Annotated in this window: 50 protein-coding genes, 1 tRNA gene and 4 pseudogenes; 26 read left to right on the top strand and 29 right to left on the bottom strand. The window is 68.4% G+C overall.

The features are described from left to right. Positions 1–79 precede the first annotated feature (79 nt). Together BST28_RS17990 and BST28_RS17985 are read left to right on the top strand one after the other, a co-directional pair. The gene (locus tag BST28_RS17990; RefSeq protein ID WP_083082177.1) at positions 80–1,042 is read left to right on the top strand and encodes a 4-(cytidine 5'-diphospho)-2-C-methyl-D-erythritol kinase; all 963 of its coding nucleotides are present in this window, start codon (positions 80–82) and stop codon (positions 1,040–1,042) included. A gap of 251 nt (positions 1,043–1,293) precedes the next feature. Next, positions 1,294–2,928, top strand: a complete 1,635-nt coding sequence (locus BST28_RS17985; protein WP_019738370.1) for a fatty acyl-AMP ligase — start codon at positions 1,294–1,296, stop codon at positions 2,926–2,928. 69 nt (positions 2,929–2,997) lie between these two features. Here the strand turns inward: BST28_RS17985 and pth are convergent, their stop codons facing one another. Beyond that, positions 2,998–3,582, bottom strand: coding sequence for an aminoacyl-tRNA hydrolase (gene pth / locus BST28_RS17980; RefSeq protein ID WP_019738369.1), 585 nt, complete (start codon positions 3,580–3,582; stop codon positions 2,998–3,000). A gap of 12 nt (positions 3,583–3,594) precedes the next feature. Then, the gene (locus BST28_RS17975; RefSeq protein ID WP_020425507.1) at positions 3,595–4,233 is read right to left on the bottom strand and encodes a 50S ribosomal protein L25/general stress protein Ctc; all 639 of its coding nucleotides are present in this window, start codon (positions 4,231–4,233) and stop codon (positions 3,595–3,597) included. 192 nt (positions 4,234–4,425) lie between these two features. On the opposite strand from BST28_RS17975, the gene BST28_RS17970 reads away from it, so the two are divergent. Then, entirely contained in the window at positions 4,426–5,241 is an 816-nt protein-coding gene (locus BST28_RS17970) for a PPE domain-containing protein (RefSeq protein WP_207570128.1), read from the top strand. Between the two features lie 945 nt (positions 5,242–6,186). Here the strand turns inward: BST28_RS17970 and BST28_RS17965 are convergent. Beyond that, positions 6,187–7,197: a hypothetical protein gene (locus BST28_RS17965; RefSeq protein ID WP_019738732.1), complete on the bottom strand. Its 1,011-nt coding sequence runs from the start codon at positions 7,195–7,197 to the stop codon at positions 6,187–6,189. Between the two features lie 160 nt (positions 7,198–7,357). Between BST28_RS17965 and BST28_RS17960 the strand changes: the two genes are divergently transcribed. Beyond that, the gene (locus BST28_RS17960) at positions 7,358–8,188 is read left to right on the top strand and encodes an ESX secretion-associated protein EspG (protein WP_065286945.1); all 831 of its coding nucleotides are present in this window, start codon (positions 7,358–7,360) and stop codon (positions 8,186–8,188) included. A 339-nt stretch (positions 8,189–8,527) separates the two neighbouring features. On the opposite strand, the pseudogene BST28_RS17955 reads toward BST28_RS17960, so the two are convergent. The 8 genes and pseudogenes from BST28_RS17955 to BST28_RS17920 all read right to left on the bottom strand — a co-directional run. Then, a pseudogene (locus BST28_RS17955) lies at positions 8,528–9,136 on the bottom strand (SDR family NAD(P)-dependent oxidoreductase); the annotation flags it as partial. Between the two features lie 34 nt (positions 9,137–9,170). Beyond that, the gene (locus tag BST28_RS17950; RefSeq protein WP_065286946.1) at positions 9,171–9,434 is read right to left on the bottom strand and encodes a hypothetical protein; all 264 of its coding nucleotides are present in this window, start codon (positions 9,432–9,434) and stop codon (positions 9,171–9,173) included. Beyond that, positions 9,434–9,808 (bottom strand): heme-binding protein, encoded by a 375-nt coding sequence (locus tag BST28_RS17945; RefSeq protein ID WP_019737525.1) that lies wholly within the window; start codon positions 9,806–9,808, stop codon positions 9,434–9,436. Before BST28_RS17945 ends, BST28_RS17950 begins: the two co-directional genes overlap by 1 nt. A gap of 59 nt (positions 9,809–9,867) precedes the next feature. Next, positions 9,868–10,530: an LpqN/LpqT family lipoprotein gene (locus BST28_RS17940; protein ID WP_083082175.1), complete on the bottom strand. Its 663-nt coding sequence runs from the start codon at positions 10,528–10,530 to the stop codon at positions 9,868–9,870. Further along, positions 10,527–10,871 (bottom strand): arsenate reductase (glutaredoxin), encoded by a 345-nt coding sequence (gene arsC, locus BST28_RS17935; RefSeq protein ID WP_019737527.1) that lies wholly within the window; start codon positions 10,869–10,871, stop codon positions 10,527–10,529. The genes BST28_RS17940 and arsC overlap by 4 nt, the downstream gene beginning before the upstream one ends. Further along, entirely contained in the window at positions 10,872–11,852 is a 981-nt protein-coding gene (locus tag BST28_RS17930; protein ID WP_019737528.1) for a ribose-phosphate diphosphokinase, read from the bottom strand. Positions 11,853–11,961: 109 nt separating this feature from the next. Next, entirely contained in the window at positions 11,962–13,440 is a 1,479-nt protein-coding gene (gene glmU, locus BST28_RS17925; RefSeq protein WP_019737529.1) for a bifunctional UDP-N-acetylglucosamine diphosphorylase/glucosamine-1-phosphate N-acetyltransferase GlmU, read from the bottom strand. Between the two features lie 102 nt (positions 13,441–13,542). Next, positions 13,543–13,614: transfer RNA gene (locus tag BST28_RS17920), tRNA-Gln, on the bottom strand. Between the two features lie 85 nt (positions 13,615–13,699). Between BST28_RS17920 and BST28_RS17915 the strand changes: the two genes are divergently transcribed. From BST28_RS17915 to BST28_RS17905, 3 genes are read left to right on the top strand one after another with little or no spacing between them, the layout of a single operon-like run. Then, a complete protein-coding gene (locus tag BST28_RS17915) occupies positions 13,700–14,302 on the top strand; it encodes a TetR/AcrR family transcriptional regulator (RefSeq protein ID WP_043336959.1) in 603 nt (200 codons plus the stop codon). A gap of 59 nt (positions 14,303–14,361) precedes the next feature. Then, positions 14,362–18,027: a transcription-repair coupling factor gene (mfd, locus tag BST28_RS17910; protein WP_083082174.1), complete on the top strand. Its 3,666-nt coding sequence runs from the start codon at positions 14,362–14,364 to the stop codon at positions 18,025–18,027. Further along, positions 18,024–18,977, top strand: coding sequence for a nucleoside triphosphate pyrophosphohydrolase (locus tag BST28_RS17905; RefSeq protein WP_083082173.1), 954 nt, complete (start codon positions 18,024–18,026; stop codon positions 18,975–18,977). Before mfd ends, BST28_RS17905 begins: the two co-directional genes overlap by 4 nt. Here BST28_RS17905 and BST28_RS17900 read toward each other — a convergent pair. Further along, a complete protein-coding gene (locus tag BST28_RS17900) occupies positions 18,974–19,630 on the bottom strand; it encodes a LysM peptidoglycan-binding domain-containing protein (protein WP_234808319.1) in 657 nt (218 codons plus the stop codon). The genes BST28_RS17905 and BST28_RS17900 overlap by 4 nt on opposite strands. A gap of 14 nt (positions 19,631–19,644) precedes the next feature. Then, on the bottom strand, positions 19,645–20,151 hold the full coding sequence (locus BST28_RS17895; RefSeq protein ID WP_083082172.1) for a LysM peptidoglycan-binding domain-containing protein: 507 nt from the start codon (positions 20,149–20,151) through the stop codon (positions 19,645–19,647). A gap of 238 nt (positions 20,152–20,389) precedes the next feature. On the opposite strand from BST28_RS17895, the gene BST28_RS17890 reads away from it, so the two are divergent. After that, positions 20,390–21,028 carry a phospholipase D-like domain-containing protein gene (locus BST28_RS17890; RefSeq protein ID WP_234808318.1) on the top strand — a complete coding sequence of 213 codons (639 nt, stop codon included), beginning with the start codon at positions 20,390–20,392 and terminating at the stop codon, positions 21,026–21,028. On the opposite strand, the gene BST28_RS17885 is transcribed toward BST28_RS17890, so the two are convergent. Then, a complete protein-coding gene (locus tag BST28_RS17885) occupies positions 20,930–22,243 on the bottom strand; it encodes an ISL3 family transposase (RefSeq protein ID WP_083082171.1) in 1,314 nt (437 codons plus the stop codon). The genes BST28_RS17890 and BST28_RS17885 overlap by 99 nt on opposite strands. Before the next feature lie 198 nt (positions 22,244–22,441). Here BST28_RS17885 and BST28_RS17880 point away from each other — a divergent pair, with 198 nt between their 5' ends. From BST28_RS17880 to BST28_RS17855, 6 genes are all read left to right on the top strand, one after another. Beyond that, positions 22,442–23,161: a phospholipase D-like domain-containing protein gene (locus BST28_RS17880; RefSeq protein ID WP_234808317.1), complete on the top strand. Its 720-nt coding sequence runs from the start codon at positions 22,442–22,444 to the stop codon at positions 23,159–23,161. 123 nt (positions 23,162–23,284) lie between these two features. Beyond that, complete coding sequence (locus tag BST28_RS17875; RefSeq protein WP_083082170.1) at positions 23,285–24,331, top strand: M4 family metallopeptidase; 1,047 nt, start codon at positions 23,285–23,287, stop codon at positions 24,329–24,331. Positions 24,332–24,348: 17 nt separating this feature from the next. Beyond that, positions 24,349–24,612, top strand: coding sequence for a protealysin inhibitor emfourin (locus BST28_RS17870; protein WP_083082169.1), 264 nt, complete (start codon positions 24,349–24,351; stop codon positions 24,610–24,612). 16 nt (positions 24,613–24,628) lie between these two features. Further along, positions 24,629–25,102, top strand: a complete 474-nt coding sequence (locus BST28_RS17865; protein ID WP_083082168.1) for a hypothetical protein — start codon at positions 24,629–24,631, stop codon at positions 25,100–25,102. Positions 25,103–25,110: 8 nt separating this feature from the next. Further along, the gene (locus BST28_RS17860) at positions 25,111–25,968 is read left to right on the top strand and encodes a hypothetical protein (RefSeq protein WP_133054318.1); all 858 of its coding nucleotides are present in this window, start codon (positions 25,111–25,113) and stop codon (positions 25,966–25,968) included. 92 nt (positions 25,969–26,060) lie between these two features. Then, entirely contained in the window at positions 26,061–27,194 is a 1,134-nt protein-coding gene (locus BST28_RS17855; RefSeq protein WP_109560728.1) for a hypothetical protein, read from the top strand. A gap of 12 nt (positions 27,195–27,206) precedes the next feature. Here the strand turns inward: BST28_RS17855 and BST28_RS17850 are convergent, their stop codons facing one another. Further along, positions 27,207–28,049, bottom strand: coding sequence for a DUF5995 family protein (locus BST28_RS17850; RefSeq protein WP_020425494.1), 843 nt, complete (start codon positions 28,047–28,049; stop codon positions 27,207–27,209). Positions 28,050–28,241: 192 nt separating this feature from the next. Here BST28_RS17850 and BST28_RS17845 point away from each other — a divergent pair, with 192 nt between their 5' ends. Beyond that, positions 28,242–28,775: a peptidoglycan recognition protein family protein gene (locus tag BST28_RS17845; protein ID WP_234808321.1), complete on the top strand. Its 534-nt coding sequence runs from the start codon at positions 28,242–28,244 to the stop codon at positions 28,773–28,775. A gap of 85 nt (positions 28,776–28,860) precedes the next feature. Beyond that, entirely contained in the window at positions 28,861–30,594 is a 1,734-nt protein-coding gene (locus BST28_RS17840) for a DUF6345 domain-containing protein (RefSeq protein WP_133054317.1), read from the top strand. A gap of 68 nt (positions 30,595–30,662) precedes the next feature. Here BST28_RS17840 and BST28_RS17835 read toward each other — a convergent pair whose 3' ends face one another. The 5 genes from BST28_RS17835 to BST28_RS17815 all read right to left on the bottom strand — a co-directional run bounded on the left by BST28_RS17835 (position 30,663) and on the right by BST28_RS17815 (position 35,292). Next, a complete protein-coding gene (locus tag BST28_RS17835) occupies positions 30,663–30,986 on the bottom strand; it encodes a protease inhibitor I42 family protein (RefSeq protein WP_065286956.1) in 324 nt (107 codons plus the stop codon). Between the two features lie 19 nt (positions 30,987–31,005). Continuing rightward, complete coding sequence (locus BST28_RS17830) at positions 31,006–31,821, bottom strand: C1 family peptidase (protein WP_100226996.1); 816 nt, start codon at positions 31,819–31,821, stop codon at positions 31,006–31,008. A gap of 109 nt (positions 31,822–31,930) precedes the next feature. After that, positions 31,931–33,199 carry a hypothetical protein gene (locus tag BST28_RS17825; protein WP_019737369.1) on the bottom strand — a complete coding sequence of 423 codons (1,269 nt, stop codon included), beginning with the start codon at positions 33,197–33,199 and terminating at the stop codon, positions 31,931–31,933. Positions 33,200–33,216: 17 nt separating this feature from the next. Beyond that, a complete protein-coding gene (locus BST28_RS17820; RefSeq protein WP_019737370.1) occupies positions 33,217–34,725 on the bottom strand; it encodes a S8 family peptidase in 1,509 nt (502 codons plus the stop codon). Between the two features lie 294 nt (positions 34,726–35,019). Beyond that, the gene (locus tag BST28_RS17815; RefSeq protein ID WP_019739070.1) at positions 35,020–35,292 is read right to left on the bottom strand and encodes a hypothetical protein; all 273 of its coding nucleotides are present in this window, start codon (positions 35,290–35,292) and stop codon (positions 35,020–35,022) included. A gap of 275 nt (positions 35,293–35,567) precedes the next feature. Here BST28_RS17815 and BST28_RS23405 point away from each other — a divergent pair. The 3 genes and pseudogenes from BST28_RS23405 to BST28_RS17805 all read left to right on the top strand — a co-directional run. After that, positions 35,568–37,337, top strand: a pseudogene (locus tag BST28_RS23405) (peroxidase family protein); the annotation flags it as partial. Between the two features lie 30 nt (positions 37,338–37,367). After that, positions 37,368–38,420, top strand: a complete 1,053-nt coding sequence (locus tag BST28_RS23400) for a catalase family protein (protein ID WP_085990296.1) — start codon at positions 37,368–37,370, stop codon at positions 38,418–38,420. 105 nt (positions 38,421–38,525) lie between these two features. Further along, on the top strand, positions 38,526–41,126 hold the full coding sequence (locus BST28_RS17805) for a LuxR C-terminal-related transcriptional regulator (protein WP_083082166.1): 2,601 nt from the start codon (positions 38,526–38,528) through the stop codon (positions 41,124–41,126). Positions 41,127–41,138: 12 nt separating this feature from the next. Here BST28_RS17805 and BST28_RS17800 read toward each other — a convergent pair whose 3' ends face one another. Then, positions 41,139–42,662: a PPE family protein gene (locus BST28_RS17800; protein ID WP_083082165.1), complete on the bottom strand. Its 1,524-nt coding sequence runs from the start codon at positions 42,660–42,662 to the stop codon at positions 41,139–41,141. Between the two features lie 104 nt (positions 42,663–42,766). On the opposite strand from BST28_RS17800, the pseudogene BST28_RS24875 reads away from it, so the two are divergent. From BST28_RS24875 to BST28_RS17770, 7 genes and pseudogenes are all read left to right on the top strand, one after another. Next, positions 42,767–43,465, top strand: a pseudogene (locus BST28_RS24875) (DUF2275 domain-containing protein); the annotation flags it as partial. Positions 43,466–43,597: 132 nt separating this feature from the next. After that, the gene (gene sigC / locus BST28_RS24870) at positions 43,598–44,167 is read left to right on the top strand and encodes an RNA polymerase sigma factor SigC (protein WP_043337595.1); all 570 of its coding nucleotides are present in this window, start codon (positions 43,598–43,600) and stop codon (positions 44,165–44,167) included. A gap of 143 nt (positions 44,168–44,310) precedes the next feature. Then, on the top strand, positions 44,311–45,045 hold the full coding sequence (locus tag BST28_RS17790) for a lytic transglycosylase domain-containing protein (RefSeq protein ID WP_019738329.1): 735 nt from the start codon (positions 44,311–44,313) through the stop codon (positions 45,043–45,045). An 87-nt stretch (positions 45,046–45,132) separates the two neighbouring features. Next, the gene (gene eno, locus BST28_RS17785) at positions 45,133–46,422 is read left to right on the top strand and encodes a phosphopyruvate hydratase (RefSeq protein WP_019738328.1); all 1,290 of its coding nucleotides are present in this window, start codon (positions 45,133–45,135) and stop codon (positions 46,420–46,422) included. 18 nt (positions 46,423–46,440) lie between these two features. Further along, the gene (locus BST28_RS17780; RefSeq protein WP_083082163.1) at positions 46,441–47,100 is read left to right on the top strand and encodes an FtsB family cell division protein; all 660 of its coding nucleotides are present in this window, start codon (positions 46,441–46,443) and stop codon (positions 47,098–47,100) included. Continuing rightward, positions 47,093–47,584 (top strand): DUF501 domain-containing protein, encoded by a 492-nt coding sequence (locus BST28_RS17775; RefSeq protein ID WP_019737554.1) that lies wholly within the window; start codon positions 47,093–47,095, stop codon positions 47,582–47,584. The genes BST28_RS17780 and BST28_RS17775 overlap by 8 nt, the downstream gene beginning before the upstream one ends. Continuing rightward, the gene (locus tag BST28_RS17770; protein WP_029249287.1) at positions 47,575–48,534 is read left to right on the top strand and encodes a Ppx/GppA phosphatase family protein; all 960 of its coding nucleotides are present in this window, start codon (positions 47,575–47,577) and stop codon (positions 48,532–48,534) included. Before BST28_RS17775 ends, BST28_RS17770 begins: the two co-directional genes overlap by 10 nt. Positions 48,535–48,540: 6 nt before the next feature. Here BST28_RS17770 and BST28_RS17765 read toward each other — a convergent pair whose 3' ends face one another. The 8 genes and pseudogenes from BST28_RS17765 to BST28_RS17730 all read right to left on the bottom strand — a co-directional run bounded on the left by BST28_RS17765 (position 48,541) and on the right by BST28_RS17730 (position 56,082). Further along, complete coding sequence (locus tag BST28_RS17765; RefSeq protein ID WP_029249288.1) at positions 48,541–49,005, bottom strand: DUF1942 domain-containing protein; 465 nt, start codon at positions 49,003–49,005, stop codon at positions 48,541–48,543. A gap of 51 nt (positions 49,006–49,056) precedes the next feature. Continuing rightward, a complete protein-coding gene (locus tag BST28_RS17760; protein WP_019737557.1) occupies positions 49,057–49,740 on the bottom strand; it encodes a response regulator in 684 nt (227 codons plus the stop codon). After that, entirely contained in the window at positions 49,740–52,265 is a 2,526-nt protein-coding gene (locus tag BST28_RS17755; RefSeq protein ID WP_019737558.1) for a sensor histidine kinase, read from the bottom strand. The genes BST28_RS17760 and BST28_RS17755 overlap by 1 nt, the downstream gene beginning before the upstream one ends. A gap of 37 nt (positions 52,266–52,302) precedes the next feature. Further along, positions 52,303–53,484: a PPE family protein gene (locus BST28_RS17750; RefSeq protein WP_065286963.1), complete on the bottom strand. Its 1,182-nt coding sequence runs from the start codon at positions 53,482–53,484 to the stop codon at positions 52,303–52,305. Positions 53,485–53,522: 38 nt separating this feature from the next. After that, positions 53,523–54,338, bottom strand: coding sequence for a PE family protein (locus BST28_RS25145; protein WP_065286964.1), 816 nt, complete (start codon positions 54,336–54,338; stop codon positions 53,523–53,525). A gap of 167 nt (positions 54,339–54,505) precedes the next feature. Beyond that, positions 54,506–54,658: pseudogene (locus BST28_RS24855) on the bottom strand (type VII secretion protein EsxI); the annotation flags it as partial. Position 54,659: 1 nt separating this feature from the next. Beyond that, positions 54,660–55,760, bottom strand: a complete 1,101-nt coding sequence (locus BST28_RS17735; protein WP_065286965.1) for a PPE family protein — start codon at positions 55,758–55,760, stop codon at positions 54,660–54,662. 22 nt (positions 55,761–55,782) lie between these two features. Next, a complete protein-coding gene (locus BST28_RS17730) occupies positions 55,783–56,082 on the bottom strand; it encodes a PE family protein (RefSeq protein ID WP_029249124.1) in 300 nt (99 codons plus the stop codon). Positions 56,083–56,363 lie beyond the last annotated feature (281 nt).

The raw sequence follows: 56,363 nt of genomic DNA, 5'->3' as shown, positions 1-56,363 counted from the left end.
TCTTCGGCCGCATGCGAACCGACAAACAAACCCAACAAAGCCCTTGCCAAACGGCAGCGGCTTGACATAGGAGAAACGCGTGACCGCATCCGACGGAAACGCCGCCACCGAGTGGTCCCCGACCGGGTCGGTCACCGTGCGGGTGCCGGGCAAGCTCAACCTGTACCTGGCGGTCGGCGACCGCCGCGAGGACGGCTATCACGAGCTGACCACCGTTTTCCATGCCGTTTCGCTGGTGGATGAGGTGACGATCCGCGACGCCGACGTGCTGTCGTTGCGGATCGCCGGCGAGGGTGCCGATGCGCTGCCCACCGATGAGCGCAACCTGGCCTGGCAAGCCGCCGAGCTGATGGCCGAGCACGTGGGCCGGGCCCCGGACGTGGCGATCACCATCGACAAGTCCATCCCGGTGGCCGGCGGCATGGCCGGAGGCAGTGCCGACGCCGCGGCGGTCCTGGTCGGGATGAATGTGCTCTGGGAGTTGGGCGTGCCGCGCCGCGACCTGCACGCCCTGGCCGCCCAGCTCGGCAGCGACGTGCCGTTCGCGCTGCACGGCGGCACCGCGTTGGGCACCGGCCGCGGCGAAGAGCTGGCGACGGTGCTGACCCGGGAGACGTTCCACTGGGTGCTGGTCTTCGGCGACGGCGGCCTGTCCACACCGGCGGTCTTCGCCGAACTGGACCGGTTGCGCGAGACCGGCCGCAGCCTGCCGGAGTTGGGCGAGTCCGAGCCGGTGCTGGCGGCGCTGGCCGCCGGTGATCCGCAGCGGTTGGCCGGGCTGCTCGGCAACGACCTGCAGGCCGCGGCGGTCAGCCTCAACCCCGCGTTGCGGCGCACGCTGCGGGCCGGGGTGGAAGCAGGTGCGCTGTCGGGCATCGTGACCGGTTCCGGGCCGACGTGCGCGTTCCTGTGTGCCTCGGCCGTGTCGGCGGCCGATGTCGCCGTCGAGCTGGCGGCCGTCGGTGCCGGACGCGCGGTGCGGGTGGCCAGCGGGCCGGTCTACGGCGCCCGGGTGGTGCCGTCGTCGGTGACCGGAGTGTGACGGCGAACCCAATGCGGCGCCGGGATTTGCTCCTCGATTAAGAGGAGTTTAAGATACAGCGCGGTGACTAGTTGCGGCCAGGACATCCCTGCCGACCAGACGCACGCCGATCTGGTCGGTCGCGCATTACGGTATCGAGATGCAAACGCCACCCTTTTGTGCGCGCGCGCCTCTCGCGTAGTGGTCCCCAGCAGGTGGAACATGAAATCTCAGCCCGTTGGCAAAGTACCGGTGCCGGCTAGGAGGCCGTCGTGAGCAGGTTTACCGACAACATGTTCCGCAGCGCACGCGAATCCACCAAGGGCATGGTCACCGGTGAGCCGCACGAGCCGGTCCGGCACACCTGGGGCGAGGTCCACGAGCGCGCCCGTCGCATCGCCGGCGGATTGGCGGCCGCCGGTGTCGGGCCGGGCGACGCGGTCGGCGTGCTGGCCGGCGCCCCGGTCGAAATCGCCCCCACCGCGCAGGGCGTGTGGATACGCGCCGCCAGCCTGACCATGCTGCACCAGCCCACCCCGCGCACCGACCTGGCGGTGTGGGCCGAAGACACCATGACCGTCGTCGACATGATCGACGCCAAGGCCGTGATCATCTCCGATCCGTTCCTGGCCGCGATGCCGGTGCTGCAGGAGAAGGGCCTGAAGGTCCTGACCGTCGCCGAACTGCTGGCCGCCGACCCGATCGACCCGGTGGAGGCCGGTGAGGACGATCTGGCGCTGATGCAGTTGACCTCCGGGTCGACCGGATCGCCGAAGGCCGTGCAGATCACCCACCGCAACATCTACTCCAACGCCGAGGCGATGTTCATCAGCGCCGAGTACGACGTCGAGAAGGACGTCATGGTCAGCTGGCTGCCGTGCTTCCACGACATGGGCATGATCGGGTTCCTGACCGTGCCGATGTACTTCGGCGCCGAGCTGGTCAAGATCACCCCGATGGACTTCCTGCGCGACACGCTGCTGTGGGCCAAGCTGATCGACAAGTACAAGGGCACCATGACCGCCGCCCCGAACTTCGCCTACGCGCTGTTCGCCAAGCGGCTGCGCAAGCAGGCCACGCCGGGGCAGTTCGACCTGTCCACGCTGCGGTTCGCGCTCTCGGGCGCCGAGCCGGTCGAGCCGGCCGACGTCGAGGACCTGATCGACGCCGGTAAGCCGTTCGGCTTGAAGCCCGAGGCCATCCTGCCGGCCTACGGCATGGCCGAGACGGTGCTGGCGGTGTCGTTCTCCAAGTGCGGCGCGGGCCTGGTGGTCGACGAGGTCGACGCCGATCTGCTGGCCGCGTTGCGCCGCGCGGTGCCGGCCACCAAGGGCAACACCCGTCGGCTGGCATCGCTGGGGCCGCTGCTGAAGGGCATCGAGATCCGGATCGTCGACGAGAACGGCAACGCGTTGCCGCCGCGCGGGGTGGGCGTGATCCAACTGCGCGGGGAGCCGGTGACCCCGGGCTACCTGACCATGGCCGGCTTCCTGCCGGCGCAGGACGAGCACGGCTGGTATGACACCGGCGACCTGGGCTATCAGATGGAGAACGGCCACGTCGTGGTGTGCGGCCGGGTCAAGGACGTCATCATCATGGCCGGCCGCAACATCTACCCGACCGACATCGAGCGGGCCGCCGGGCGGGTCGAGGGCGTGCGCCCGGGCTGCGCGGTGGCGGTGCGCCTGGACGCCGGGCACTCCCGCGAGACGTTCGCCGTCGCGGTGGAGTCCAACGCCTGGCAGGACCCGGCCGAGGTGCGCCGGATCGAGCACCAGGTGGCCCACGAGGTGGTCACCGAGGTCGACATGCGGCCCCGCAACGTGGTGGTACTGGGACCGGGCAGCATCCCCAAGACCCCGTCGGGCAAGCTGCGCCGGGCCAACTCCGTCACCCTGGTCACCTGACCACGGCGAGCAGACACAAAATCGCATCTCAGCGAGCCGATCCGTGCGAGTCTGTGTCTGCTCGCGCCACTAACCCCAGGCGTGCACGATGTTCTGCGCCGGCTCCAGACCCAGTTTGATCAGCAGCTCGGTGGCGTCGGCGGCCTGCTCGCAGATCGTCGGCACCTCCGCGCGCTCGCGCGCACCGAAGGCCTGCAGCACGAACGCCGCGGGATCCTGACGCCCGGGCGGGCGCCCGATTCCCCAGCGAACCCGCTGAAAGTCCTTGCTGCCCAGCACTGTTGCGATGGAGCGCAGCCCGTTGTGGCCGCCTTCACCGCCGCCCTGCTTAAGCCGGATCCGGCCGAACTCCAAGTCGAGATCATCGTGGACGACCACCAGGTCACCCACCGGCACCGAGTAGAACTTGGCCAGCGGCCCCACTTGGCGCCCCGACTCGTTCATGTAGCAGCGCGGACGGGCCAGTATCACCGCACGCCCGCTCAATCGCCCGGTGGCCACGTCGGCCCCGGACTTCTTGTGCAGCTTGAACGCCGACCCCATCCGCTCGGCGAGCAGGTCGGCGACCATGAAGCCCACGTTGTGCCGGGTGCGGGCATAGTTCGGCCCGGGGTTGCCCAGGCCGACCACCAGTACCGGCGGCGACTCGGCCACGCCGTGCTCGGCCTACTCCGCCTCGGGAGCCGCGGCCTCGCCGGCCTCCTCGACGGCGGCCTCCTCGGCCGCCTCTTCGGTCTCGGCCTCTGCCTCGACGACCGGCTCGATCACGTTGACCAGCAGCAGCTCCGGGTCGGAGATCAACGTCACGCCCTTGGGCAGCTCAAGGCCGCCCGCGGTGAACTGGGTGCCGGCTTCGGCACCCTCGATCGAGAGGGTCAGCTGCTCGGGGATCGACAGCGCCTCGGCCTCGATCTCCACCGCGGTGGCGTCCTGGGTGACGAGAGTTCCCGGGAACGGTTCGCCCTCGATGACGACGTTCACCTCGACGATGACCTTCTCGCCGCGGCGGACCACGATCAGGTCCGCGTGCTGGATGGTGCGGCGGATCGGGTGGACGTCCAGCGCCTTGGTCAGCGCCAGCTGCTCTTTGCCGTCGATGTCGAGGGTGAGCACCGCGTTGGCGCCGGAGTGCCGCAGCACGGCCGCGTAGTCGTGGGCGGGCAGCTCCAGGTGCTGGGGATCGGTGCCGTGGCCGTAGAGCACCGCGGGGACCTTGCCCTCGCGGCGGGCCCGGCGGGATGCGCCCTTGCCAGTCTCGGAACGCACCGAGACGGTGAGCTGGTTGGTGGTCGGGGACTTGGCCATCGATACTCCTGTGGTTGCTGCGGCGTGCATGAGGCACGGCCAGATCGCGACAACCATCAGGTCCTCGCCGATAACGGCGGCCGAAGGGGCCGCCCTCGCCGTGACGCCCGGTCAGGCTAGCGCATCAGCACCTCAGAGCGGAAATCGAGAGCCGTGGAACCGTATCAAGTAGCCTCCATTGGGTTGGTGTGCGTGCGGGAGGGGCGTGCGGTGGCGTATTCCTGGCCGGCGCAGAGCCCGGAGGCCAATCATTCGGTGTTGGCTTCGGGGCCGGGTTCAGGCTCGACGATGGCCCACGCCCAACAACTCAGTGCGCAGGCAGCGGGATTGCAGGCACTGACGTCGGCCTCGCAGGCCAATGCCGCCGGCATCTATGGCAGCGCGTGGTCGGGGGCCGGTGCCACCGGCAGTCAGGCTGCACATACCGGGGTCAATACCGCGTTGGCGGCACTGGCGGTGTGGTTGGAGGAACGCGCGGCGATCGTGACGGGTGCGGCACAGGCTTACCACAGTGCGGTGTCGGCGATGGTGCCCGCGCGCCAGGCGCAGGCCAACCGGATGCAAGAGGCCGCCGATGTGGAGGCCAATCCGCGGGTGTTGGGGGCGTTGAGTCCGCAGATCGCCGAGTTGAATCTGGACTACTTCGGGCACATGTGGCCCAGGAATGCCTCGGCGGGCAGCAGTTATGGGGCGGCGTTGAACACCGCGACCACAGCGTTGGCGACCCCGCCGCCACCGGCGACCCCGGCGGCTTCACCGGCCGCGCCGGCCGCCGCGGGCCGCGGCGGTCACCGACGCCGCGGGCCGCACGGTGGCCGGGGCGGCGATGCGCCAGGCCCACCAGGCCGTACAGGCCGCCTCGGCGGTAACCCAGTACGGCTCGACCACCAGCCCGGCCATGGTGCCGCCCCCGAACCCGCAACCGGCACCATCACCGACGAAGATCGCCGAGCTACGCCCGGTACCGGCATCACCGCCGACAGGCATGTATCAGCAACCGCCGTCTAATGCCGCGGTCTACGGCCCACCCGCCCCGGCCGCCTCGCCCGGGGCACCGGCGGGGATGCGCCCCGGCACGCCGGGGATACCGACCACACCGCCGGCAGGAGTCACCAGCTTCGTGCGACCGGCGGAACCATTCGCGATGCCGGCTGCGGCCACGGCCTATCCCGGATTTCTGTCGGCTGCCGCGTTGCAACCGCAACCGGTCGTCTCGCCTCCGCCGGCGCCGCTGCAACCGGTCAACCCGCCTACGACGACGCCGTCTTCGCCACCGACCGCCGTGCCGGAAGCGTCAGCGCCACCACCGGTTGCGCCGCATGATCCGCTGGGTCCGGACGCCGACGACGGGGACAATGGCGTCCATGGACTATCGGTGAATAACGCCAAAGATGTTCATGCGAAAGTGGACCCCCTCCCACCCGGCAGACAACCGCACGTCAAAGTGCTCAAGACGCCCGAACAGATCCGACTGTTCTACGAACAGTTGACCGAAAACGCAACTCGAGTCCCGGGGCCCCCACGTACCCCGGCGAGTGGCAGGTCCTCGAAGACGGGACCAGGATCGCCTACCGTGAGAACAGCAAGTTCGGCGGCCCGACGATCGAGATTCAGTATCCCGACGGTAAGAACGTCGACATCCACATGGAGGAACGACCGAAAAGGCCGCAGCCCCAACCCGAAGTCGTGCCGGAACCGGCTCCCGAACCCGCGCCGGCCCCAACAGCAGAACCGGCACCTGCCCCAAACCCGACCATGACACCATCACCAGAACCATTGCCCGCCCCCCCGTCGGGACCTGACCTTCACTTGCCGTCGGTCAATATCAGACCGGACCAGATTCCGCCGCCCGAGCAGAATCCGGGCATTTGGGCGATCATCGGTGCCATCGCTGCGATCGGCGGGTTGCTGGTGCTGGCTTAGGCCGTTCCAGGAGGCTGCCGGTCACAGCTGCTATCGCACGGTTGCCAAGAAGGCGTCCTGCACCGTATCGGCGAGTGAATTGAGATCGGCCGCAAGCTCGCCCTCATTGCTAGAGTACAGGCATTGCAGGAGCATTCGACTCTGGCCGGCTAACTCGGAGCACGCGATGTAGGTGTTGAATTGGGCCCACATCCAACGCCGGCAGAACACGAAAGATCCGGTACTGCGCACCGCGATCACCCCGGTGTTGTCGTCGGTGGCCAGTACTTCGGTGCTGGGTGGGTCGAGGGAACTGGCGGCGTCGCCCAACGGAGCCCTCAGATCACGCAGCGTGCGGTCAGAGTTGCGGTGCACGACGTCGGCGGGCGGGCATCCGGTGAACCGGAACAGGGCCAGGGTTTCCGAAGCGTCCCAGCTGCCATCGGCTTTCGGTCCATAGACGACCACTCGGGCCGGCCGTGCGGCTACCTCGGCTGCCAGCTGGCCACGTCGCCATCCGGAGGGAATATCCAGGCTGCGCAGCCACTCCGGTGCAGACTCAGCATCGATCGCGGTCAGATCCGCGACATAGCCGGAAACCACGCCGACCAACGATGACGCCGTCAGCAGTCGCTGCTGCTCGGCCCGTATCTCGTCAACGGTGATCGGCGGCGTTGCGAACGCCGACGTCCTTGAAAGGCCGTCGGCGACGCGTTGTCCTTTTGCGGTGAGGGACAACCAGCAGGACCAGCCCCACGCGTACCTGTCGTCGAAGTTGCTGACATAGACGTGGCGGATCCGTTGGATCGATTCATCGACTGAAGTCTCCCAGCTGACAAATTCGCCGCCCTCGCCTTGCAGATCCCCTACATCGAATAAGCCGTCGCCGACCAAGGAACGGATTAGTTCCAAGGTTTTTTCCTGAATGACCGACAGCACATCGCCGCGATTTTCTTGGGCGACAAAGCCATGTATCCGGTCGAGTGCAACCCAGTCGACGAGACCCGAGAGCAGAACCTCTTCGCGTGCCGACGACGCGTCTTCACCTTCGAGAGCAGCCACACCATGATCGTAGGCTCCGGATCCATCCCGGCGTCTGCCTCCGCTTGTGCCGCGACATCGCACTGCTGCGGGTGCAGGTCCACATCGCGGTGAGCCGCAGGTGCCGTTGGTGAATCATTCCGGCCCAGAGCGGATCGTGCTATGTGCTTACAGTGGCGCTGTGTTGACGACCACGATTGATGGCCTGTGGGTGTTGCAGGTGCTTGCGGGTGTCGAGGTGGTGGCTCCGGAGTTGGGTTTGCGGCCCACGCTGCCCAAGGTGGAGACAGCGTCGATCGCGTTGGCGCATCCGGTGGCTGCGGAGTTGCGGGCGCACGGGGTGATCGATGCTGCCGGGGTGGTGGATCCGACAGTGGTGGAGTGGCTGACGGTGTTGGCGCGCCGCGATGTCGCACTGTTGCTGCGGGTGCGGGCACCGCATCATGACGGGGCGCAGGCGTTGTTGGCGCGGTTCGCCCAGTGGTGGGTGGTCATCGAGCGATCCGGTGAGGTGGCGCGGCTTGGCGGGGCCGGAACCTCGATGTCAGAGGCTGAGGCCGGTGCGGTGGTGCAGGCCCAGCTCGACCGGTTGTGTGGCGCGGTCGCACCGGTGCAGTTCCGGCCGGTCGATCTGGATGCCGCAACATTGCGGGAGGCGGCCGGGAGCTCGGAGCGTCTGCATGCCTTTTTGGTGAGCCAGCCGTTCTCCGCTGAACAGCTGCGGATCCTGCAGGCGGCCACCGATGCCGGCCAATCGAGTCAGACCTCGATCGTGGCGTTGCAGGCCGGTGTGGAGACCGGCCGGCCTACCCGGACCTATATTCACCCCGGCACGGTGAGCATCATCGACATCGCGGCCGGACGGATTGTTGTTGAACACACCGTCGCGGCCGGTCGACAACAGATGCTGGTTGCTCCGGGTACCGCCGGTAATATCGCCACCGCGGTCAACCAGCTGCTGCGACGGCTGCCGGCCGAACACGACTGGCACAGCAGCCGCAGGCAGATCTGACGCCGAGGCGGGATATGACTGTACCGTCGGTCGGGTTGGTGTGCGGGAGGGGCGTGCGGTGGTACACGCTTGGCCGGCGCAGAGCCCAATCTATACGGTGTTGGCCCCGGGGTCTGGCTCGACGATGGCCCACGCCCAGCAACGCAGTGCGCAGGCGGCGGTAACCTAGCACGGCTCGACGGTTAGCCAGGCCATGGTGCCGCCTGCGAACCCGCAACCGGCAGCACCACCGCCGACGAAGGTCGCTGAACTACGCCCACCACCGGTCTCGGTGCCAACGAGTACACCGCCGCCGGTGGGCATGTATCAACAACCGCCGTCCAACGCCAAATGGCGCAGTAGCCGACGGAACGTCTGACCCGGGTCAGAGCGGAAATCGCACCCCGGTGACCCCGCCGCGACCAGCCGGCGCTGCAGCTCACTGGTGAACAGCAGGTTGGCCAGTTTGGACTGACCGTAGGCCAGCCACGCCCGATACCGGCGCGACTGCCAGTTCAGGTCTTTGAGGCTCACATAGCCCATCCGGTGCATGAACGACGACACCGTCACCACCCGGTCGGTCAGCTTGGGCAACAGCAGGTTGGTCAGCGCGAAATGACCCAGGTGGTTGGTGCCGATCTGGCTCTCGAAACCGTCGACCGTCGTCGAGTAGGGCACCGCCATGATCCCGGCGTTGTTGATCAGCACGTCGACGGCCGCGGTCTCGTCGGCGAACCGCCGCACCGAGGACAAATCGGCCAAATCCAGCGCGCGCACGGTCACCTCGCCGGGCATGCTCGCCGCGGCGGCCTCGCCTTTGGCGGTGTCGCGGACCGCCAGCGTCACAGCGGCCCCCACCCGGGCCACCTCACGCGCGGTGACCGCGCCCAGCCCGCTGTTGGCGCCGGTGACGATGACGCTGCGTCCGGAGAACGAGGGAAGGTCGGCGGCGGTCCAGGAGGCCCGGATGTCATGGCTCACACCCTAGTGATCGCCGAGGTGTTCAGTGGCAGTTGTTGGTGTCGACGAAGCGGCCGTTGTAGCCGACACAGACCGACGGCGGGGGAGGCGGTGGCGGGGGCACGTCCTCGGGCAGCGGAGCGTAATAAGCCGGCGGCGGCGTGAGGTCGGTGCAGGTGCTGACATGGAATCGGCGGCCCACGCCGACACACACGTCGGCGGCCGCGGTGCCGGCCGGGGTCACGACGACGATGCCCGGCAGCACGATCAGTGCCAGTGCTGCCGCGGCGCGGATCCGGCGGGCCATCACTGGCCCAGCAGGCCGTGGTCGGCGTCGGGCAACCCGCAGCGGCTGCGGAAGTCGACCAGCGGCCGGCGGATGCCCAGTAGGTCGGTGTGGGCCTGCGGGTTGCCGTCGAAGTAGCTGCGGACGGCGTCGGGCACCTCGTCACCGGGCCGGTCTTGCAGTCCGGTGTAGAACTCGTTGACGTCGGGATGGGCGAACAGGTAGCCGGACGTCGAGGCGGCAACACCGGCGGCGACGTTGGCGAGGTCGGCGGCGGTGCAGCCCGGGGGCGGGTCGGCCACCGCCACCGGCGATGCCAGCAGGCCCGCGGCGAACACGGTGAGGCCGACACCGGACAGGCGCAGCGACGTCCAAACGGTGGGGGCAAGGGCCATGACAGAACTCCCTTTCTCCTGGCCCGGTGCACGTTAGCAGCCCCGATCGCCGCGCGGGGTTACTTGGCGGCGACGGTGAACCCGTTCATGATCGCCTCGACCTCGGCGGCCTGTTTGGGCGCCTCGTCGTTGAGGCCGGTGACCGACAACTGCACCAGGTAGCGCTGATCGGCCGGTGCCGAACCGGTGGCGATCACCATCCGGAACCAGCTGTGCAGGCGCTGACCGTCCATGTCATGGGTGCCCTGGACCATCGACGACGGGAAGCCCTGGTAGTCCTCGTTGGAAGCGTCGAGCAGGCGGAAGTTCTGCGAGAGCTGGGCATCGACGACCCCGTGTTTGATGGCCTCGTGTGCATCGAAGTCGCCGGTCAGTTTGACCACGCTCAGGATCGCCCGCGGAAGCTTGTCGCCTTTGCCGATGACCAGGGTGGTCGCCGGCAACGTCGGGCTCTCTTTCTTCGTCCAGCCCGGAGGTGTGGGGATCGACACCGTCAAATCGGTCAGCTGGTTCGGGGCCACCGCCTCGGCGGCCACACCCTGGTCTTCCAGGTAGCGTCCCACCGTCACCGGTGCCTGCGCCTCGGCGGACGTGGTGGTAGTGCTGCCGTTAGCCCAAATCGACTGGTAGTCAGGTGCTTTGGTGCCGCATCCGGTCGCTGCTCCCGCGACGGCCGCGCACGCCAGCGCCGCGGTGCACACCAGGGCCGCCCGGCGGATCACAGGATCTCGTGGACCGCGTCAATCGGGCGGGCCAACCGGGTCCCCTTGTCGGTGACGACGAACGGCCGCTGGATCAGGATGGGATGGGTGGCCATTGCGTCGAGCAGTTCGTCGTCAGAGGCGTCGGCGAGGTTCAGCTCGGCGTACTCCGTCTCGCCGGTGCGCACCGCGTCGCGCACACTGATGCCTGCCGCGCGGATCATCTCCGCCAGCTCGGCGCGTGACGGCGGGGTTTTCAGGTACTCCACGATGGTCGGTTCGATGCCGTTGTCGCGCAGCAGGTCCAGGGTCTTGCGTGACGTGGAGCAGCGCGGGTTGTGGTAGATGGTCCCGTCGGTCATTCAGGCGTCTCCGTTGAAAAGTCCGGTGACCGAGCCGTTTTCGAACACCGCCCGGATCGTACTGGCCAGCAGCGGGGCGATCGAAAGCACGGTCAGCTGCGGAAACATCTTGTCCTCGGTGATCGGCAAGGTGTTGGTGACGATCACCTCGCAGGCACCGCAGTCCGCCAGTCGCTCGGCGGCCGGCTCGGACAGCACCCCGTGGGTGGCCGCGATGACGACGTTCTTGGCGCCGTCCTCATGGAGCAGGTTCACCGCCGCAGCGATGGTGCCGCCGGTGTCGATCATGTCGTCGATCAGCACGCAGGTCTTGCCCTGCACCTCACCGACGACGCGGTTGGACTTCACCCGGTTGGGCACCAGCGGGTCGCGGGTCTTGTGGATGAAGGCCAGCGGCACCCCGCCCAGGGAGTCCGCCCACTTCTCGGCGATGCGCACCCGGCCGGAGTCGGGGGAGACCACCACGACGTCGGAGTTGCCGTAGTTCTCCTTGATGTAGCCGATCAGCAGCGGCTGGGCGCGCATGTGGTCGACCGGGCCGTCGAAGAACCCCTGGATCTGGTCGGTGTGCAGGTCCACGGTGACGATCCGGTCGGCACCGGCCGTCTTGAGCAGGTCGGCCACCAGCCGCGCCGAAATCGGCTCGCGGCCGCGGTGCTTCTTGTCCTGGCGGGCGTAGGGGTAGAACGGCAGGATCGCGGTGATCCGCTTGGCGCTGCCCCGCTTGAGCGCGTCGATCATGATCAGCTGTTCCATCAGCCACTTGTTCAGCGGTGCCGGATGCGACTGCAGGACGAAGGCGTCGCAGCCTCGCACCGACTCCTCGAAACGCACGAAGATCTCGCCGTTGGCAAAGTCGCGGGCGGTCTGCGCGGTGACCGGGACGTCCAGTTCTTTGGCGACCTGATCTGCCAGCTCCGGGTGCGAGCGACCAGCGAAGAGCATCAGGTTTTTGCGGTTGTCTGTCCACTCGTGGCTCACGTGCTGCCCCCGCCGTTGGAGATTTTGGAAAATAGTCGAGTTGACTCGCGCCTTATGGTACGTAGCCCGACCGGTGACGTCGCCTCGGGCTGCCTCAACGCGACCAACGTCACGCTGACTCGTCCGGTCGATCCGTGCCCGCGTCGCCCGCCTGGGCTTTTTCGGCCGCTTCGGCGGCGGGGCTGCCGGGCCGCTTGCGCAGCACCCAGTTCTCGATGTTGCGCTGTGGGCCGGCCGAGACCGCCAGGGCGCCCGGCGGCACATCGTGGCGCACTACGGTGCCGGCTCCGGTGTAGGCGCCGTCGCCGACGGTGACCGGCGCGACGAACATGGTGTCCGAGCCGGTGCGCACGTGCGAGCCCACGGTGGTCCGCCGTTTGGTCTGGCCGTCGTAGTTGACGAACACGCTCGAGGCGCCGATGTTGGAGTGCTCGCCGATGTCGGCGTCGCCGACGTAGGTCAGGTGCGGAACCTTGGTCCCGGTGCCGATGGTGGAGTTCTTGGTCTCGACGAACGCTCCCAGCTTGGCCTCGGCGCCCAACACGGTGCCGGGCCGCAGGTAGCTGAAGGGCCCGACCGTCGCCCCGGCTCCGATCGACGACGAGGTGGCGTGGCTGCGGATCACTGATGCGCCGTCGCCCACCGTCACATCGGTCAGGGTGGTGTCCGGTCCGATCGCGCAGTGCGCCCCGACCCGGGTGCCTCCGAGCAGCTGGGTTCCGGGTGCGACGGTGGTGTCGCGCCCGATCGTCACGTCCACGTCGACCCAGGTGGTGGCGGGGTCGACGATGGTGACTCCGGCCCGCTGATGGGCGGCCACCAGCCGGCGGTTGAGTTCGCCGGCCAGCTCGGCCAGCTGCACCCGGTCGTTGACGCCGGCCACCAGGGCGGCGTCGTCGACATGACGGGCGTGTACCGCCAGGCCGTCGCCGCGCACGATGTCGATCACGTCGGTCAGGTACAGCTCGTGCTGGGCGTTGTCCGAGCCGAGCCGGCCCAGCGCCGAACGCAGCGGCGTGATGTTGAAGGCGTACACCCCGGCGTTGACCTCGCGGATCTCCCGCTGCGACTCGGTGGCGTCGGCCTGTTCCACGATCCCGGTCACGGCGCCGGGGGAGCCGTCACGCTCCCGCAGGATGCGGCCGTAGCCGGTGGGGTCGGGCAGGGTGGTGGTCAGCATGGTGACCGCGGCCGGGGCGCTGCGGTGGGCGTCGACCAGCGCCTGCAGCGTGGCGGTGTCCAGCAGCGGGATGTCGCCGGAGGTGACGACGACGGCGCCGGCGAAGTCCTGCGGCAGTGCTGCCAGACCGCACAGCACCGCGTGCCCGGTGCCGAGCTGCTGGTCCTGCAGCGCGATGTCAATGCGGCAGCCCAGTGCCTGCGCCAGCTCGGCGACCGCTTCGGTGATGCGCTCGTGCTCGTGGCCCAGCACCACCACCAGGTGGCGGGGCCCGATCCCGGCGGCCGCGCGCAGGCAGTGCGCCAGCATGCTGCGCCCGCCCAGCTCATGCAGCACTTTGGGGGTGTCGGAGACCATCCGGGTGCCGGCTCCGGCCGCCAAGACAATGACGGCGTCCTGGCTGGCCACGGGGCCGTCTCCTGTCCGCGAGGGGGCGTGTTTGTGCGTGGACACGCCGCCTAGCCTGTCATTTTGTGCACGGTCGCGCCAAAGGGGTGGGACACATCTGAGCTCCGTCGCCAGGACTCGAACCTGAACTATCTGAACCAAAATCAGAGGTGCTGCCGATTACACCACGACGGATTGAGTGCATGAAGACTCTACCGAACTGGATATCCTGGGAATTGTGGCTGCTCTGGACAGGGATGGCAGGCCCCCGCGGGCCCGGATGACCGGCAGCGAACGTCGTCACCAACTCATCGACGTCGCTCGGTCACTGTTCGCCGAGCGCGGCTACGAAGGCACCTCCATCGAGGAGATCGCGCTGCGCGCCAATGTCTCGAAACCGGTGGTCTACGAGCATTTCGGCGGCAAGGAAGGGCTGTACGCGGTGGTGGTGGACCGGGAGATGTCGGCGCTGCTGGACGGCATCACCACGTCGCTGACCAAGTCGACCAACAACCAGTCGAGGCTGCGGGTCGAGCGGGTCGCGCTGGCGCTGCTGACCTACGTCGACCAGCACACCGACGGATTCCGGATCCTGATCCGCGACTCACCGGCGTCGATCAGCTCCGGCAGCTACTCCACCCTGCTCAACGATGCGATCGGCCAGGTGTCGTCGATTCTGGCCGGCGATTTCTCCCGGCGCGGCCTGGATCCCGAGACCGCCCCGCTGTATGCCCAGGCGTTGGTCGGTTCGGTGTCGATGACGGCCCAGTGGTGGCTGGATGTGCGCGAACCCAAGAAGGAAGTGGTGGCCGCGCACTTGGTCAACCTGTGCTGGAACGGCCTGTCGCACCTGGAGGTCGATCCGACCCTGCATGACGAATAAGGCATGCACCCCAACGCAAATCGGTGCCCGCAGCGGCACCGCCTAGAATTGCCCGCATCATGACCGCACCGGGGCACGCCAGCCCAGCCACCCCGATCGCCGGGCTCGTCGAAGCCGCCCTGAGCGCGCCGACCTTCGCCGATCTCATCGAACACGCCGGTGACCGGCCCGCCGAACTCAACCTGGTCGGCCCGGTCGCGGCGCGGCCCTTCGTCGCCGCCGCGCTCGCCCGCAACACGGCGCTGCTCGTGGTCACCGCCACCGGCCACGAGGCCGACGATCTGACCAGCGAACTGCGCGGCGTCTACGGCGACACGGTGGCGCTGTTCCCGTCCTGGGAGACGCTGCCGCACGAGCGACTCTCCCCGGGGGTGGACACCGTGGGGGCCCGGATGCTGCTGCTGCGCCGGCTGGCGCGGCCCGACGACGCCCGGCTGGGACCGCCGCTGCGGGTGGTGGTGACCACGGCCCGGTCGCTGCTGCAGCCGATGACCCCGCAACTGGAGGCCATCGAACCGGTCTTTTTGACCGTCGGCGACGAGACGCCCTTCGAGGCGGTCATCACCCGGCTGGTCGAGCTGGCCTACACCCGGGTGGACCTGGTCGGCAAACGCGGCGAGTTCGCGGTGCGCGGCGGGATCCTCGACGTCTTCCCGCCGACCGCTGAGCACCCGGTGCGCGTCGAGTTCTGGGGCGACGAGATCACCGAGATCCGGCCGTTCTCGGTGGCCGACCAGCGCTCCATTCCCGAGATCGAGGCGGGCACCGTGGTGGCGGTGCCGTGCCGGGAGTTGCTGCTCACCGAGGACGTGCGGGCCCGCGCCGCCGAACTGGCACGCGACCGGCCACCCGGCGACGGCAACGCCGTCACCGGCACCGTCGGCGACATGCTGGCCAAGCTCGCCGAGGGCATCCCGGTCGACGGCATGGAGGCGCTGGGCCCGGTGCTGCGGCCCGGCCGGCAGGCACTGCTGACCGACCAGCTCGGCGCGGGCACCCCGGTGCTGGTCTGCGATCCGGAGAAGGTCCGTGCCCGCGGCGCCGACCTGATCAAGACCGGGCGTGAATTCCTGGAGGCGTCCTGGTCGGTCGCGGCGATCGGCGGTGACGCGCCGATCGACATCGAACAGCTCGGCGGGTCGGGATTCCGTGAGCTCGACGAGGTCGGCCAGGCCGCGACGGCCGCGGGACATCCGTGGTGGACGCTGAGCCAGCTCTCCGACGAGGCGGCGATCCAACTCGACGTGCGTCCGTCGCCGTCGGCACGCGGGCGGCAACGCGACATCGACGAGATCTTCGCCATGCTGCGCGCGCACACCTCGACCGGCGGCGCGGCAGCGATCGTGACCCCCGGCGTCGGCACCGCCAAGCGGCTGGTGGAACAGTTGGCCGAATCCGACACCGCGGCAACCATCTTGGAGCCCGGAGCGGCACCGGCACCCGGTGTGGTCGGCGTGCTGGCCGGCCCACTGCACGAGGGCCTGGTGATCGCGGGCGCCAACCTGGTGATCGTCACCGAGACCGACCTCACCGGAAACCGGGTGGCCGGGCCGGAAGGCAAGCGGCTGGCGGCCAAGCGCCGCAACGCCGTCGACCCGCTGGCGCTGGCCGCCGGCGACCTGGTGGTGCACGACCAGCACGGCATCGGCAAGTTCGTGGAGATGACCGAGCGCACCGTCGGCGGTGCGCGGCGCGAATACCTGGTGCTGGAATACGCCTCCGGCAAACGCGGCGCGAACGGCACCGACAAGCTCTACGTGCCGATGGACTCGCTGGATCAGCTGTCCCGCTATGTCGGCGGCCAGGCCCCGGCGCTGAGCAGGCTCGGCGGCAGCGACTGGAGCCAGACGAAAACGAAGGCGCGCCGGGCCGTCCGAGAGATCGCCGACGAGCTCGTGGCGCTCTACGCCAAACGCCAGGCCGCGCCCGGCCACGCTTTCGCCCCGGACAGCCCGTGGCAAGCCGAGATGGAGGACGCGTTCGGGTTCACCGAGACCGTCGACCAGCTCACTGCGATCAGCGAGGTCAAGGCGGACATGGAAAAGCCGGTCCCGATGGACCGGGTGATCTGCGGCGACGTCGGTTACGGCAAGACCGAGATCGCGGTGCGCGCGGCGTTCAAAGCCGTTCAGGACGGCAAACAGGTCGCGGTGCTGGTGCCCACCACGCTGCTGGCCGATCAGCACCTGCAGACGTTCGCCACCCGGATGGCCGGCTTCCCGGTCACCGTCAAGGGCTTGTCCCGGTTCACCGACGCGCAAGAATCCAAGGCCACCATCGACGGCCTGGCCGACGGCTCCGTCGACGTGGTGATCGGCACCCACCGGCTGCTGCAGACCGGGGTGCGCTGGAAAGACCTCGGCCTGGTGATCGTCGACGAGGAGCAACGGTTCGGCGTCGAGCACAAGGAGCACATCAAAGCGCTGCGCACCCATGTCGACGTGCTCACCATGAGCGCCACCCCGATCCCGCGGACCCTGGAGATGAGCCTGGCCGGCATCCGGGAGATGTCGACGATTCTCACCCCGCCCGAGGACCGCTACCCGGTGCTGACCTATGTCGGGCCCCACGACGACAAGCAGGTCGCCGCGGCGCTGCGCCGGGAATTGCTGCGCGACGGCCAGGTGTTCTACGTGCACAACCGGGTCAGCTCCATCGACGCGGCCGCTGCCCGGGTGCGCGCGCTGGTTCCCGAGGCCCGGGTGGTCGTCGCGCACGGCCAGATGCCCGAAGAGCTGCTGGAAACCACCGTGCAGGGTTTCTGGAACCGGGAGTACGACATCCTGGTGTGCACCACGATCATCGAGACCGGTCTGGACATCTCCAACGCCAACACCCTGATCGTCGAGCGCGCCGACACCTTCGGGCTCTCCCAGCTGCACCAGCTGCGGGGCCGGGTGGGCCGTAGCCGGGAACGCGGCTACGCCTACTTCCTCTACCCGCGTGAATCGCCGCTGACCGAGACCGCCCACGACCGGCTGGCCACCATCGCCCAGAACAACGAGCTGGGCGCCGGCATGGCGGTGGCGATGAAAGACCTGGAGATCCGCGGCGCCGGCAACGTGCTCGGCGTCGAGCAGTCCGGGCACGTCGCGGGGGTGGGCTTCGACCTGTACGTGCGGCTGGTCGGCGAGGCTGTCGAAGCGTATCGGGCGGCGTTCAACGGCGAGACGGTCACCACCGAGGAGACCAAGGACGTCCGCATCGATCTGCCCGTCGACGCCCACTTGCCGCCGGAGTACATCAACTCCGACCGGCTGCGTCTGGAGGCCTACCGGCGGCTGGCCGCCGCCCTCGACGACGCCGCCATCAACGCGGTCGTCGACGAGCTGACCGACCGCTACGGTCCGCTGCCCGAGCCGGCGGGCCGGCTGGTGGCGGTGGCCCGGCTACGGCTGTCGTGCCGCGCCGTGGGCATCACCGAGGTCTCGGCGCCGTCGGCGACCACGCTGCGGCTGGCCCCGATCACCCTGGCCGACTCAGCCCAGTTGCGGCTCAAGCGATTGCACCCGTCGGCCAGTTACCGCGCCACCACGGCCACCGTGCAGGTTCCGATACCGCGGGCCGGCGCTGGTGTCGGCGCGCCCCGCATCCGCGACGTCGAACTCGTCCAGATGGTGGCGGATCTGATCGCGGCATTGGACGGCAAGCCGCGGGGCCACGTCGATGTGACCGGCCCGGCGCCGGCCACCGCAGAAAAAGCCACGGCGGCCGGCCGACGATGACCGTCGTCCTGGTCGACCCCCGCCGGCCCTCGCTGGTGCCGGTGGAAGCCGTGGCGCTGCTGACCGGCGACGTCGTCTACACCGAGGAACTGCCGATCGCGGTGCCGTGGTCGCTGCCGTCGGCGCAGTCGGTGCTCTCCGGCGGCTTCGAGGGCCGGGCCGCGGTGCTGCTCTCCTCGGATCGCAACCATCCCGCCGTCGTCGCGCGCCTGGCAGCCGGTGAGACGCTGATCGCCGCACCGGAGCCGCCGGCGGGGGAGCGGTTGATCGACGCGGTCGCGATCATGGACCGGCTGCGCAGCACGGGCCCATGGGAGAGCGAGCAGACCCACGATTCGCTGCGACGGTTCTTGCTCGAGGAGACCTACGAGTTGTTCGACGCGGTCCGCGGCGGGGACGCCGAGGAATTGCGCGAGGAGCTCGGCGACGTGCTGCTGCAGGTGCTGTTCCACGCCCGTATCGCCGAGGACGCCCCTGAGCACCCGTTCGGCATCGACGACGTCGCCGACGCCCTACTGCGCAAACTGTGCAACCGGGTGCCGGCGGTGCTTGCCGGCGAGGAGATCTCGCTCGACGACCAGGTGGCGCAGTGGCATGAGCGCAAGGCCCGGGAGAAGCTGGAGAAGAACGCCGGGAACTCGATCATGGACGATCTGTCGACCGCTCAGCCGGCATTGGCGTTGGTGTGCAAGGTGCTGCAGCGCGCCGCACGCGCCGGCCTGCCTGCCGACCTGGTCCCCGACACCCTCACAACGGTCACGGTCGACGCCGACAGTGATGCGGAAAACGTTTTGCGCACAGCGGTTTTAGAATTCATGGATACCGTCCGCTCCGCCGAGCAGGCGATCGCCGCGGCACGCGACGGCGGCGTGGACGTTCTCGATCCCGACACCGCACCGCTGGGTGAGATCAGCGAACAGGAGTGGCGCGCCCACTGGCCGGCGACTTAGGAGGGGAAATAGATCACCTGGTTGGAGAAGAGCGCGGCCGGCTCGCTGATGTGGTTGGCGGCCGCGACGACCGACATCCGGGTGTCCAGATCCGCATCGCCGTATTCCTCGCGGCACAGTGACACCAGGGTGTCGCCGGCGATGTGGCGGCGCCGGTTGAGGCCGGGGACGATGAGCACCTGGCCCGGGCTCGGTTCGGTGTTCGCGGGAAGGTTGTTCGCCAACCCGATCACGATCGCGAGGTGGTCGTCGCCGTACCACCGGGCGGCCAGCCCCGCGAGGCTTTCTCCGTCGACGACCGTGTGGTGCCCGACGTTGGACAGGTCGGGGATGTGCAGCCAGCTGCCCTGCTGTATCTCCCGCTGGGCTACTCCGTTGACGATCTCCCAGATCAACTGCACGTTGGTGTCGTCGGTTCCGTAGTAGTGCTGGGTGATCTCCTTGCGCGTCGCGGTGGAATCGGCCGCGGTGACCAGGTGTCGATAGGTCACGTACGGGATCAGCAGCTGCTGCCCGGACACGATCAGATCCGGGTTGGCGAGATGGTTCTGCCGCGCGATCACCGGGTACAGGGTGCTGTCACCGTACTCGCGCCGGGCCAGGGCGAACAGGGTGTCGCCCGGCTGGACTTGGTAGGTCTTCACGGTTGTCATTCCTTCCTGTCGGACTAGGGGATTCGCAGTAGCTGCCCGACCCGGATCAGGTCGGGATTGTCTATGCGGTCTCGGTTGGCGATGAACAGCCGCTGCCACAGGTCGCCGTCGCCGTAGCGGTCCTGCGCGATCTTGAAAAGGGTGTCGCCGGAGACGACGCGATGCAGGGAGAAACTGTGGAACGGTCCGCCGAGCAGCGGGCGCCCGAACGTCAGCGGCACCGACACCGTGAAGTCGTTCTCGGGTAGCCCGCTGGGGTTGTCCGAGTGGACGATCAGCATGCCCTCCGCGGTCGCGGGCACCGGGTAGCTGACCGGGAAGTCGAACAGGGTGTAGCCGAATCCGGTGTTCGGCACGAACATCGGCGCGACCGTGGTCAGGACGGTGCCGTTGCGGTCGGTCAGGGTTGCCGTGCCGATGACACCTTCGAAGGCGCCACCGAGCCCGCACAACACGAAACTGTCGCCGACGATGTCGAACGGTTGCGGACTGCGAACCGCGAGTCGCGGAATCTCGTTCATGCCCGGGGATCCTTTTCACTGGTGGGGTCATGACCATCCTGGGGCCGACGCCGCCGGCTACGCACGGGTAGTGGACTACTCCATTTCGCGGCCCGCGCCGGTCTGGCCCTGGCGGAAACGTCACGGTTTTCGGGTAGCCCGGTACTCGTGTCACGGCCGGTCACCGGAGTGGAGCATCGGTGTCACCCGGAATCCCGCCGACCGCACAGTCCGGGGGCGAGCAGAGGGAGGAACAACCATGCCGATGTGGGTCGAAACAGCGGGCGCCGCGGCGCCTTCGCCGGTATCGCTGGTCAACCGGCGGTGCCACCTGACGAACTACACCAAGCAGTCCATCCCGGCAGTCAGCGTGCACAGCGACGTCATCGCCTACGCGTCACCGGACTCCACCTATGCGGTGACCAAGAAACTTTTCGACGCCGCCACCCGGTCGATCCTGATCGGAATCTACGACTTCTCCGCCGCCTACATGAAGCAGCTTGTGCTCGACGCGCTGGCGCGCGGGGTGACGGTCTCGCTGATGCTCGATATCGACAGTGCGGCCGAGACCCGGCTTTTCGGCGAGCTCGTCGATATGGGTGTGGTGGGGGTACCCGCGCCGTCCTGCGCCAATCCCAGCGTCCAGATCTTCGCGTCCGCGCACGAGAAGGTCATCGTGATCGACGACGAGTGGACACTGGTGCAGAGCGGCAATTACAGCTCCAACTCCATCCCGCTCAACGAAATCGACGGCGGTGGCGGGCCCGCGTTCCGCACCGGTAATCGGGCTCTTCCGGTTTCAGAGTGCGTTGATCCGGTCTTGAAGTTGGCCGGAGTGGATCAGGGATCGCAGGATGTAGTGGTTGAGGTTGCGAAATCCCAGGGCGATGCCGCGTAGGTGTTCCAGGCGGCCGTTGATGGCTTCGACGGGGCCGTTGGAGATGCCGACGTCGAAGTAGGCCAGGATTTCGCGGCGCCGCTTCCAGAGACTGCGACCCAGCTGCGCCAGCTCATCGAGGCCCTTAGGTAGTCCTGATCGAATCCGCTTGAGGCACTTGAACATCGTCAACTTTCCCGCTCTGCGGTCCGGGTTGGCGTAGGCGGCGATCAGGTCCTGGTAGTAGCAAGCGGTGACCTCCACCGCCGCATGCGCATCATGGGCTGCGATGGCCTTGCCCAGCTTGGCTTTCTGCTTGTCGGTGAGCAGCTCGGTGCGGGTCAGCAGGATCCGCCGGATCCCGTACAGCGGGTCGCCGGTGCGTCCCCGATGCCCGCGGGTGTCCTGCTGAATGCGCTGGCGGCAGCCGGTGAGCTTGTCGGCGGCCAGATGCACCACATGGAACGGGTCCATCACCGCCCGCGCTGCCGGCAGCACGTCGGCGGTGGCGGTGCGGTAGCCGGCGAACCCGTCCATCGCCACGACCTTGACCCGGCTGCGGAAGTTGGCGTCCTTGGCGTTGAGCCAGCCCTTGAGGACCTCAGCGGATCGACCGGCCACCATGTCGAGCAGCCGCGCTGGGCCGGTGCCGTCGATGACCGGAGTCAGGTCGACCAGGACCGTCACGAAGTCCGGTTCGCCCTGGCCGCGGCGGTGTTTCCACTTGTGCTCATCGACCCCGAGGTAGCGGACCCCGTCGAGGTGAACGGGTGAGCCGAAGACCAGTTCACGGGTGAGTTCGGCCGCCACCGAGTTCACGGTGTTCCAGCCCAGACCGAGGGCCTTGGCCACTGCCGAGACCGACATCTTGTCGATCGCCAACCGCTGCAGAATCCAGCGGGCACACCGCACCGTGGTGGCAGCCTTGGGTGCGGCGACCCGGTCGATGCGTTGCCGGAAGATCGTCACCGCGCAGCCGTCGTTGCCGCAGGTGAACCTCGGCACCCGGACCCGCAGTCGGGTCGGGTGCCCCACGACGGGCAAGTCGGTCAAGACCCGCTCGACATGATCACGCAACTGGCCAGGGCGGCCGCATTTCGGGCAGGCCGGGTCGTGTGCGACCGGCCGGCAGTCGATCCAGGTGACTTCGTCGGCGATCGCCGCGCCGGTGATCGTCACCCCCAACTCGACGGTTCGGCAGATGGTGTCGGCAACAAGGCACGTAGGCTCAGACATGGGTCCTGTGGGTGTTCGATTTGGTGTGTGAGAACCCCTATCGTCACACCCCAGGACCCGCCTACATCCCCAACCTCACCCGGTCAGCCGCGCCCGCCCACGCACTCCCGATCGGGAAGAGCCGGTAATCGGGACACGGGCCTGGCGATTCGCTCCACGGAGCTGGCCGGGCTGTTCACCGGCATCCTGACCCGGGACATGGCCCGGGTCACCGCAGGTCTTGACCAGGCGCTCGGCGTGCCGCCGGAACCGGGGATGATCCTCGTCGAACGAGCACCCACGCGTCACCCGTCGACACTGTTTCCCAGCCGCGTGTTCCGGCTCGACGCCCCGCTGACCGTCCAGCCGGTGCTCAGCCCGGACAATTACCTGGATGTGGTGCCCGAGCTGATCCGAACCGCAACGACATCGATCGTCATCGAGCAGCAGTACATCAAGGCCGACCAGCCGGGTGTGCGCCTGCTCCTGGATGCCATCGCGGCGGCGCGTGCCCAACATCCGCTGCTGCAGGTGCGCATCGTTCTAGGCAAGGTCTTCGACCGGGGCGATCTGCCGCGCGAGCACGCGAACCTCGAGGTGCTGGCCAAGGACTACGGACTCAAGCTGGATGACAACATCCGTTACATCAATACCGATCAGTTGGTGCACTGTCACAACAAGATGATCGTGATCGACGGCGCCGCGGTGCTGGTGTCCTCGCAGAACTGGTCTGATTCGGCGGTCACCAAGAACCGTGAGGCCGGACTGTGGGTGCCGCACCCGGGCATTGCGCAGTATTTCGAGGCGATCTTCGAGACGGACTGGGACAGCGCGTTCACCAGCCCCGAGCAGGGCCTCGGGGAGACGCCGGTGACCCGCGCCGTGCTCGGCGCCGGCGGTTTCGTGCGCGTCGAGCCGGCCGACTACGAACAAATATGAGGCGGCAGTGCCGGTTTCGCGTAGTCGGCTACTCGTGACCCGAGTCGGCGTCGGCATCCAGCATGGGTGACATCCACCAATGAGTGCTCCTGGGATGGGAGCCTGAGCCGCCCGGAGGGTGTCATGCACAGTAACTGCGGTTGTTTCATCGTTCCCAAGGATGTGCTGGAGGAACTCGCCGCCGACGAATCCCTGTCCGCCCGGTCCCGTCAAGCGTTACGTGACACCGGTGCACTCGAGCCGGTGTGGCGTCAACTCAGGACCGCGCAGATCCGCGCCGCCCAGGCCGGAATGCTGTTCACCGGTCAGGCGATCGCCAACAGGCTGGCGTCGCAACCGGAATCGACGGTGTTCAACTGTAAGAACACCCGGTCGCTGCCCGGCGCCCCGGTGCTCAACCCGGACTCGTCCGCGGACGCCACCGCCGGCCGCGTCCACCGAGAGACGCTGGCGGTGGCCGACTTCTACGCCCAGTGCTTCGGACGCAACTCGGTCGACGACGCCGGCATGACCCTGGTGTCGTCGATCCACTACGACGTCCACTACTCGAATGCCTTCTGGAACGGCACCCAAATGACCTACGGCGACGGCGACGGCGAGGTGTTCGTCGATTTCACCACGTCGACCGACGTGATCGGACACGAATTGACCCACGGCGTAACCCAGTTCACCGCGGGCCTGAACTACACCAACGAGGCCGGCGGCCTCAACGAGAGCGTTTCCGACGTGTTCGGCACCATGTTCCGGCAGTGGAGGAAGAGCCAGACCGTCGACCAGGCCGACTGGCTCATCGGAGCCGACATCATCGGCCCGAAAGCCGCCGCGAAGGGCTACACCTGCCTTCGCGACATGGCCGATCCCGGCGCACAGCACTGCCTGTCCCGGCAGCCGGGGCACTACCGCGACTACGTGCCGGGCGGCGATCCGCACACCAACAGCGGCATACCCAATCGCGCGTTCTATCTCGCCGCCAAGACCATCGGCGGACAGTCGTGGGAGAAGGCCGGCAAGGCCTGGTATGCGGCACTGACCAGTCCCAAGGCCACCCCCAACATGAAGATGAAGTCATTCGCCAACCTGACCCGGTCCGCGGCCAAATCCTTGTTTGCGGCGGATACCGCTGTATACAGTGCGATTGACGCCGCATGGGAGGCGGTCGGCATCGCGTAGCTGAATCGAGGCAGGCGATGAGTGAATATGTCATCGAACGGCGCGGCGGCTTGGCCGGCTTACCCGCGGCCGGCCGGGTTCAGGCCGACGCGCTGGAACCGGATGCCCGGGCAGAGCTGGACCGCCTCCTCGACAGTGCGGCGTCGTTGCCGAGGGATTCCGGTGCTGACCGCTACATCTATGTGGTGACACGCCGGACGCCGGCGGGGGAGACCCGCCGCGAGATACCGGAAAGCCTGTTACCGCAGTCGGTGACAAGCCTGGTGCGAGAAACGATCTAGCGCCCGAGGAGCACCGATGATCACTCTTGAACGATCCGTCGATGAAGCCGACGATCACGAGGCGCCCGGCAAGGATCCCGATCTCGCCGGCGTACCCAGATCGCTACGCATCCTGTTGGCCGGGTGGGTCGGCGCCGACGCCGTGCTCGTCCTCGGATTGGCCGTGCGGAATGCGACGCTGACCAGCACCGCGTGGGACCTGATCGGGACGGCGCTGTTGAGCGCGATCGGCATCACCTGCGTGCTGGCTCTGGTTCAGATCGCCAAGGGATCCGACGGAGCCGCGTTGACCGCGATGGTGAGTCAGGTCTTCGTCGCCGGCCTTTCGGTCTATATCTGGATGGTCGACCAGCGCAGCCCCGAGAGCCAGCTGATGGGCGTGACGGGCATCGCGTTGGCGGTGGGCGGTGTCGCCGTGCTCTGGGTGCTCTACTTGGCCGCTACGCCCGCGGTGCCTTCAGTAAGGGCGCAGCCGTTGCTGTCGCACTGATTCCCTTGGTGGGTCTGGGACAATTCTGGATGCAGACCGAGTACCTGCCTACGTCGGCACGTCCGCTCATCGACATCAGCACTGAGCTCTCACCGACGGGTTCGACCGGTCCGATCATCCACCTGTCGGCGAAAGCGACCCTGCACAATCGTGGTTCGGTACAGGCGGACGTGCACGCGGCCTTGATCCGCGTCACGGCGTACCCCGTGGGAACACCTGCGGAACCGGCCAGCACCGAACGCCTGCTCGCCGGGCTGACTCCGTACGGACGTATTCTGCGCGGCGAGTACCGTGAAACTCCCGCTCTGCCCGCCGACTCCCAGCTGCTGTACGCCAATCTGTTCGCCGCCCCGTACGACGAGTCCCTTCTCCCGCCCGGTGGGACGGTCGAGCAGAAGGTGGTGATCGACATCGATTCGCGCAAGGTCCGGCTGGTACGCCTCTCGGTGAGCGGGGTTTTCGTCACCCGCCGGTTGCTCAAGGACACCCATTCGTGTTACCCGCCCCAGATCTCCTTCGCCAAAGACCCGTTCGCCTTCTTCGACGAGGCGGGGAAGGTACACGACTTCGGCGACACCAAGGCGGGCGTGTTGTGCTCGGAGAGTCAGTTCGCCTCGACGGGTGCGATCCAGGACCTGGTTTCGGATCATCCGATGTCGAGGGTCTTCGTCATGGTTGCTCCTCCCGCGCCGACCATGAATGCGCCGGACCTGATGCCGTTCTTCGGCACCCGGGAAACCCTCGAAGATCCGCTCCGGCACATCGATGCGATGTCCCAGATCGACAAGGCCAATCCCGCCGTGATCATCAATAGTTCGGCGGAGTATGTGCCGTCGGACGCCGACGTTCACCCGGGTGCGCGATAGCGACCGAATTCGGGTAGACCGCTACTCGTGCCGACCGGCCGCGCCGGGCAGATGCTGGATTCAGACGCCCACCGCCCGGAGGTATATGCGTCATGACCCGAACACTCGACAAACGCACGAACACCGACACCGATGCCGTCGTGCGCTGGATGGACGCCGGCGCAGCGCGATCCGATCCGGAGCCGACGCTGCTGCCGGGCATTCAGCCGGCGAAACGGCGGCTGCACGCCGCGTGGCGAGAAAACGCGCAGAGCCGGATCGTCGAGCTCGATGTCGAAATCGACTGTCTGATCGATCAGTTGGGAGACCCGGTATCCGCGGCCCAACGACGCCGGCTGGCCGAGGCGAAGAGCAGGCTGCGCGCCGCGGATTCGGTCGTCCAAAGCCGTCCGGGACTGCGGAACGCGTGGACGGGGGTCGATGTCGCCCGCGCGCTGGCGCACATCAATGCGGTCGAAGTCACGCTCACTCGCCTGTCGCCGCCGAACACCGTCACTGCGAAACTGCCCGACATCATCACGCACGCGGCGCTACTGCTCAAACCCCACGATGCACGCCTGGATGACTTGCGGCGCTACGCCGCGAAACCGGACCTGACCGACGACGACCGCGGCCACATCGCGCAGGACATGCGGGCGATCTACGCGGCGTGTGCCGACGAACACGTCCGGACGCGCAGCTTTCGCAATCTCCTCTTCGGAGCCACTTTCGTGCTCACGCTGTTCGCCATCGGGATTGGTCTGCTCGGCTGGTGCGCTCCGAATTGGTTCGTGCTGTGCGCGTCGAACCATCCGACCGCGGCCTCCTGCCCCACCGGGGGATCGGCGCCGAGCGGCGGTGATGTCTTCCTGGTGGAGCTCATCGGGCTGTTCAGCGCCGGCCTGATGGGTTCGGTCGCGATTCGCCGAATGCGTGGCTCCTCAACGCCCTACGCGGTTCCGATGGCCTCGCTGCTGGTGAAGTTGCCGACCGGCGCACTGACGGCATTGGCCGGGCTGCTGCTGGTCCGCGCCGGCGTCCTGGGCCCGGACGTCGCCGTCGCCGGTACCGCGCAGCTCGTCGCGTATGCGCTGATCTTCGGCGGTTCGCAGCAGGCGTTCACCAGGCTGATCGACATCCAGACCCAGAATGTGCTCGACAGCATCCCCACCCCGAACCGCGACGCGGCCAAACCCCCGAACACCGCCGTCAACACCGCCGTCCGGCCCGACCAGGAGGGCTCGTGAGGCGCCGCGCCGTCACAGCGTGGTCTGGAGCGGCGCTGCCGGGGCGGCGGCGATCGCGTCGAGCACCTTGATGTTCCGGACGATATCCTGGCTTTCCCGTTGGGCGATCTCGCGGATGACCGCCGCGGACACGGTGGTCAGCGCGGGCGCATCGAAGACTGACACCACCTGCGCGGCGACCGTGTGGTCGCGGATCCGGATCGTCGCAGGGCGCACGAACGCCGGCTCTACGGCCAGCAGCGCGGCGAAGCGCCACGCGCTGTCGCGCATCGCCCGCACCACACCGTTGATCGCGAACAATTCGCTGGGAGCCAGCACCGCATACAGATCGCTCAACGCCGGTGACAGCTGATTCAGCCGGGAGACGACATCGTTGACCTGGCCGGCCAGCACGGCATTGATCGTGTCGAAATCGTGGTGCAGCGTCCACAGGTCGGGCCCGGGAGAGATCTGCGTGGCGGCAATGCCGAGATCAAGAGCGATATGCGCGCTGACTCCGGCGACCAAGTGCTGCACAAGGATCGGCTTAGCAGTGTCCGCAGCCGCGAAAACCGTCCACCAGGAGCGGGTCGGTCCCGGGTAGCGCTGCGGATGGAAATATCCGTTGAGTGCGTCGAAATAACGGTTGGCGAAAGCGACATCGAACCGCTCCATCCGGGGGCCGTCCTCGAACGCGTCCTGCGCCACCGCCGTTCGCACCGCGATGGTGATCCGCTTGTACAACGCCGCAAAATATCCCAGACGGTTCGACGCACCGATCGACCAGTCGACGACGGTGCCGATCGTTTCGACCACGTCGTCCAGCGTGGTGGCGACGGGCAACGGTACCGGCGGTGACGGGATTGCGCTCATCATCTGAGGATCCGCCGGTCGAGCCGCGGAAGCTAGGGTAACCGACTACTCGAATCACCACTGCCCGACTGAAGGGCGCCGAGGCGGGTACCGCACTACTCGTGTCGCGGGAGGCGTTGCGGCCCTAGCGTTGTCGACGGGCACGTAAGGGAAGGAGGCTCGATGTCTTCGAACAATCCGCTCTGGTTGCCCGAGGTGCTGCGCGCAGAAGGGCTCGACGTGGTCGAGTTCCCCCGATGGCGGTTCTGCGGCCACGGCGACTTCACCGACATTTGGGGGGTGATCTGCCACCACACCGGTGCTGACGAGGCTCCGCCGGAGCGCATCGCGGGCGGCACCCCCGCTCTGATCGGCCCGCTCGCGCAGCTCCACCTTGCCCAGAACGGCACCGTCACCGTCATCGCGGGCCGCATCGCGCGGCATGCCGGCTCGGGGCGTTATCCCGGTCTGCCCACCGACGACGCCGATCGGCACACGATCGGTATTCGGGCGGTGAACACCGGCACCGAAGGCTGGTCGACACCCCAATACGACGCCTTGGTGCGCTGTTGTGCCGCCATTCTGCGCAAACTGAGCCAGCCCAGCTCCCACGTGATCGGGCACCGGGAGTGGAATCCGCGCAAATGGGATCCGGGCGCACTCGATGTGGACCGCCTGCGTTGCGACGTCGCGGCTCGGCTACCGGAAGGCAAGTGGAAAAGCGAAAGGCCCGACGTCACAGTCGAATAACTGAAGTAGTGCCGTACTCTAGGCGCGCGCTTTCGGCCGCTCGATGATCGGAAAGAGCAAACTCACCATCGAGATTGGAGTCGATATGCCCACGAAGAAGGCCGGATTGAAGACGCTGGCCACAACCACAACCGATCCCAGCGTCATCCCTGCCGCTGCGCCCAGTAGAAACGGCACCGTCCGGATGGTTTTGAGTAACTCGGTCGGTGACAATCCCCTCGCGGAGCCCCAGTCCGTTGCCGGGAACGGCGCCGCCCGTGGTGGCGCCAATGCCTACGGCGCCTTCTCGATCGAAACTTTCGCCGACGCCGGTTCGCTGATGTCGACTCACGAGGATGCCGGCGGCTTCCTCGGCTATGTCGGCAAGTTCACCGCGCCGAACTTCTGGTACAAGGACGGCAATGTCCAAATCTGGTCCTACTACGAGGACTTCGACGACTGGCAGGACACCTACGGAATGGACGCGGTCAACGTCGCCTACCATTCCGGACACGGCGGCCGGCGCGCGGACGGAAGTGTGTGGTTCCCGCTGGGCGGCAACTGGAACAACCAGGGCACCAATGCGTGGGCCGGCACTATGCGCCTGGGCAACGAACGCGCCAACTACCTGTTTTGGTCCACCTGTTTCGCCTGCCCGGTGTACGCCCCGCTGAACCCGATCATCACCTGGAAGTCGGCGAATCTGGGCTTCCGGATGTTGTTCGGCTTCGAGACCGTCAGCCTGGACGACGGCAACTACGGCAAGTACTTCTTCGAGGAGTGGAACAAAGGCAAGTCCTTCAGCACGGCGTGGATGGATGCCAGCTGGCGAATCTCTCACGGCCAGGTGCCGTCTGTGGTCGCCTGCGGGGCAACCCAGGCCGAAGCCACCGATCGTCTCAACAACGAACGCCTCTTTAACTTCGGTCACGTCAGCAAGAACTGGTGGCAGTGGCGCTGGTACTACGCATCCAGCCTGGCGCCGACGAACCTGGGTACGCGGGAGCGACAGTTCGCGGTCCCAGCCGATCTTCGGGGCGCGCAACTGCGGCCGGTCGAGGTCGACCCGAAACTTCTTCGCTCGACGGTCGATCGCTTCGGATTGCGGGTCAGCATTCCTCGCGAGGTGCCGGTGTCGGCCACCGGCGCCCTCCGCATCGGCGACGGCGACTCACAGCTGGCATATGGCCCCGACGGGTCCATCGAAGCCCAACTGGCGAACCACAACTACGCCAACCGCGACCAGATTCCGGTGAGCCAAGCGGCGGCGATCGCCCAAGAGGCTCTCGGCTTGTACGGGTTGACCAGGGACGCGGAGTTGGTCTTCGACAAGGTCCAGTACGCCGCCGAGGCCGGCGGCAGCGCCCAGGGCGACGGCGAGCTGCTGGACCCGGTGGTGACCGGCACGACCGTTCAGTTCAAACAGATCATCAACGGTCTGCCAGTGATCACCCCCGGTGCCGGCGAGGTCCGGGTGTCGGTCGACAACGACGGCAAGGTCACCCGGGTCGCCAGCTCGGTCCGGGCGGTGGACCGGCTCACGCGTGCGGTAGGCGGTGGCGGACCGACCCCGACCCCGGACGGCGCCGAACAGCCCGCCGCCGTGGGGGCCGACCAGGATCCGGTGGAGCAGCGCCTCGGGGCGTCGTGGGCGCAGTATCTGGCGCGCTGGGCGACCAAGGGGCAGATGCCGATCGGGTACTCGCTGGTGCCCGGGACCACCGAGGTCGGCTACGCCATGCAGCACGACCAGGCGGTCGTGGTGGCCACGCGCGAGATCGAGGTGGACTTCGGCAACGGTCTGCTCAAGCGCTACCGCATCGAGGCGCCGCTGGGATGACACTCCCCGCTGGACTGGACCCGGGTTCGCGCAACTGAGCCCGGGTTCTTCCAGCTCCGCATCGGCCCCTAGCCGGCGATCGCCTGGACCTCGACGGCGAATCGTCTCAGCACCCCGGCGGCGCCCTCCCAACTCCGGCCGTAGGTGAACCGCAGGGTGCCTTGCCCCGGTGCTCGCACCGTGACTCGAAAGTACGCCTCGCCAACCGAACCCACCGTGGCGGTGGGGTAGTCGCCGCGTTCCTCGGTGAGTTCGAACAGTCCTTCCTCAAGACTGTCAACGCCCCAGCGGTAGCCCGCTGGGGCGTTCTCCGGCAGCCGAATCTCGATCGTGTCGCCGACCCGTAGCTGAATCCGGCGGCCGCCGTCGCGTTCGGTCAGGACGATTGCCATACCGTGTTGCGCCTCGTGATCACAGTGTCACTCCGTAGCTTTCGTTGAAGAAGGCTCCGTTGATGTACTCCGGGCTCGCGTAGCCGAAGCCGTCGTCACCCCACCCGGTGCCCCAACTGTTGCGGATGATGAAGCGCCCGTCATCGGTGTAACCGACCACCGTCACAGCGTGGCCGCCCCTGACCGTTGCGGGCTGGAATTCATCCAGTTTGCCGCCCGTTGTCGCGGCGTTGTCCCACGTCGCATCGACATTGAGACCCACCAGGATCGGGCCGTGCTGGCTCACCCAGGCGCGCCAATTGTCCAGGTTGAGCTGCAGGTTGAAGTACGACGCGATCTTGTGCGTGGCGGCCGTGGCGTAGAAGGTGTTCTCGTTGCCGGAGTACATCGCCGTGTTGATCTTGAACGGCAGCATGTTCTCGGGTACCGCGCCGTAGTTGCGCAGCACGTCGACCGCAGCCTTGAGCATGGTGCCCGCGCCTTCGATCATCGTCTCCGGCCGCGACGTGAACTGGTCGGTCTCCTTGGACGCCATCCAGGCGAAACGCGGAGACAGCCTCTCGGTCTTCGCGAGCCGGCCGGCCGTCACGAACATGTAGCGCGCCACGCCGTCGGTGGACGCCCAGCCGACACACGAACCGGTGTTGCCCTGATCGCCGATGCCCCACCAGGAGTCGCGCAGATCGACGCTGGCCGGCAGCGCGGCCGGAGCGCCGAGCACCCCCGCGGCCAGCGCGTCGGTGAACTTCCAGTCGGTCTTCATGCTCTCTTCCGGCGTGGGAACCAGATTGCAGATCCGCTTGCGTTCGCCACGCCGTGTTGAAGTCTTTGCCATGTCACTGACCTCCGTGTGATCGGGTCGGGTCCGAAACCCGCGTACGACCCCAATCTTCGTGAGCCGAACGGTGATACAGCACGAGTAGTGCACTACCCGATTCAGCCGATCAGGAGGCGATACCGGCGGCCGCGGCGATGGCCCACGTGATCTGGGGGTGCCTGATGTCGCTGTGGGCACCGCTGAAGGCCGATTGGTTGGCGGCGACGACGGCATTGGCATCCAGTGCGTAGAACCTCTGGGAGCCAAAGGCATACGGGATACCGGGCTCGGCCAGCTGAACGGCTTCGGCAGCGGGATCATTCTGGTATCCGTCGTGGCCCATGGCGCCCCACCGGTATATCAGGTCCTCGGCGGCCTGGGCGTCCTGGCGTGCCAGCATGCTGGCGGCGGGATACCACCAACCGACCGCCCGGTCGGCCCGGCTGAACGTCGCCAGCAGGGGACCGTCGACGCGTTCCTCACAACCGGCGAGCCCGCCGGGCTGGCTGCTGTCGAAAGGAAGCGACCGGGCGAAGGTGAAGTGCGAGAACGCCCCCTGGATCAGGGTCAGGGATTTGACGGGGCTGGCTGCCTGCATCACGGAGTCGGGCAGGCCGGCCAGCGCGTAGGAGACCAGCCGGGCGCCGAAGCTGTGGCCGATCAGGTGGATGCGCGGGGAGCCGGCGGTGTCGCCGAGCCGCCCCAGCAGGGGGCCCAGCCCGGCTTGGCCGACCACCCCGGCGCGGTTCTTCATCTCGTAGTAGCTCAGCGTGCGTAACACTTCCCGCGCGCCCGACCACAGCCCGGCGAAAGGATTGCCCAGCCCCTGGGCATTGCCGGTCCCGGCGGGCGCCATCGCGGCGGCGTGGCCCAGCACGGCGGCGGTGTCGGCCGCCGAGTCGGACCGCAGTAGCGCCGATTCACCGGTGTCCTCGCTGCCCTGCGGTCTGGTGGTGACGAGATCACTGGCCAGGGAATGGAATTCGACGAGCTTGTCGGGGTTCTGGGGTTGGTCGTCGAGCAGCAGGCCCAACGTGTCGAGGTGATCCTGCTGGTCGGGGAAGGCCGGGGCGAGTGCAGCGGCCAGTTGGGCTCCGGTGGAAGGCACCGGCGGCGCGGTGGCCGGATCGTCGTCGGGAAACAGCAGTGATGGCCACAGCACGCCGACGGCCGCACTGGTGGCTCTGTGAGTTCCGAGCTGGTCTGCCAGCAGTGTGAACATCGCCTGGTAGAGGTCACGGGCCGAGTCGACACCGTTGTTCCAGCCGTGCGAGAAGACGAACAGGTCGGTGATGCCGCCGGCCTCGACCGCGGCGGGCAGCCCGCTGTCACCGTTCAGTGTGCCGTCGGCGTTGAAATCCAGCTCGTAGTACGGCAATCCGTTGATGGTGGTCATCGCGTTCCTCCCGGGGGCTAGGTGCTGGTCAGGGCCCGCAGCAGGTTGATCAGGCCGGCGCCCTGAAAGAACTGGTGGCGGCCGAGATCGGTCGCGGTGTCGATGAAGATCTGCTTGACACGTTGCGGCTGACCGATGAACTCGGTGCGCGCCGATAGGAAAGCGGCGATCGCACCGGACACATGGGCGGCCGCCATCGAGGTGCCGCTGTCTTCGATGTAGCGGGCCAGCTCCGACGGATCCGAGGGACCGGAGGCCAACGCGGGCACGCCGGCCGCCTGTTTTCCGGTCGCCGCGGAGGTGATCCGTTCGCCGGGCGCCACCAGCTCGGGTTTGAGCCGCCCGTCGAGGGTGGGCCCCTTCGACGAGTCGAAGGTCACCCCGAAGGTGTGCGGCCGGTAGCGGTGTACCGACCCGACCGTGATAGCCGATGCGGCATTGCCGGGGTCGGTGATGGTCGACAGCTGCCCGTACACGTCGCCGGTGGCGCCGGTGGCCGCGGCGCCGACGCCGGCGCCGACGACTCCGGCGCCCAAGTTACCGGCGCTGACGACGGCGACCACGCCGGTCCCGACGAGCAGGTCCAGCTCCCGGCACAGCGGGCTTTGCCCGGCGGCGTAATCCCTGATGAGCCAGCCGCAGCCCAGGGACAGGTTCACCCCGTGGATCACCAGATCGCGGCCGCCGGCGTTGACGGTGCGCACATAGTCGAGCGCGTCGATCACCGCACTGGAGAGGGTCTGCCCGTCCTTGTCGAGCACGCGCAGGCTGACCAGGTTCGTTCCCGGAGCAACTCCGGACAGGGCGGCGCCGGGGGGCAGGTCTCGCGCAACCCAGCGCGGCAGGCCTTGGGCCGTCGGCTCGTTGGCGGCGATGCGGAGCATGGCCTGATCCGCGGGTGCCCGGCCGGCGATGATGCCCGCGACATGGGTGCCGTGCCCGAAGGGATCGGTCAGCGGGGACGACCCGGTGGTGGGCTGGGCGGGGTCGGTGATGGTGAAATCACGGTGCAGCGACGCCACCGAGCTCGCCGACAGCGTTGCGGTGCTGGTGAAGTGCGGATGCCCGGCGTCGATACCGGAATCGATCACCGCCCACACCACACCGGTGCCGTCACAGCGGAACGTGCGTGAGGCGGCATCGGCCTGGATGGTCGTCACCGAACGATCCAGATGAGCGTTGACCACGAAATCGGGCCACACGTGGTAGATCAGGCCCAGTGCGCGCTCGGCGGCGGCTCTGCTGGGCCGGGCGCCGCCCTGGACCAGTCGCTGCACCTCGGCGGGGGCCAACGTGCACCGCATGTAGTGCCGGCCGACGGGAATCGGCCGGGGCGGTCGGTTGCGCGCCCGAAAGACGTGGGCGAACAACTCGTTGAACTGGTCTCGGACCGTCTGCGGGTCCGCACCCGGCCCCAGCCGCAACTCGACGAGAACCACTCGGCGGCCCTCCTCGACGGAGAGCACCGCCTTATCGACCTCCGGCGGTACCTCCTCCGGCGGGGCGAGCAACAGCTGGCTGACCATCGGCCGGCTGCGGGGGCCCCGGGACTCTGCACCGGCGGTCACGGCCGTGCTTCCCGAGCCCGCCGCGGCCCCCGGCAGCGGATGAGGACGCGCAACGGTGGCGACATTCTGTGATTGTCACCCCGATGTTCGTGGTCCACAGCAATATCCGCCTACTCGATTTCCCGGTGATGGCGAGCGCTTAGTCCTCAAAATGGCGTTCGTAGTCCCAACGCTCGAGCCGCAGCTGCAGTTCGTGCGCGCCGCCCGAGATGAGCATGATCAGTACGGCCACGCAGGCGGCCACGATGACGCTCATAGCCGGTCCATCTCGCGTGCCATGCGTGCGGGCTCCAGGTAGTCACGCAGGCTCGGGTAATAGGGCGCCGGCGGCGGAAGACTGGGCAGTGCCGCCAGCGTCCGGCGCACCGCGGCCATCAGCCGCTGGCTCACATTCGGGCGCGGCAACGAAACCGCCGCGGCCGTTGCTAACAGAACTTCACCCTCCGTGATGAGGACGGGCGTCGACGGTGGCGCGGGATGGGCCGCATCGACCGATGCGGTGTGCGCCTGAGATGACACGGACATTTCGATTTCTCCTCACATCGTCCGATTGCTGATGTGAGAAAAATTAGGGCCGGCCAACACGTGCCGCGCGAGTGGCGAGCTACCTGTCTTGTACGGCGAATCCCCGCGAATCCACAGGTAAAGGCTGTACCGGCGACCCGGCATCGCCGAAGATGGAGTATCCGATTACTCGTGTTCTTCCCGACGTGACCCTCGACGATTGATGAAGCCGCAAATTCGGCACCAAAAGACCACAGAGAGGCGGGATCCAAGTGCGGGCAACAGTGTCGCGGTTCATGTCAAGAGTCGCCGAGAAGGCCGATCGCACGATCGGATGGTCCCGGCTGCCCAAGCCGCTGGCGATCGCGGTGTTGGTCGGGCTGCGCAATCAGCTACGGGCATACAACCTTTACGACGTCGGCCGCGGCCTCGCCGACCGTCCCCCCGACGGCGCACCGGACTGCGGCGACCGGCTGGGCGCCCGCACGCTCAACGGCACCTATAACGATGTCGACGACCCGCTGATGGGTTCGCTGGGAAGCAGGTTCGGCCGCAATGTTCCGCCTTCGCACACCTACCCCGAGGATCCCGCGCAGCTGCTGGAGCCCAATCCGCGGTTGATCAGCCGGCAGCTGCTCGGCCGCGACGAATTTGCGCCGGCGACAACGCTCAACCTGCTGGCCGCCGCCTGGATCCAGTTCGAGGTGCACGACTGGTTCAGTCACGGCACCGTCGACGAGCAGCCCTGGCAGATCCCGCTGCACGACCATGACCCCTGGCCGCAGCGACCGATGACGATCAAACGGGCGGCGCCGGACCCCAGCCCCGACGCCGACGGTCCGCCCACGTTCGTGACCGGTGACACCCACTGGTGGGACGCCTCGCAGATCTACGGTTCCACACCGGAATTCTGTGCTGCGCTGCGCGCCGGCCACCGGGGTCAGCTCAAGCTGGATCAGGTGGGGCTGCCGCCGGCCGAGCTGGAGCGCTATCTGGACCTGACCGGCGCGGCCGGGAACTTCTGGGTCGGCCTTGCCCTCTTGCACTCACTGTTCATGCGTGAGCACAACGCGATATGTGAACGGCTGGCCGCCCGATACCCGCAGCTGGGCGATCAGGAACTCTACGACAAGGCCCGGCTGGTCAACGCCGCACTGATCGCCAAGATCCACACCATCGACTGGACCCCGGCCATCATCGCCCACCCGACGACCGTGTTTGCGATGCGCGCGAACTGGTTCGGGATTCTGGGCGAGCGGTTCCGGCGTCGCTTCGGGCGCATCACCGACAGTGAAGTGCTCCAGGGCATACCCGGGTCACCCACCAACCACCACGGCGTTCCCTACTCGCTCACCGAGGAGTTCGTGGCGGTCTACCGGATGCATCCACTGATCCCCGACAGTTTCCAGCTCCGGTCGGTGGCCGATGACCGTGTCGTGGCCGAACACGAGTTTCCCGACCTGACCCTGCTGCACGTGCGCGAGCGGCTGAGCGAGATATCGATGGCCGACCTGTTCTACTCGTTCGGTCGCGCCCACCCCGGTGCCCTCACGCTGCACAACTTTCCGCGGCACCTGCAGCACTTCGAGCGCCCGGACGGATCGCTGATCGATCTGGCCGCCACCGACATCCTGAGGGTGCGTGAGCGCGGTGTGCCGCGCTACAACCAGTTCCGGAGGCTGCTGCGCCTCGCACCGGTGACGTCGTTCGAGGAGTTGACCGACAACCCGGTGTGGGCCGAGGAACTACATCAGATCTACGGCGACGTGGAGCGGGTCGACCTGATGGTCGGGCTCTACGCCGAACCCAAGCCGAGGGGATTCGGCTTCAGTGACACCGCGTTTCGGATCTTTGTCTTGATGGCATCGCGCCGACTCGCCAGTGACCGCTTCTTCACCCGCGATTTCCGTCCCGAGGTCTACACCGAGGCGGGGATGGACTGGGTCGCCGACAACGACATGCGCACCGTGCTGCTGCGCCATTTCCCGGCACTGGCACCGGCACTGAAGGGCGTCGCCAATCCCTTCGCGCCCTGGCAGCCCGTCGGCGCAGCACGCAGCGATACCCCGCGCCGCTATGTCCGCTACCGCGAAGACTTGGAGCAGCCACGATCCGACGAGAACGAGGTGATCGACAAGATCACCGCCTCACTGCGGCACAACAACGAACGGGCGTACCGCAAGTTCAAGCACGGGCTGCGCGACGCGCACGCCAAGAGCCATGCGATCCTGCGCGGCGAACTCACCGTCTACCCCGATCTCCCCGAGGAACTGGCGCAGGGTCTGTTCGCCGCCCCCGCGACCTACCCGGTGATCGCGCGGATCTCCACCACCTCGGGTGTGCTGCGCAGCGATCAGCTCCGCGGGGTCCGCGGACTTGCCATCAAGGTTCTCGGCGTGCACGGACCGCGCGCCCTGGCCGATGACGATGCCACTACGCAGGACTTCATCATGGTGACCCACCGCGAGTTCTTGTTCGCCGACGCCCATGCCTACCTGGCGCAGGGAATGCCGACCGCCCGCGTGCTGGCGATGCTGCCGGACCGTGTGCTGTGGGCCGGCAGTGAGGTGTTGGCCGCGGCCACCAAGGTCGGTGTGCGGTTGCCCCCGAACCTCGCGGTTTTCATCGCACCCAACACCCACATCCTGGGCGAGACGTTCTATTCGTCGGCGCCGCTGCGCTACGGCGACTACGTCGCGAAGATGCTCTACGCGCCGCTGTCGGACTCCGTGAAAAACCTGCAGGGTCAGCCGGTGCCCCGCGATGCCGGCCAGGACGCCCATCGTGACCTGATGATCGACTTCTTCCGCGATAACGACGCCGAATACGAGTTGCGCGTTCAACTGTGCACCGACGTCGTGACGATGCCGATCGAAGACGCCACGGTGGCGTGGCCCGAAGCCGCGTCGCCGCACCGGCCGGTGGCCAAGATAACCTTTGCCCGCCAGAATCCGTGCAGCCCGGAGCGACACGCCTTCGGCGACGATGTGCTGTCGTTCAACTCCTGGCGCGCGCTGGCGGATCACCGGCCCCTCGGCTCCATCAACCGGCTCAAGCTGCAGGTGTATGAGGCGTCGAGCCAATACCGCCACACCGTGAACGCCGCACCCCGAATCGAACCGACCGATATCGCGCAGCTGCCGGATTGACGCGTCCGTCACGGTCGCGATGCCTGCGCCACGCCAGAAGAATGCGGTGCGACGAAATGGGTTATTGCTGGTGACGGGTGAAAAGCCGCCTTAGACTGTCAATTTATGGCAGGCGGCTGGCGGCTGCTCGATCGCCCCGCGGAATACGAGGCGATCCGCTCCTCGCTGAGCGACGAGGACAGTCGCGGCGTGGTGCTGGTGGGCTCCGCGGGTGTCGGCAAGACCACGTTGGCCCGTGCCGTCACCGCATCGCTGCGTTCGCAGGTGCACTGGGCGGCGTGCACGGAGTCCTCGCGCAGTATCCCGCTGGGGGTGTTCGCGCAATGGGTGGAGCCGTCGGCATCCCGCGACCCGATCGCCCTGTTGATGTCGGCGCGCAAATCCCTTCTCGCCAACGGCGACACCGTCATCGGCGTCGACGACGCACACCTGTTGGACCAACTGTCGGCCACCCTGCTGCACCAGCTCGTGGTCGAGCGGGCGGCGCGGGTGGTGTCCACCGTGCGCAGCGGCGAACCGGTTCTCGATGCGGTCACCGCGCTGTGGAAGGACGGGCACCTGCAACGGCTCGAGCTCGAGGTGTTCACCAAGGAACAATGTGTCGCGCTGGTCGAATCGGTCCTCGGTGGGACGCTCGAGGGGCTCAGCGCCGACGTCATGTGGGAATCGACGGGCGGCAATCCGCTGTTCCTGCGCCACCTGGTGGAGGGGGCCGTCGATGCGGGGACCCTGACCGAAGTCAACGGTGTGTGGCAGCTGCGTGGGCCCACGACGGTGCCGTCCGGTCTGGCGGCGTTGCTCGATGAGCGTCTCGACCGCGCCGGCGATGACGTCGTCGGCGCCTTGAAGCTGTTGGCGCTGTGCGAACCACTCGACATCGACGCGCTGTGCGAGTTGGCCGGCGAGGAGGCGGTGGACGCCGCGGAGGTGCAGGGCCTGATCCGGGTCGCCCAAGACGGTCGGCGCCCCACCGCGCGGTTCAGCCATCCGGTCTTCGGTGACGTCGTCCGACGCCGGGTCGGCACCGCGTCGTCGCGCAGCCTGCGGGGCCGGATCGTGCAGGTGCTTCGCGGCCGTGAACTGGATTCGGCCGCGGACCGCATCCGGCTGGCGCACTTGTGTATCGACAGCGACCAGATCGTCGACATGGACCTGCTCGTCAGCGCGGCCAAGGATGCGATCTTCCTGTCGAACCTCCCGCTTGGGGAACGGTTGGCACGTGCGGCCTTTGAGCGGGGCGGCGGTCTGCGCGCCGCCGAGCTGCTGTCGCGGGCGCTGTTGTGGCAGGGGCATCCGGTACAAGCCGACGAGATCCTCACCCGTTTCGATCCCGCCCACCTCGATGAGCTGCAACTCGTGCAGTGGGGCATCCCGCGGTTGTCGATCCTGTTCTGGTCGATGGGTGATATCGCGCAGGCCACCGAGCTGCTGGCACTGTTGAACACCCGCGTGCAACACCCGGCCCTGAAGCTGATCGTGGACGCCACCGGGTCGGCAATGGCGGTCCACCAGAACCAGATCGAGGAGGGACTGGCCGCAGCCGAGCAGGTGCTGGCGGACCCTCAGGCCCCCAAACAGGCCATCGATTTCGCTGCCTTCGGTGCGGGACTCGCCATGCCGCTTGCCGGCCGCGGAGCCGACTTCGAACCGATCGCCGCCAGGTGTCGCGCCGAGCAGAAGGCCACCGACGGCATGCTGCGGGTGATGGTGCGCTACGGCGACGTGCTGGCCTCGACCTACATCGGGGACCTCGGCCTGGCCGATCAGCGGGTGGCCGACTACACCCAGTTCTCCTCTGCCGAGCAGTTCGTCGGATGGGCCATCGCCAAGATCATGGCCGGCCTGGTCGCGACGTATCGCGGCCGATTCCGCGAGGCGATCTCGTCGATGGAGCAGGCGATCGCGGCGCTGAACGCCGAAGCCTCCCTGCCCTGGCAGCTGCCCGCACGGGTGCTGCTGGTGCGCGCGTACGCCGCACTGACCAACGTCGACGAGGCGGAGCGCGTCCTCGAGGACACCCAGGAGCACACCGGGCCGCACGAGGCGCTGTGGGAGCCGCAGGTGATGATCGCCAAGGCGTGGCTTGCCGCGGCCAAGGGCGGTGAACGCTCGGCGGTCGACTTGGCCCGCGCCGCCGCGGATCTCGCCCACACATCGGGCCAGTACGCGGTGGAGGCCGAAGCGCTGCACCATGCGGCCCGGTTCGGTGACCGCACCGTCGCGGGCCGATTGGGGACATTGGCGAAACGCGTCGAGGGGCCGGTCGCGGCCATGTACGCCCGACACGCCGACGCCGTCGCCGCCTCGAATGCGTCCGGCCTGGACGCGGTCAGTGTCGAATTCGAAGGCGCGGGTTTGATGTTGTCCGCCGCGGACGCCGCGGCGCAGGCGGTGCCGCTGTATGAGCGTACCGGTAAGCGGCGGCACAGCGCGGAGTCGGCGGCGCGCGCGCTGTGGCTTGCCACCCAATGCGACGGGGCGATGACGCCGGCGATCAGAGCCGCGGCGCGGCCCCTGCCGGTGACCTCCCGCGAGCGCGAGATCGCGGCGCTGATCGCCCGCGGTCTGTCGAATCGGCAGATCGCCGAGCGGCTGACCGTGTCGGTGCGCACGGTGGAGGGTCACATCTACCGGGCCTGCATCAAACTCGACATCGCCGATCGCGAGGAACTGGCGAAGATCGTCTGGCACGGGCCGGCCACCTAGCCGACCTGCTGATCACCCCTGCGCGTCGGGGGACTCGTTCCAGCCGCTGGGGATCATCGGCATCTGCGGTCCGCTGCCGAACCGATCGTCGGCAAGGGCGGTCAGCCCCGCCGCACGCCGGCCCGCCTCGGCGACCGTGCCGGCGAAGCCCAGCGTGCCGGCGCCGGAATCCGATGCGCTCGGCGGCTCGGTGAAGTCCGGCGTCACCGCGATGTTCATGTCCATGTACTCGTCGCCGAACCCGTGCTGCTGGGCACGCTGCCGTCGACGCCGTTTCTGGGCCTGCTGTTGGGCCGTTGCCTCACTCGGGGACCCTTGACTTTCCGAGGCCTCTTCCTCTGCGCCGCGAGAGCGGCGGGCGCCGCTGGACTGCCGGGCCGATGACGAGACGCTGCCCACCAGATACAGGCACGAGGTCGGCCCGAACCCGACGCCCGGCCCGCCGCCGGCCGCGCCGCCACCGGCCGGGAGGCCGGCGCTGACCGTGCCCGAAGCGGTCGGGCCGGCCGAGGAGATCGGGTCCGCGCACGCGCACACCTCGGCTCCGCCCGGCACCGACACGCCCGCGGCGACCGGAACACCGATTGCGCCCCCTACCGGCATCGGCGGGGTCGGCTCGAGCACCCGGTCGACACCGCCCGCCGCGCCGATCGCGCCGAGCGCACCGAGCCCGGCGGCAGCGGCGAAGCCGGGCGCGGCGGCCATCACGATCGGGATCGCCATCTGCACCGCGATCTGGCCCATCGGCCACAACAGCATCAGCGTGTGGAAGGTGCTCCAGCCCAGGGCCCCGGCCAGGATCGGGGACATCCCCGGGACCTGCAGCAGCATCTGGGTGACCGCGCTGGCAAACGGGAACGCCTCGATCGGGTATCCGTCCACGCCCAACAGCGACCACAGCCACCTGGCGATCGGGTCGGCGAAGCCCATGTTGAACTCCGTGAGCAGGTCCTTGAGCTGCTGTTCCCAACCGGGGGCGGCGGCGGCCTCACCCGCGGGCGCCGCAATGGCCGGCGCTGGAGTGGCCACCGGAACCGACGCCAGCGCCGACCCGGCGACCGCCTGATAGACGGTCATCATCTCGGCGGCCTGAATCCACATCCGGACGTAGTCGGCTTCGTTCAGCGCGATCGGGACGGTGTTGACGCCGAAAAAGTTCGTGGCCACCAACGCCGCGTGCACCGCGTGGTTGGCGGCGAGCTCGGCCAGGGTGGGCATACCCGCCAGCGCGGAGGTGTAGGCGGCGGCGGCGGTCTGGTGCATGGTCGCCGCGGCGGTGCTCTTGGCGGCGCTCTCGGCCAGCCAGCTCAGATAGGGCGCGTGCGCGGCCGCATACCGCTGGGCGCTCGGCCCCTGCCAAGCGCCGGCTTCCACCCCGGCCAGCACCGCGTCGAGCTCGGCGGCGACCTCGGCGTACTCGGCGCTCATCGCCGAGTAGGCCGACGCGGCTTCCAGTAGGGGACCGGGTCCGGGGCCGGCGCTCAGCAGCGCCGAGTGCACCTCCGGCGGCGACGCCAGCCAGACCGGTGCGCTCATGAAATACCCTCTCCCTGACGATCGTGATCTTGTGCGGTCAACCAGTGGTCGCATCGCCGCCCGGTTTGGTTCCCGGCCGGCGAATCTTTGTGTCCGGGCCCGCAATGAGCGACGATGGCGGCATGCGGTGCGAGGTGGTGCGCGAAACCCTGTCGGCGCTGCTCGACGGTGAGCAGCAACAATTGCCGGCGCAGCAGGTCGACGCGCATCTGGCATCATGCCGCAGCTGTCGGCGCTGGTTGGTCGGCGCTGCCGCGCAGGCCCGCCAGCTGACCGCGATCGACAGCGACGCCGGCTCTCGCGAGGGCCCTGACCTGGCCGCACAGATTCTGGCGGCCGCCGGGGTGACGTCGGTCACCGGCGGGATCGGCTTCGGCAGTCGCTGGCCGCGCTGGGGGTACCGGCGCCTTGCGCTGATCGCGGTCGGAGTGCTCCAGGTGGCCATGGCGCTGGCGCAGATCGTCGGCGTCGACTTCGGCATGGTGTCGGCGCACGGCCACGGAGCCGCCACCGGGGCGCATTTGCTGCATGAGTCCACCGCGTGGCTGTTGGCGTTGGGCGGCGCGATGATCGCGGCCGGTGTCTGGCCCGCCGTGGCAGCGGGCGTCGCCGCCATTGCCGGGGTGTTTGCCCTAGCCCTGGCCGGATACGTAGCCATCGATGCCTACCACGGCCAAGTGACGGCCGCGCGGATCGCCAGCCATCTACCGGTCCTGATCGGTCTGTTATTCGCTTTGCTGGTTGCGCGTCAACGGATCGGCGGCGGCGGCTCGGGGGAGGCCGCGCCCGGCGCCGGCAATGCCCTGCCCGCGGCGGAGACCGGCCGCCGCGGCCGCGGCAGGACGCGCCGTCATCTGCGGTCGGTGAACCGTTCGAGCACTCCTACGACCATGCGTCGTAGGGGCGTCGGAGTGGCGGGTTTAAGGTGGGTGTTCATGGCGGGAGCTGACCGGGTCCACACCGATGCGGACGACGCTGTCACCGCACTCGCCCTCGCCGCCGCAGCCGGGGACGCCCGGGCGTTGGAGGCGTTCATCAAGGCCACCCAGCGAGACGTCTGGCGGTTCGTCGCCTATCTTTTCGACGGTGTCAGTGCCGATGACCTGACGCAGGAGACCTTCCTGCGGGCGATCGGCGCGATCCCGCGGTTCTCCGGACGTTCCAGCGCCCGGACCTGGTTGCTGGCCATCGCGCGCCGGGTCGTCGCCGATCACATCCGCTACCTGCGGTCGCGTCCGCGCACCGCGCCCGGTGCCGACCCCGAGCTGCTGCTCGACCGTCACCGGCCCAGCCGCGGCTTCGAGGACGTTGTCGAGGTGACCACCTTGATCGCCGGTCTCTGCGCCGAGCAGCGCGAGGCGCTGCTGTTGACCCAGCTTTTCGGGCTGTCCTACCACGACGCCGCCGCGGTGTGCGGCTGCCCGGTGGGCACCATCCGCTCCCGGGTCGCCCGTGCCCGGGACGCACTGCTCGCGGATTCCGAGCGCGACGAGCTGACCGGCTAGCCGCCTAGACTCGGCCGAATTCGCGCTGGCAAGCCGGACTTTTTCGCTGCCGGGCCGGGCGACCCGGGCCGGTGGAAGCCGTCGGTGACGCAGCCGTCATGGAACGATGGACACAAATCGGTGTTTCGAGGTTGGGGAGAGCGGTGTCGGCGCATCGTTGGCTGCGGACGACCGCCGTCGTGGCGGCGACGGCAGTGCTGCTGGCGTCCAGTTGCAGCTGGCGGCTCGGTAACCCCATTCCCCAGGGCGTGCCGCCGCCGCCCGGGGACCCGGTCCCGCCGGTGAACACCGACCTGGTGGCGGGCCGTCCGGCCGACCAGCTCTACCACTGGGCCGCCGAGCGGGCCGTGCTGCTCGACATCCCGGTCACCGCGCTGGAGGCTTACGCGTACGCCGCACGGGTGGCGGAGGTGGAGAACCCCAACTGCCATCTCGGCTGGACCACGCTGGCCGCCATCGGCCAGATCGAGAGTCATCACGGCCGCTACAACCACGCGACGGTGGCACGCAATGGCGATGTCCGGCCCAAGATCCGGGGGGTGCGGCTCGACGGCTCCGGCGGCACCCTGCACATCGTGGAGAATCTGCAGCCGGACCTGGCCGACGACGACGGGGTGGTCCGCGCGATGGGCCCGATGCAGTTCATCCCGGAGACCTGGCGCCTCTACGGCGTCGACGCCAACAACGACGGCATCGTCAGCCCGGACAACATCGACGACGCCGCACTCTCGGCGGCCGGCTACCTGTGCTGGCGCGGAAAGGATCTCGCCACCGCCAAGGGCTGGATGACGGCGCTGATGGCCTACAACGAATCGGAGATCTACGCCCGCGCCGTTCGGGACTGGGCCGCCGCGTATGCGGCCGGACGCCCCTTGTGAGGCGTGTATGAGGTGTGTGGCCGGGGCCACCGTTAGGCTCCCAATAGGCTAACCACCGCAAGCCCCACCCAGCTCAAGGAGAAGTCAGTGCCCATCATCCAGCAGGTCGGCGCCCGCGAGATCCTCGATTCCCGCGGCAATCCCACGGTCGAGGTCGAGGTCGCGCTGGAGGACGGGACGTTCGCCCGCGCCGCGGTGCCCTCCGGGGCGTCCACCGGTGAGCACGAGGCCGTCGAGTTGCGCGACGGTGGCAGCCGCTACGGCGGCAAAGGCGTGCAGAAGGCGGTCACCGCGGTGCTCGACCAGATCGCGCCCGCCGTTATCGGGATCAGCGCGGACGACCAGCGGCTGGTGGACCAGGCCCTGGTGGACCTCGACGGCACCCCGGACAAGTCCCGGCTGGGCGCCAACGCCATGCTCGGGGTGTCGCTTGCGGTGGCCAAGGCCGCCGCGGATTCCGCCGCCCTGCCGCTGTACCGCTACCTCGGTGGTCCCAACGCCCACATCCTGCCGGTGCCGATGATGAACATCCTCAACGGCGGGGCGCACGCCGACACCGGCGTCGACGTCCAGGAGTTCATGGTGGCCCCGATCGGCGCCCCCAGCTTCGCCGAGGCGCTGCGCTGGGGCGCGGAGGTCTACCACGCCTTGAAGGCGGTGCTCAAGAAGCAGGGCCTGTCGACCGGGTTGGGTGACGAGGGCGGATTCGCCCCCGACGTCGCCGGCACCACCGCGGCGCTGGATCTGATCAGCTCGGCGATCGAGTCGACCGGCCTGAAGCTGGGCACCGATGTGGCCCTGGCACTCGACGTCGCGGCCACCGAGTTCTACACCGACGGCAGCGGGTATGCGTTCGAGAAGCAGACCCGTACCGCCGCGCAGTTGAGCGATTTCTACGCCAAGCTGCTCGACTCCTATCCGCTGGTCTCGATCGAAGACCCGCTGTCCGAAGACGATTGGGACGGCTGGGTGGCGCTGACCGCCGAGATCGGGGACCGGGTGCAACTCGTCGGCGACGACCTGTTCGTCACCAACCCCGAGCGCCTCGAGGACGGCATCGAGCGGGGCGCGGCCAATGCGTTGCTGGTGAAGGTCAACCAGATCGGCACGCTGACCGAGACCCTGGACGCGGTGACCCTGGCCCACCACAGCGGCTACCGCACCATGATGAGCCATCGCAGCGGCGAGACCGAGGACACCACCATCGCCGACCTCGCGGTGGCCGTCAGCAGCGGCCAGATCAAGACCGGTGCACCGGCCCGCAGTGAGCGGGTGGCCAAGTACAACCAGCTGCTGCGCATCGAGGAGGAACTCGGCGACGCCGCCCGCTACGCCGGCGAGCTGGCCTTCCCCCGCTACGCGCCGGAGAGCAAATAGCCCGTCAGGGGCGCCGCCATGTCCGATCCGAAACGGCCCGAAAAGCGGCGCGCCGCCACGTCGCGGCCGGGTCGGGGCGGTGAGGCGGGACCTGCGCGCCCCCGGCGTTCACCGGTGGTGCGCCGCGGACCGGGCTCCTCGCGAAACGCGCCGGAATCACCTGCGCAGCCGATCAAGCGGTCCGTCGCCGCGGCGGCCGACCAGCGTTCGGAGCTGCGGGTCGGCTTCACCGCGCGGCGTGCGGTCATCCTGGCGGCGGTGATGTGCGTGCTCACCTTGACCCTCGCCGGACCGGTCCGCACGTTCTTCGCCCAGCACGCGGAGATGAAACAGCAATCCGAGCTGGAAGCCACGTTGCACCGCCAGATCGCCGACCTGCAGCAGCAGAAGGCCAACATGGATGACCCGGCGCACATCCGGGCGCAGGCGCGGGAGCGGCTCGGATTCGTCATGCCCGGCGAGATTCCGTATCAGGTTCAGCTCCCCGCGCCGCCCGAGCAGCCGGGCGAACCGGGTGTCGAGCCGGGCCAGATCGGTCCCAGCGGCGACCCCTGGTACACCGCGCTGTGGCACACCATCGCCGATGCGCCGCATCCTCCACCGGTCCCGGCCGTGCCGGAGGTATGGCCGCCGCCGGTGCTTCCCGGCCCGCCCGCCCCGGTTGCGCCCGGTGGTTGACCCCGCCGACCTGGACGCGGTGGCCCGGCAACTGGGCCGGGAACCCCGTGGCGTCCTGGAGATCTCTTACCGGTGCCCCAACGGCGAGCCGGCCGTGGTGAAGACGGCGCCGAAACTGCCGGACGGAACACCGTTTCCGACGCTGTACTACCTGACCCATCCGGTGCTGACCGCTGCGGCCAGCCGGCTGGAGTCCTCGGGATTGATGGCCGAGATGACCGACCGGTTGCAGCACGACGCCGAGCTCGCCGCCCGCTACCAGGCCGCCCATGAGTCCTTTCTCGCCGAGCGTGATGCGATCGAGCCGCTGGGCACCACGTTCTCCGGCGGCGGGATGCCCGACCGGGTGAAATGCCTGCATGTGCTGATCGCCCACGCGCTGGCCAAGGGCCGCGGGGTCAACCCGTTCGGTGACGAGGCGTTGGGCATCCTGGCCGCCGAGCCGGGGATGGCCGGAATCCTGGTGCCGGAGGAGTGGTTGTGACCCGTGTCGCCGGGATCGATTGTGGCACCAACTCGATTCGCCTGCTGATCGCCGATGCGCGCGACGGGCGCCTGCATGACGTGCACCGCGAGATGCGGGTGGTGCGGCTGGGCGAAGGCGTCGACGCGACCGGCCGGTTCGCCTCCGGCGCGTTGGAGCGAACCGGCTCGGCGTTGGCTGATTACGCCGGATTGCTGACGGCACATGGTGTTTCGCGGGTGCGGATGGTGGCGACCTCGGCCACCCGTGATGCGGCCAACCGGGACGAGTTCTTCGCCATGACAGCGCAGGTGCTGGGTGCGGCGGTCCCCGGAGCCGTGGCGGAGGTGATCACCGGCCACGAGGAGGCGGCACTGTCTTTTCGTGGCGCGGTAGGCGAATTAGACAGTGCCGCTGGTCCGTTCGTGGTCGTCGACCTCGGCGGCGGCTCGACCGAAGTGGTGCTGGGCGATCCGGTCGGTGGCGTCTCGGCCAGTTATTCCGCCGATATCGGCTGCGTCCGCCTGACAGAACGCTGCCTGCATTCGGATCCGCCGACGCCGGAGGAGGTCGCCGCCGCCCGCGGCGTCACCCGGGAACTGCTGGGTGAGGCGCTGCGGGCGGTGCCGGTGCAGCACGCCCGGACCTGGGTGGGTGTGGCGGGCACCATGACGACGCTCTCAGCGCTGGCCCACGGCCTGACCGACTACGACGCAGCGCTCATTCACCTGTCCCGGGTCGGTTTCGGCGACCTGCGGGCGCTCTGCGATCGGTTGATCGGCATGAGCCGCCGGCAGCGCGCCGCGCTGGGGCCTATGCACCCCGGCCGCGCCGACGTGATCGCAGGCGGTGCGATCGTGGTGCAGGAACTCGCGCAGGCCCTGGCCCAACGCGCCGGCATCGACGAGCTGGTGGTCAGCGAACACGACATCCTCGACGGAATCGCGCTGTCGCTCACCGACTTCGGCTAGCCGAAATCAGCGCTGTCCCTGCTTCCACACGACCTTGTCGTGACCGTCGGCGTCCCGGTAGACGACGCTGTCCGGCGCGGTGCCGTTCTTGACGTCGAAGTAGACCCGCCCGCTGGTTTCACTGCCCTGGGTAATCGGCCCGTTGGGCAGGCCGTCTACCTCGTTGCCCTTCATGACCGCGTACGTCGAACTGTTGACGGCGCGGGCGTTGAAGTCGGCGATGTTCGGGGTAGGCGAACCGTTCACCGCCTCGGCGGTCACATCGGAGTACCAGATTCCGTCGTTGTGGCCGCTGGGTTGCAGGTTCTTGACGGTGTATTCGATGGCTCCGCCGGGGCTTTGAATCTCCTGTGTTTCACCGAACCCGACCACTGTCGGGTCCGCAGAAGCCGGTGCCACCGCCAGCATTCCTGCTGTCGCGAGGCCGACCGCTGTCACCGCCGTCTTCGTGGCGATCTGGGAGAACATCACGGCAAATCTCCTTCCGCTAGGTCTCCCAAGACATATCCGCGCTGGCGGTTTTCAAACCTCGAAGCGGTAACCCATGCCCGCTTCGGTCAGCAGATGCTTGGGATTGGACGGATCGTCTTCGAGTTTGCGGCGCAATTGGGCGAGGTAGACCCGCAGGTACTGGGTCTCCTTCGCGTAGGCCGGCCCCCACACCTGGGTGAGTAGCTCATCACGGCCGACCAGTTTGCCGCGGTTGCGCACCAGCATCTCCAACATGCCCCACTCGGTGGGGGTCAGGTGTACCTCGCGGGCGTTCTTGGTGACCTTCTTGGCGGCCAGGTCAACGGTGAACGAGGCGGTTTCGACTATCGGCTGGTCGATCTCGGCGGTGGCGGCGTTGCGGCGCGCGGCGGCCCGCAATCGGGCCAGGAACTCGTCCATCCCGAACGGTTTGGTCACGTAGTCGTCGGCCCCGGCGTCCAGTGCCTCCACCTTGTCGGCGGAATCGGTGCGGGCAGACAGCACGATCACCGGCACCGTCAGCCAGCCGCGCAGCCCGGCCAGGACCTCGATGCCGGAGATGTCGGGCAGTCCCAGGTCGAGGATCACCACATCGGGGCGTTGTTCGGCGGCGGCTCGCAGCGCGCCGGCGCCGGTCGCGGCGGTGACGACCTCGTAGCCGCGCACCGACAGGTTGATCTTCAGTGCGCGCAGGATCTGCGGCTCGTCGTCGACTACCAAAACGCGGGTGTTCATCAGTCTTCTCCTGCCGGTGCGGCCAGGTCCACCACCATGGTCAACCCGCCACCGGGTGTCTCCGTCGCCGAGATGGTGCCGCCCATCGCCTCCACGAAACCCCGCGCCACCGAAAGTCCAAGTCCCACACCGCTGGTGTTGTCGCGGTCGCCGAGTCGCTGGAACGGATCGAAGGCGTGTAGTTCGCCGCCGCGCGGCAATCCGCGACCCTCGTCGGCGACGTTGATCAGCACCCGGTCGCCGACCCGGCCCGCCGTCACGCGCACCACACTGTCCGAGGCGTAGCGCAGCGCGTTGTCAATCACGTTGGCCAGCACACGTTCCAGCAGGCCGGCGTCGGCCAGTGCCACCGCCGGACCCACCTCCACCTTCACCTGGTCCAGACTGCCGCGGCCGAAGACGTTGCGCTTGCCGATTCCGATCAGCGCGCGCTGCACCACCTCTTCCAGATACACCTTGGTCAGCGCGGGCCGGATCACCCCGGCGGCCAGTCGCGAGGAATCGAGCAGGTTGCCCACCAGGTCGGTGAGCTGGTCGACCGATTCCTCGACGGTGGCCAGCAGTTCGGCGGTGTCATCCGGTGAGAAGGCGACGTCGTCGGCGCGCAGGCTCGACACCGCCGCTTTGGCCGCCGCCAGCGGGGTGCGCAGATCGTGGCTGACCGCGGAGAGCAGGGAGCGGCGCAGTTCGTCGGTCCGCATCACCGCATCGGCGCGGCTGGCCTCGGCGGCCAGTTCCTCCTGGCGGACCAGCCCGGCGGCCTGGCGGGCCACCACCGACAGCACCCTTCGGTCCCGCGAGGCCAGCTGGCGGCCGACCATCAACATCCAGAACTCGTCGTCGCCGACGTCGATCGCGGTGTCCGCGAGATCCACAGAGATGCACGGCTGCTCGCCCACCGAGGCCACCACACTGGGGGCGCGGACGATCTCGGGTTTCGCTGTTCCGCTCGGGACGCGGACCAGGCTCACGGCCCGCTGCGCGTAGGTCTCTCGAACCCGTTCCAGCAAGGTCTCCAGATCCGCTCCGCGCAATACCGACCCGGCGAACAGCGTCATCAGTTCCGCTTCGCGGGAGGCGCGGCCGGCCTCCCGGGCCCGTTTGGCGGCGCCATCGACCAAGGCCGCCACCGCGACCGCCACCAGCAGCAGCACGACCTCGGTCACCGCGGCGTCATGTTCGGCGATGGTGAAGTCGCGGCGCGGGGTGAGCAGGAAGTAGTTCATCAGCACCCCGGACAGCAAGGCCGAGAGCACCGCCGGGGCGATACCGCCCAGCAGGGCCACCAGCAGCACCCCGACCACGAACAGCGCGCTCTGGCCGGTGTCGAGGTAGCGGTCCAGCCAGCCCACCACGATCGCGCACATCACACCCGGAACGGCGATGGCGGCCAGCCAGGACGCTGCCCGGCGCTCCCGCGGGGAGATCGATATCGCGCGGAAATTCCGCCTGGTGTCCTCATCGGTGACGATGTGCACGTCGATGTCACCGGATTGCTGGACCACCGCCGCACCCACACCCTCGTCGAGGATGCGCGCCCAGCGGGAACGCCTCGAGCTGCCGATCACCAGTTGGGTGGCGTTGACGTCGCGGGCGAATTCCAGCAGGGCGGTCGGCACGTCGTCGCCGATCACGGTGTGCAGGGATGCCCCCAGGCTGATCGCCAGTTGACGAATCTTGCCCACCCGGGGGGCCGGTGCATGGGAGATCCCGTCGCCGCCCAGCACGTGCAGCACCAGCAGTTCGCCACCGGCCTTCGAGGCGATCCGCGAGGCCCGGCGCACCAGCGTCTCGGACTCGGGTCCGCCGGTGACCGCGGCGACGATGCGCTCCCGCGCCTCCCAGGTCTCGGTGATCTTCTTGTCGGCGCGGTATTTGGTCAACGCATCGTCGACCTGTCCGGCCAGCCACAGCAGCGCCAGTTCGCGCAGCGCGGTCAGCGTTTCGCCGCGGAAGTAGTTGGCCAGTGCCGCGTCGACCTTCTCCGGCGGATAGACGTTGCCGTGGGAAAGCCTGCGGCGCAAAGCCTCCGGGGCGACGTCGATGAGCTCGATCTGAGCGGCCCGGCGCACGACCGCATCGGGCACGGTGTCGTGCGGGACGGTTCCGGTGATCTTGGTGACGACATCGCTGAGACTCTCCAGCTGCTGCACATCGACGGTGCAGATCACCGTGATCCCGGCATCGAGCAACTCCTCGATATCCTGCCAGCGCTTCGGGTTACGGCTGCCCGCGGCGTTGGTGTGGGCGAGATCGTCGACCAACACCACCTCGGGACGCCGTGCCAGCACCGCAGCCACATCGAGTTCGCCGCCCGGGGGGCCGACGGTCTCGATGCCCCGGAGCAGTTCGGCGGTCTTGCTGCGGCCGTGGGTCTCGACGGCTGCGGCGACCACGTCGGTGCCGCGCTCGGCCCGGCGGTGGGCTTCGCCGAGCATCGCGTAGGTCTTGCCTACCCCGGGCGCGGCACCGAGATAGATGCGCAGCTCGCCCCGAGGTACTGCGGGCTGGCCGCGCCGATCCACAACGCTCACCCGACCATCATCCCGGGAATCGCCGGTATCAGCCAGCGGCGACAGGCCGCGCCATCACGGTGGGCTTGAATCCGTAGCGCGGATCGCTGAAACCGCGGCCGGTACGTGCTGCGGCCGCCCCGGCGACACCCATCCCGGCCGGCACCGCCGACACCGATTGGCCTTCGTCGACTGCACCGGGAATCCACTCCGAGGTGATCAACGGCGCCGCACCGGCTTCGGCCGGTAGCGCTCCCGGCCAGGTCGGCGGTACCGACAGCCCACCGACCGGGGCCGCTTGGGCCACGCTGGCCAATACCGGCGCCCGACCGGCGGCGGCACCGGCGGCGGCCGCACCGCCCGGGGTCTCGACCGTGTCCACCAGGACCGAGCCGCCGGCCGCGCCCACGCCGGGGGAGGCGATGGCGATGGCGCTGGCGATGCCGGCGAACAGATGCCAGGACCCGGCGGTCACCGCGTAGGTGCTGTAGGTCTGAATTGCGTTCCAGATCCCCAGGTTCTGCGTGGAATTGATGAAATTCGAGAGAAAATCGCCGGCCTGGGCGGGGCCGGCCGCGGCACTCAGCGGCGCGGACAGGGTCTGCACCGCGTTGGGCAGTCCCGAGACCAGCTGGGACAACCCGCTCTGGGTGCTGCCGGCCGCTGCATGGGCGACCGCGGCCGCCTGCCCCGCGGTACCGAGGGGGTTGCTGATCGGGGTGGGTGAGGACAGTGGCTGCAGGGTTCCCGCGCTCGCCGAGGAGGCCGCGTAGCCGTACATCGCGATGGCGTCTTGGGCCCACATCTCGGCGTACTGGGCTTCGGTGGCGGCGATCGCCGGGGTGTTGAGGCCCAGGAAGTTCGAGGCGACCAGCGCAGCCAGTTGCGCCCGGTTGGCCGCGATGACCGGGGGCGGCACCATCATCGCGAATGCGGCTTCGAACGCCGCGGCGGACGCGGTTGCCTGGGCGGCTGCGTGCTCGACGGCGGCCGCGGTGGTGTTGAGCCAGTTGATGTAAGGGGTCACCGCCGCGGCCATCGCCGCCGAGGCCGGCCCTTGCCACTCCTCGCCGGTCAGTGCCGCGATCGCCGACTGGTAGGACGTCGCGGTCGTCGTCAGTTCCGCGCCGAGACTGTTCCACGCCGCGGCGGCGGCCATCATCGGTGCCGCGCCGGCGCCGGCGTACATGCGGCCGGAGTTGATCTCCGGGGGTAGGGCGCCAAAGTCCATCGTTGTCAATTCCGTTCGCTGGTAACGATTGTCTGCTGTCAGCCCACCGGCGGGCGCGGCATCACCTTCGGCTTGATGCCGTAGCGCAACCGGCCGCGGCTGCCCTGGTCACTCGAGGACGCCGGCAGTCCGGCGGGCACGGCCGCCGTCGAGGCACGGGGTGCGGCGTCCGCGCTGCCCGGGCCGGACAGTGCAGCCGGCACGGTCTCCGCCGCGACCGGCTCGGCCGCCCAGGACGGCGGCACCGGCGCACCGGTCCGCGCCGCGGCCTGACTCGCGGCCGCTGACGCCGGTGCTGCCGCGGCGACCGGCGCGGCCTGGCCGGGGAGACTGGCCAGAGGCGGCAGGGCTTCGGGTGCCACGCGGTGCACCACCCCGGACGGGGCGGTGATGTAACCCTTGCCCAACCCGGTGAACTCCGAGGCCGCCGAGCCGATCGTGCCGGCCTGCATGGCGGCCAGGATCGCGCTGTTGCTGGCCACCCCGCCCAGCCCGAAGGTCGGGTCGGCGGCCGACGGTCCGGTGAGCCCGGCCAGCAGGCCACCGGCCGCGGAGGCGTCGGCGGCCGCGGAATTGGCGGTCTCGGTGCTGCCGTAGGAGTCGGCGCTGGTGCGCAGGGTGTTGACGAACATTTCCTGGATCGCGGCGGCCTGGGCGCTGATCTGCTGGTACAGCTGCCCGTAGGCCGCGAATTGGGTCGCCTGCAGCACCGAGACCTCATCGGTGCCCGCCGGGGCGATGCCGGTGGTAGGGGCGGCCGCCGCGGCGTTCTGCGCGGTCATCGCCGCGCCGATCGCCTGCAGGTTGCCGGCGGTCGCCGCCATCGCCTCGGGATGGGTGGTCACGAAGGACATCACTTCTCCTGGTGGAAAACGGGTCGGCCTTCGGCCGAGTGCAGGGTCCACTGTTTCCGGCTCAAAGGCCGGTTGCGGAAGTCGTTTACGGGTTCTTAACGCCCTTGCCAGGATTCTTGACGGTTTATTCGCACAGGCACTTCACAGAGATGCGGCGGCTCGCTTCCGGACCAACCGGACCCCGCCGCGGTATCGGTGCTGGCCATGTTGTTGCCGGCGGTCTGCACCTTCGGGCCGCGGGCATGGGCATGGGCGTCTATGACCTGGACGTTCCATCCGAGTTGGGTGATGGATTACTGGCAGGCGGGCGACCCGCCGCCCTCAGCCGGCCGCCACCGGATGCATGGTGACGGTGGGCCGAAACCCGTAACCGGGGGTGCTGGATGCCGGGGTGGCGGCCCGCGCAACGGGTGAGCCGATCGGCAGGCCGGCGGGCAGCGCCGCGCCCCCGCGCTCGGCGGCGGCGGTCAAGGCCGCACCCGGAAGCGACGGGGCGGCGCTGCCAGCCGTCGCGGTCGTGGCCCAGGACGGCGGCACCGAGAGCATGCCGACCGAACCGGCCCGGCCCACGCCCGCCGAGACCCCGCCGGCAGTGGCCGGGCCGATCCCGCCCGCGGTGCCGGTCCATGTCGGCACCGGCGGACCCGGGACGCCGGTCAGTGCCGGCGCCGGGGCCTTGCCGCCGCTGACGTTGCTGGCGATGCCGAGAAGGTTGGACAGCACCCCGACCAGGTTGGAGCCGCCCGAGCTCGTCATCGACCCCAAAGTCGCCGGGTCGAGCAGCGTGCCCAGCAGATCCGAGGCGGTCGCCGAGCCGGATTGCAGCGGCGAGGCGAAGCCCTGCAGCGTCGACGGCAGCGCGGCGATCAGCTGGGTGAGCCCGGCGTGGGCCGGGTTGGCGACCGGGTCGGGGTCGGTGAACGGAGTCACCTGCGCGGCAACCGCCGAGGCAGCCGCGTAGCCGTACATGGCGGTGGCGTCTTGGGCCCACATCTCGGCGTAGTGCGCCTCGGCGGCCGCGATCGCCGGCGTGTTCTGGCCCAGGAAGTTGGTCGCCACCAGGGTCATCAGCAGGCTGCGGTTGGCCACGATCAGCGGCGGCGGGACCGTCATCGCCCATGCGGTCTCGAATGCGGCCGCGGCCGCGGTGGCTTGGGCGGCGGCCTGCTCGGCGTGGCCGGCGGTGGTGCTCATCCACGCCACGTAGGGAGCGGCCGCGGCGGCCATCGATGCCGATGCCGGGCCTGTCCAGAGTTCGCCGGCCATCCGGGTGATCACGGCCTGGTAGGCGGCGGCGGTCGAGCCCAGGTCCGCGGCCAGTGCCCGCCAGGCCGCGGCGGCGGCCGTCATCGGCGCCGCACCCGCTCCGGCGTACATCCAGGCTGAGTTGACTTCCGGTGGCAATGCACCGAATTCGATCATTTCGTTGATCCAGGTGCTGGAACTATCGGGCGGTGATCGCGTTGGCGGCCTCGGTCGCCTCGTACGATCCGGCGCTGGTCATCAGCGTGGTGACGAACATGTGGTGAATGGCATTGGCTTGGGCGCTGACTGCCTGGTACAGACCGGCATGCGCGACGAACTGAGCGGCGGTCAACGCCGACACAGGGTCCGCCGCCGCAGGAACCACATTCGTGGTCACGGCCGCGGCGGTCGCATTCTGGGCGGCCATTGCCGCACCGATACCGGTCAATTCGCCGGCCGCGGCCATCAGCTCTGCGGGCTGAGCGCTCACGAACGACATCGACGACATCACCCTCTCCTAACCGAGCGGGCCGGCGTGGTGCCGGCCACGAGATCTACCGTGCAGCAACGGTGCTCGGTTAGCAGTGACCCTTACGCGCTCTTAACGGCGCCGGATCGAACCTTGATGGGTCCTTGATGGCTCAGAACGCAAACAAACCCGCGCATCCCCCTCCGCTGCGCCGGTTTGCTTTGTCGGGGCTTGGTCAGGCCCAGCTGGAGCCGACGGAGGCGTCGGTGTTGGCCATGTTGTTGCCGGCGCTCTGCACCTTCTGACCGTGG

The sequence above is a fragment of the Mycolicibacter kumamotonensis genome (assembly GCF_002086285.1).
GTDB lineage: Bacteria > Actinomycetota > Actinomycetes > Mycobacteriales > Mycobacteriaceae > Mycobacterium > Mycobacterium kumamotonense.
The sequence above is the reverse complement of the archived record's forward strand: the minus strand, read 5'-3'. Positions and strand labels throughout refer to the sequence as shown.

Excerpts from the sequence above, each read along its gene's own strand:
- BST28_RS17975 (WP_020425507.1), bottom strand. The coding sequence starts at position 4,233 with ATGGCCAAGTCCCCGACCACCAACCAGCTCACCGTCTCGGTGCGTTCC.
- BST28_RS17950 (WP_065286946.1), bottom strand. The coding sequence starts at position 9,434 with ATGGCCCGCCGGATCCGCGCCGCGGCAGCACTGGCACTGATCGTGCTG.
- BST28_RS17945 (WP_019737525.1), bottom strand. The coding sequence starts at position 9,808 with ATGGCCCTTGCCCCCACCGTTTGGACGTCGCTGCGCCTGTCCGGTGTC.
- arsC (WP_019737527.1), bottom strand. The coding sequence starts at position 10,871 with ATGACCGACGGGACCATCTACCACAACCCGCGCTGCTCCACGTCACGC.
- BST28_RS17915 (WP_043336959.1), top strand. The coding sequence starts at position 13,700 with ATGACCGGCAGCGAACGTCGTCACCAACTCATCGACGTCGCTCGGTCA.
- mfd (WP_083082174.1), top strand. The coding sequence starts at position 14,362 with ATGACCGCACCGGGGCACGCCAGCCCAGCCACCCCGATCGCCGGGCTC.
- BST28_RS17905 (WP_083082173.1), top strand. The coding sequence starts at position 18,024 with ATGACCGTCGTCCTGGTCGACCCCCGCCGGCCCTCGCTGGTGCCGGTG.
- BST28_RS17900 (WP_234808319.1), bottom strand. The coding sequence starts at position 19,630 with ATGACAACCGTGAAGACCTACCAAGTCCAGCCGGGCGACACCCTGTTC.
- BST28_RS17895 (WP_083082172.1), bottom strand. The coding sequence starts at position 20,151 with ATGAACGAGATTCCGCGACTCGCGGTTCGCAGTCCGCAACCGTTCGAC.
- BST28_RS17890 (WP_234808318.1), top strand. The coding sequence starts at position 20,390 with ATGCCGATGTGGGTCGAAACAGCGGGCGCCGCGGCGCCTTCGCCGGTA.
- BST28_RS17885 (WP_083082171.1), bottom strand. The coding sequence starts at position 22,243 with ATGTCTGAGCCTACGTGCCTTGTTGCCGACACCATCTGCCGAACCGTC.
- BST28_RS17880 (WP_234808317.1), top strand. The coding sequence starts at position 22,442 with ATGGCCCGGGTCACCGCAGGTCTTGACCAGGCGCTCGGCGTGCCGCCG.
- BST28_RS17875 (WP_083082170.1), top strand. The coding sequence starts at position 23,285 with ATGCACAGTAACTGCGGTTGTTTCATCGTTCCCAAGGATGTGCTGGAG.
- BST28_RS17870 (WP_083082169.1), top strand. The coding sequence starts at position 24,349 with ATGAGTGAATATGTCATCGAACGGCGCGGCGGCTTGGCCGGCTTACCC.
- BST28_RS17865 (WP_083082168.1), top strand. The coding sequence starts at position 24,629 with ATGATCACTCTTGAACGATCCGTCGATGAAGCCGACGATCACGAGGCG.
- BST28_RS17855 (WP_109560728.1), top strand. The coding sequence starts at position 26,061 with ATGACCCGAACACTCGACAAACGCACGAACACCGACACCGATGCCGTC.
- BST28_RS17850 (WP_020425494.1), bottom strand. The coding sequence starts at position 28,049 with ATGATGAGCGCAATCCCGTCACCGCCGGTACCGTTGCCCGTCGCCACC.
- BST28_RS17840 (WP_133054317.1), top strand. The coding sequence starts at position 28,861 with ATGCCCACGAAGAAGGCCGGATTGAAGACGCTGGCCACAACCACAACC.
- BST28_RS17835 (WP_065286956.1), bottom strand. The coding sequence starts at position 30,986 with ATGGCAATCGTCCTGACCGAACGCGACGGCGGCCGCCGGATTCAGCTA.
- BST28_RS17830 (WP_100226996.1), bottom strand. The coding sequence starts at position 31,821 with ATGGCAAAGACTTCAACACGGCGTGGCGAACGCAAGCGGATCTGCAAT.
- BST28_RS17825 (WP_019737369.1), bottom strand. The coding sequence starts at position 33,199 with ATGACCACCATCAACGGATTGCCGTACTACGAGCTGGATTTCAACGCC.
- BST28_RS17820 (WP_019737370.1), bottom strand. The coding sequence starts at position 34,725 with ATGGTCAGCCAGCTGTTGCTCGCCCCGCCGGAGGAGGTACCGCCGGAG.
- BST28_RS17815 (WP_019739070.1), bottom strand. The coding sequence starts at position 35,292 with ATGTCCGTGTCATCTCAGGCGCACACCGCATCGGTCGATGCGGCCCAT.
- BST28_RS17805 (WP_083082166.1), top strand. The coding sequence starts at position 38,526 with ATGGCAGGCGGCTGGCGGCTGCTCGATCGCCCCGCGGAATACGAGGCG.
- BST28_RS17800 (WP_083082165.1), bottom strand. The coding sequence starts at position 42,662 with ATGAGCGCACCGGTCTGGCTGGCGTCGCCGCCGGAGGTGCACTCGGCG.
- sigC (WP_043337595.1), top strand. The coding sequence starts at position 43,598 with ATGGCGGGAGCTGACCGGGTCCACACCGATGCGGACGACGCTGTCACC.
- BST28_RS17780 (WP_083082163.1), top strand. The coding sequence starts at position 46,441 with ATGTCCGATCCGAAACGGCCCGAAAAGCGGCGCGCCGCCACGTCGCGG.
- BST28_RS17760 (WP_019737557.1), bottom strand. The coding sequence starts at position 49,740 with ATGAACACCCGCGTTTTGGTAGTCGACGACGAGCCGCAGATCCTGCGC.
- BST28_RS17750 (WP_065286963.1), bottom strand. The coding sequence starts at position 53,484 with ATGGACTTTGGCGCCCTACCCCCGGAGATCAACTCCGGCCGCATGTAC.
- BST28_RS25145 (WP_065286964.1), bottom strand. The coding sequence starts at position 54,338 with ATGTCCTTCGTGACCACCCATCCCGAGGCGATGGCGGCGACCGCCGGC.
- BST28_RS17735 (WP_065286965.1), bottom strand. The coding sequence starts at position 55,760 with ATGATCGAATTCGGTGCATTGCCACCGGAAGTCAACTCAGCCTGGATG.
- BST28_RS17730 (WP_029249124.1), bottom strand. The coding sequence starts at position 56,082 with ATGTCGTTCGTGAGCGCTCAGCCCGCAGAGCTGATGGCCGCGGCCGGC.